The 56,780-nt window shown below is 59.8% G+C and carries 52 protein-coding genes (2 of these 52 cut by a window edge); 25 read left to right on the forward strand and 27 right to left on the reverse strand.

Annotated features, from left to right (window positions below; genetic code table 11):
• Positions 1 to 1,809: the 5' portion of a DUF2345 domain-containing protein gene (locus FH08_RS0119785; RefSeq protein WP_031360003.1), read on the reverse strand. 660 nt of this gene lie to the left of the window's left edge; the window shows 1,809 of its 2,469 coding nt (coding positions 1–1,809); it begins with the start codon at positions 1,807 to 1,809; its stop codon lies off the left edge, out of view.
• Positions 1,810 to 2,101: 292 nt separating this feature from the next.
• Here FH08_RS0119785 and tssB point away from each other — a divergent pair, with 292 nt between their 5' ends.
• From tssB to FH08_RS0119830, 9 genes are all read left to right on the forward strand, one after another.
• Positions 2,102 to 2,620, forward strand: a complete 519-nt coding sequence (gene tssB, locus FH08_RS0119790; RefSeq protein WP_031360004.1) for a type VI secretion system contractile sheath small subunit — start codon at positions 2,102 to 2,104, stop codon at positions 2,618 to 2,620.
• A gap of 24 nt (positions 2,621 to 2,644) precedes the next feature.
• Positions 2,645 to 4,210 carry a type VI secretion system contractile sheath large subunit gene (gene tssC / locus FH08_RS0119795; protein WP_031360005.1) on the forward strand — a complete coding sequence of 522 codons (1,566 nt, stop codon included), beginning with the start codon at positions 2,645 to 2,647 and terminating at the stop codon, positions 4,208 to 4,210.
• 106 nt (positions 4,211 to 4,316) lie between these two features.
• Positions 4,317 to 5,663: a type VI secretion system baseplate subunit TssK gene (gene tssK, locus FH08_RS0119800; RefSeq protein WP_075583352.1), complete on the forward strand. Its 1,347-nt coding sequence runs from the start codon at positions 4,317 to 4,319 to the stop codon at positions 5,661 to 5,663.
• Positions 5,660 to 6,331 carry a DotU family type IV/VI secretion system protein gene (locus FH08_RS0119805; protein WP_031360007.1) on the forward strand — a complete coding sequence of 224 codons (672 nt, stop codon included), beginning with the start codon at positions 5,660 to 5,662 and terminating at the stop codon, positions 6,329 to 6,331. The genes tssK and FH08_RS0119805 overlap by 4 nt, the downstream gene beginning before the upstream one ends.
• A complete protein-coding gene (locus FH08_RS0119810) occupies positions 6,295 to 8,094 on the forward strand; it encodes an OmpA family protein (protein ID WP_081889517.1) in 1,800 nt (599 codons plus the stop codon). The genes FH08_RS0119805 and FH08_RS0119810 overlap by 37 nt, the downstream gene beginning before the upstream one ends.
• Positions 8,095 to 8,109: 15 nt before the next feature.
• Positions 8,110 to 8,595: an Hcp family type VI secretion system effector gene (locus FH08_RS0119815; RefSeq protein ID WP_031360009.1), complete on the forward strand. Its 486-nt coding sequence runs from the start codon at positions 8,110 to 8,112 to the stop codon at positions 8,593 to 8,595.
• A gap of 112 nt (positions 8,596 to 8,707) precedes the next feature.
• A complete protein-coding gene (tssH, locus tag FH08_RS0119820) occupies positions 8,708 to 11,401 on the forward strand; it encodes a type VI secretion system ATPase TssH (protein WP_031360010.1) in 2,694 nt (897 codons plus the stop codon).
• Positions 11,398 to 11,826 carry a type VI secretion system baseplate subunit TssE gene (gene tssE, locus FH08_RS0119825; protein WP_031360011.1) on the forward strand — a complete coding sequence of 143 codons (429 nt, stop codon included), beginning with the start codon at positions 11,398 to 11,400 and terminating at the stop codon, positions 11,824 to 11,826. The genes tssH and tssE overlap by 4 nt, the downstream gene beginning before the upstream one ends.
• A 158-nt stretch (positions 11,827 to 11,984) precedes the next feature.
• Positions 11,985 to 12,338, forward strand: coding sequence for a DOPA 4,5-dioxygenase family protein (locus FH08_RS0119830; RefSeq protein WP_031360012.1), 354 nt, complete (start codon positions 11,985 to 11,987; stop codon positions 12,336 to 12,338).
• A 26-nt stretch (positions 12,339 to 12,364) separates the two neighbouring features.
• On the opposite strand, the gene FH08_RS0119835 is transcribed toward FH08_RS0119830, so the two are convergent.
• Positions 12,365 to 13,282: a cupin domain-containing protein gene (locus tag FH08_RS0119835; protein WP_031360013.1), complete on the reverse strand. Its 918-nt coding sequence runs from the start codon at positions 13,280 to 13,282 to the stop codon at positions 12,365 to 12,367.
• Between the two features lie 325 nt (positions 13,283 to 13,607).
• On the opposite strand from FH08_RS0119835, the gene FH08_RS0119840 reads away from it, so the two are divergent.
• Complete coding sequence (locus tag FH08_RS0119840) at positions 13,608 to 14,993, forward strand: dihydrolipoyl dehydrogenase family protein (protein WP_031360014.1); 1,386 nt, start codon at positions 13,608 to 13,610, stop codon at positions 14,991 to 14,993.
• A 21-nt stretch (positions 14,994 to 15,014) separates the two neighbouring features.
• Here FH08_RS0119840 and FH08_RS0119845 read toward each other — a convergent pair whose 3' ends face one another.
• Positions 15,015 to 16,031, reverse strand: a complete 1,017-nt coding sequence (locus FH08_RS0119845) for a LacI family DNA-binding transcriptional regulator (RefSeq protein WP_031360015.1) — start codon at positions 16,029 to 16,031, stop codon at positions 15,015 to 15,017.
• Positions 16,032 to 16,319: 288 nt separating this feature from the next.
• Here FH08_RS0119845 and FH08_RS0119850 point away from each other — a divergent pair, with 288 nt between their 5' ends.
• The 5 genes from FH08_RS0119850 (at position 16,320) to FH08_RS0119870 (ending at position 22,550) form a co-directional block, all read left to right on the forward strand.
• Positions 16,320 to 17,474 carry an ABC transporter ATP-binding protein gene (locus tag FH08_RS0119850; protein ID WP_031360016.1) on the forward strand — a complete coding sequence of 385 codons (1,155 nt, stop codon included), beginning with the start codon at positions 16,320 to 16,322 and terminating at the stop codon, positions 17,472 to 17,474.
• Positions 17,475 to 17,485: 11 nt separating this feature from the next.
• Complete coding sequence (locus FH08_RS0119855) at positions 17,486 to 19,426, forward strand: beta-galactosidase (RefSeq protein WP_031360017.1); 1,941 nt, start codon at positions 17,486 to 17,488, stop codon at positions 19,424 to 19,426.
• 35 nt (positions 19,427 to 19,461) lie between these two features.
• Positions 19,462 to 20,706 (forward strand): ABC transporter substrate-binding protein, encoded by a 1,245-nt coding sequence (locus FH08_RS0119860; RefSeq protein WP_031360018.1) that lies wholly within the window; start codon positions 19,462 to 19,464, stop codon positions 20,704 to 20,706.
• Positions 20,707 to 20,776: 70 nt separating this feature from the next.
• Positions 20,777 to 21,685, forward strand: a complete 909-nt coding sequence (locus FH08_RS0119865; protein WP_051888380.1) for a carbohydrate ABC transporter permease — start codon at positions 20,777 to 20,779, stop codon at positions 21,683 to 21,685.
• A gap of 13 nt (positions 21,686 to 21,698) precedes the next feature.
• Entirely contained in the window at positions 21,699 to 22,550 is an 852-nt protein-coding gene (locus FH08_RS0119870; RefSeq protein WP_031360020.1) for a carbohydrate ABC transporter permease, read from the forward strand.
• 9 nt (positions 22,551 to 22,559) lie between these two features.
• Here FH08_RS0119870 and FH08_RS0119875 read toward each other — a convergent pair whose 3' ends face one another.
• Positions 22,560 to 23,627, reverse strand: coding sequence for an SGNH/GDSL hydrolase family protein (locus tag FH08_RS0119875; protein WP_031360021.1), 1,068 nt, complete (start codon positions 23,625 to 23,627; stop codon positions 22,560 to 22,562).
• A gap of 320 nt (positions 23,628 to 23,947) precedes the next feature.
• Between FH08_RS0119875 and FH08_RS54155 the strand changes: the two genes are divergently transcribed.
• Positions 23,948 to 25,546 (forward strand): methyl-accepting chemotaxis protein, encoded by a 1,599-nt coding sequence (locus FH08_RS54155; protein WP_051888381.1) that lies wholly within the window; start codon positions 23,948 to 23,950, stop codon positions 25,544 to 25,546.
• 107 nt (positions 25,547 to 25,653) lie between these two features.
• On the opposite strand, the gene FH08_RS0119885 is transcribed toward FH08_RS54155, so the two are convergent.
• On the reverse strand, positions 25,654 to 25,863 hold the full coding sequence (locus FH08_RS0119885; protein ID WP_031360023.1) for a hypothetical protein: 210 nt from the start codon (positions 25,861 to 25,863) through the stop codon (positions 25,654 to 25,656).
• Between the two features lie 680 nt (positions 25,864 to 26,543).
• Here FH08_RS0119885 and FH08_RS0119890 point away from each other — a divergent pair.
• The 3 genes from FH08_RS0119890 (at position 26,544) to FH08_RS0119900 (ending at position 28,400) form a co-directional block, all read left to right on the forward strand.
• Complete coding sequence (locus FH08_RS0119890; RefSeq protein ID WP_031360024.1) at positions 26,544 to 26,792, forward strand: DUF4148 domain-containing protein; 249 nt, start codon at positions 26,544 to 26,546, stop codon at positions 26,790 to 26,792.
• Between the two features lie 332 nt (positions 26,793 to 27,124).
• Entirely contained in the window at positions 27,125 to 28,021 is an 897-nt protein-coding gene (locus FH08_RS0119895; protein ID WP_031360025.1) for a patatin-like phospholipase family protein, read from the forward strand.
• 169 nt (positions 28,022 to 28,190) lie between these two features.
• A complete protein-coding gene (locus FH08_RS0119900; RefSeq protein ID WP_031360026.1) occupies positions 28,191 to 28,400 on the forward strand; it encodes a hypothetical protein in 210 nt (69 codons plus the stop codon).
• Positions 28,401 to 28,457: 57 nt separating this feature from the next.
• Here the strand turns inward: FH08_RS0119900 and FH08_RS0119905 are convergent, their stop codons facing one another.
• The gene (locus FH08_RS0119905) at positions 28,458 to 29,279 is read right to left on the reverse strand and encodes an alpha/beta hydrolase family protein (protein WP_152602873.1); all 822 of its coding nucleotides are present in this window, start codon (positions 29,277 to 29,279) and stop codon (positions 28,458 to 28,460) included.
• Positions 29,280 to 29,438: 159 nt separating this feature from the next.
• A complete protein-coding gene (locus FH08_RS0119910) occupies positions 29,439 to 32,927 on the reverse strand; it encodes a response regulator (protein ID WP_031360028.1) in 3,489 nt (1,162 codons plus the stop codon).
• Positions 32,928 to 33,205: 278 nt separating this feature from the next.
• On the opposite strand from FH08_RS0119910, the gene FH08_RS0119915 reads away from it, so the two are divergent.
• Complete coding sequence (locus tag FH08_RS0119915) at positions 33,206 to 34,891, forward strand: fibronectin type III domain-containing protein (protein ID WP_031360029.1); 1,686 nt, start codon at positions 33,206 to 33,208, stop codon at positions 34,889 to 34,891.
• A 36-nt stretch (positions 34,892 to 34,927) separates the two neighbouring features.
• On the opposite strand, the gene FH08_RS0119920 is transcribed toward FH08_RS0119915, so the two are convergent.
• From FH08_RS0119920 to FH08_RS0119945, 6 genes are all read right to left on the reverse strand, one after another.
• A complete protein-coding gene (locus FH08_RS0119920; RefSeq protein WP_031360030.1) occupies positions 34,928 to 36,280 on the reverse strand; it encodes a purine-cytosine permease family protein in 1,353 nt (450 codons plus the stop codon).
• 164 nt (positions 36,281 to 36,444) lie between these two features.
• On the reverse strand, positions 36,445 to 37,440 hold the full coding sequence (locus FH08_RS0119925) for a biotin-dependent carboxyltransferase family protein (protein WP_031360031.1): 996 nt from the start codon (positions 37,438 to 37,440) through the stop codon (positions 36,445 to 36,447).
• Positions 37,430 to 38,305, reverse strand: a complete 876-nt coding sequence (locus FH08_RS0119930) for a 5-oxoprolinase subunit B family protein (RefSeq protein WP_031360032.1) — start codon at positions 38,303 to 38,305, stop codon at positions 37,430 to 37,432. The genes FH08_RS0119925 and FH08_RS0119930 overlap by 11 nt, the downstream gene beginning before the upstream one ends.
• Entirely contained in the window at positions 38,302 to 39,711 is a 1,410-nt protein-coding gene (locus FH08_RS0119935; RefSeq protein ID WP_031360033.1) for an acetyl-CoA carboxylase biotin carboxylase subunit, read from the reverse strand. Before FH08_RS0119935 ends, FH08_RS0119930 begins: the two co-directional genes overlap by 4 nt.
• Before the next feature lie 4 nt (positions 39,712 to 39,715).
• Positions 39,716 to 39,958, reverse strand: a complete 243-nt coding sequence (locus tag FH08_RS0119940; protein WP_031360034.1) for an acetyl-CoA carboxylase — start codon at positions 39,956 to 39,958, stop codon at positions 39,716 to 39,718.
• A gap of 15 nt (positions 39,959 to 39,973) precedes the next feature.
• The gene (locus FH08_RS0119945; RefSeq protein WP_031360035.1) at positions 39,974 to 40,768 is read right to left on the reverse strand and encodes a 5-oxoprolinase subunit PxpA; all 795 of its coding nucleotides are present in this window, start codon (positions 40,766 to 40,768) and stop codon (positions 39,974 to 39,976) included.
• 232 nt (positions 40,769 to 41,000) lie between these two features.
• Here FH08_RS0119945 and FH08_RS0119950 point away from each other — a divergent pair, with 232 nt between their 5' ends.
• On the forward strand, positions 41,001 to 41,918 hold the full coding sequence (locus FH08_RS0119950; RefSeq protein ID WP_031360036.1) for a LysR family transcriptional regulator: 918 nt from the start codon (positions 41,001 to 41,003) through the stop codon (positions 41,916 to 41,918).
• Between the two features lie 47 nt (positions 41,919 to 41,965).
• Complete coding sequence (locus tag FH08_RS0119955) at positions 41,966 to 42,544, forward strand: hypothetical protein (RefSeq protein ID WP_031360037.1); 579 nt, start codon at positions 41,966 to 41,968, stop codon at positions 42,542 to 42,544.
• A gap of 57 nt (positions 42,545 to 42,601) precedes the next feature.
• Here FH08_RS0119955 and FH08_RS0119960 read toward each other — a convergent pair whose 3' ends face one another.
• Genes FH08_RS0119960 through FH08_RS0119975 form a run of 4 tightly spaced genes read right to left on the reverse strand, consistent with a single transcriptional unit; the run spans position 42,602 to position 46,230 of the window.
• Positions 42,602 to 43,411, reverse strand: coding sequence for an SDR family oxidoreductase (locus tag FH08_RS0119960; RefSeq protein ID WP_031360038.1), 810 nt, complete (start codon positions 43,409 to 43,411; stop codon positions 42,602 to 42,604).
• Between the two features lie 27 nt (positions 43,412 to 43,438).
• Positions 43,439 to 44,233: an ATP-binding cassette domain-containing protein gene (locus FH08_RS0119965; RefSeq protein WP_081889518.1), complete on the reverse strand. Its 795-nt coding sequence runs from the start codon at positions 44,231 to 44,233 to the stop codon at positions 43,439 to 43,441.
• Positions 44,230 to 45,210 carry an ABC transporter permease gene (locus tag FH08_RS0119970; RefSeq protein WP_031360040.1) on the reverse strand — a complete coding sequence of 327 codons (981 nt, stop codon included), beginning with the start codon at positions 45,208 to 45,210 and terminating at the stop codon, positions 44,230 to 44,232. The genes FH08_RS0119965 and FH08_RS0119970 overlap by 4 nt, the downstream gene beginning before the upstream one ends.
• A gap of 9 nt (positions 45,211 to 45,219) precedes the next feature.
• The gene (locus tag FH08_RS0119975; RefSeq protein ID WP_081889519.1) at positions 45,220 to 46,230 is read right to left on the reverse strand and encodes a sugar ABC transporter substrate-binding protein; all 1,011 of its coding nucleotides are present in this window, start codon (positions 46,228 to 46,230) and stop codon (positions 45,220 to 45,222) included.
• Between the two features lie 200 nt (positions 46,231 to 46,430).
• Here FH08_RS0119975 and FH08_RS0119980 point away from each other — a divergent pair, with 200 nt between their 5' ends.
• Positions 46,431 to 47,471 (forward strand): LacI family DNA-binding transcriptional regulator, encoded by a 1,041-nt coding sequence (locus FH08_RS0119980; RefSeq protein WP_031360042.1) that lies wholly within the window; start codon positions 46,431 to 46,433, stop codon positions 47,469 to 47,471.
• On the opposite strand, the gene FH08_RS0119985 is transcribed toward FH08_RS0119980, so the two are convergent.
• The 4 genes from FH08_RS0119985 to FH08_RS0120000 are packed head-to-tail and all read right to left on the reverse strand — an operon-like array spanning position 47,461 to position 51,036.
• Positions 47,461 to 48,330, reverse strand: a complete 870-nt coding sequence (locus tag FH08_RS0119985) for a sugar phosphate isomerase/epimerase family protein (RefSeq protein ID WP_031360043.1) — start codon at positions 48,328 to 48,330, stop codon at positions 47,461 to 47,463. The two genes, FH08_RS0119980 and FH08_RS0119985, sit on opposite strands and share 11 nt — an antisense overlap.
• The gene (locus tag FH08_RS0119990; RefSeq protein ID WP_031360044.1) at positions 48,327 to 49,580 is read right to left on the reverse strand and encodes an NAD(P)/FAD-dependent oxidoreductase; all 1,254 of its coding nucleotides are present in this window, start codon (positions 49,578 to 49,580) and stop codon (positions 48,327 to 48,329) included. The genes FH08_RS0119985 and FH08_RS0119990 overlap by 4 nt, the downstream gene beginning before the upstream one ends.
• The gene (locus FH08_RS0119995) at positions 49,577 to 49,927 is read right to left on the reverse strand and encodes a non-heme iron oxygenase ferredoxin subunit (protein WP_031360045.1); all 351 of its coding nucleotides are present in this window, start codon (positions 49,925 to 49,927) and stop codon (positions 49,577 to 49,579) included. The genes FH08_RS0119990 and FH08_RS0119995 overlap by 4 nt, the downstream gene beginning before the upstream one ends.
• 35 nt (positions 49,928 to 49,962) lie before the next feature.
• On the reverse strand, positions 49,963 to 51,036 hold the full coding sequence (locus FH08_RS0120000) for a fatty acid desaturase family protein (protein WP_031360046.1): 1,074 nt from the start codon (positions 51,034 to 51,036) through the stop codon (positions 49,963 to 49,965).
• A gap of 432 nt (positions 51,037 to 51,468) precedes the next feature.
• On the opposite strand from FH08_RS0120000, the gene FH08_RS53460 reads away from it, so the two are divergent.
• On the forward strand, positions 51,469 to 51,756 hold the full coding sequence (locus FH08_RS53460; protein WP_235210420.1) for a hypothetical protein: 288 nt from the start codon (positions 51,469 to 51,471) through the stop codon (positions 51,754 to 51,756).
• 1 nt (position 51,757) lies between these two features.
• Here the strand turns inward: FH08_RS53460 and FH08_RS0120010 are convergent, their stop codons facing one another.
• The gene (locus tag FH08_RS0120010) at positions 51,758 to 52,108 is read right to left on the reverse strand and encodes a response regulator (RefSeq protein WP_031360047.1); all 351 of its coding nucleotides are present in this window, start codon (positions 52,106 to 52,108) and stop codon (positions 51,758 to 51,760) included.
• Positions 52,109 to 52,325: 217 nt separating this feature from the next.
• Between FH08_RS0120010 and FH08_RS0120015 the strand changes: the two genes are divergently transcribed.
• Positions 52,326 to 53,036, forward strand: coding sequence for a YrzE family protein (locus FH08_RS0120015; RefSeq protein WP_051888382.1), 711 nt, complete (start codon positions 52,326 to 52,328; stop codon positions 53,034 to 53,036).
• Between the two features lie 181 nt (positions 53,037 to 53,217).
• Here the strand turns inward: FH08_RS0120015 and FH08_RS0120020 are convergent, their stop codons facing one another.
• The 5 genes from FH08_RS0120020 to FH08_RS0120040 form a co-directional block, all read right to left on the reverse strand.
• A complete protein-coding gene (locus tag FH08_RS0120020) occupies positions 53,218 to 54,402 on the reverse strand; it encodes a serine hydrolase domain-containing protein (protein WP_031360049.1) in 1,185 nt (394 codons plus the stop codon).
• A gap of 47 nt (positions 54,403 to 54,449) precedes the next feature.
• Positions 54,450 to 55,172 carry a glutamine ABC transporter ATP-binding protein GlnQ gene (glnQ, locus tag FH08_RS0120025; protein WP_031360050.1) on the reverse strand — a complete coding sequence of 241 codons (723 nt, stop codon included), beginning with the start codon at positions 55,170 to 55,172 and terminating at the stop codon, positions 54,450 to 54,452.
• A 2-nt stretch (positions 55,173 to 55,174) separates the two neighbouring features.
• A complete protein-coding gene (glnP, locus tag FH08_RS0120030; protein WP_035566675.1) occupies positions 55,175 to 55,831 on the reverse strand; it encodes a glutamine ABC transporter permease GlnP in 657 nt (218 codons plus the stop codon).
• Positions 55,828 to 56,580: a transporter substrate-binding domain-containing protein gene (locus tag FH08_RS0120035; RefSeq protein WP_031360052.1), complete on the reverse strand. Its 753-nt coding sequence runs from the start codon at positions 56,578 to 56,580 to the stop codon at positions 55,828 to 55,830. Before FH08_RS0120035 ends, glnP begins: the two co-directional genes overlap by 4 nt.
• Before the next feature lie 82 nt (positions 56,581 to 56,662).
• Positions 56,663 to 56,780, reverse strand: partial view of a RidA family protein gene (locus tag FH08_RS0120040; protein ID WP_081889520.1) — the end only. The gene runs 413 nt beyond the window's last position; the window shows 118 of its 531 coding nt (coding positions 414–531); the start codon falls outside the window, past its right edge; it ends in the stop codon at positions 56,663 to 56,665.

A 56,780-nucleotide genomic window follows, 5' to 3' on the forward strand; every position in this document is an offset into this window, starting at 1 on the left:
ACCGTCGAGAAGCGTCTTCTGTTTCTCATAGTCGGCGGCAATGGCCTGTGCCGCATTGGCCGCTTCAGCGAGCGCTTGCATTTGCTGGAGTGCCTGGTCAAGCAGTACTTGCGCAGCGGTCATTTCGAGCTGTTTACCGCTCGCGGCAGGCTGATCGTCGGCGGATATAAACATGCCTTTACCAGCCCGAATCGCCCCATAGCCCGACGTACGCAGTTCATATCCGAAACCACGCTCTTTTCGGTTGTTATCGACCAGGTGTCCAAGACTTAACTGACTCTTGCCAGAATGCTCGGTCGACAGCTTTACGTGCTCTTGGCCCTTCCAGTCCTCCATGCGCAGCTTGTTATTGCTCTGCGTGCGAATGGCGTGGCGCGACATCCACCGATCCTGGTTGGTAATTAGGTCGGTCTGCAGACTCGTGTGATGGAACTGCGAAATGAAGAGTTTGTTTGGATCCCCATCGCGGGCCATGATGACCGCTTCGGTACCGTCAAGCACGGGAAAGTGAAAGCCCGTCTGCAGCGCACCCGCAAAGGGCTTCGCAAGCCGCAACGGCACGCTTTCCCCGCCCGGATTCCACTCATCGAAATCGAGGTCGAGCCGAACTACGTAGTGACCGTATTTCGTGACGTAAGGATACGGGTATTTGTTCGGCGAGGTCACGCGCGCACTGAGCGCACCGCTGATCTTCGGCCACCTACGCTCGTCGATCTTAAGCCGGAATCTCCGGTCAGACGGAATCGCCTTATAAGAATTGGTGTAAGCCATGCCCCGGCCGCCGGAGTGCGTCACCTCAATAATCACCTGGCCGCTGGGCGCATCGGGCAGCGCTTCATCGACGCGCAGAATGCGACCCGGCCGCAGTTCGAGCACATTACTTTGACCGTGATATACCACCTGCCACGCGATCGCAGCCTCGTGCCGTAGCTGTGCTTCCCACTGCGCGCCGTCCTGATTCAGATGATTCGTGCCGTAGACATAGCGCGTGCCGTAAGTCGTCGTATCGTTGATCGCGGCGTTCGCTTCGTCCTTGAAGCGCTCCCATGCGATCAACGGGTTATAGTCCGCGACCACAACAGATTGCGGCACCACTTCCGCGTGCGTCTCAAGCGCGAACACCGCTTCAATCCCCGCCTCAAGCCCGGCGTTCTCGCGATACGGCACCTTCAATTCGGGCGTATAAATGTAGTGGTCGATATCGTCACCGAACACGATTAGGTCACCGTGCTTCCCCTGCTCGGTGTAGAAGTAAATCCCTTCCTGTTCGCACAGGAGGTGAATATAGTCAAAGTCCGACATCTGGTACTGCAGCCGGAAGTCATGGACAGGATATTCACGGCGCAGCTTGAAGAGAAACTGATGATCCATGAATTTATTGCGCAGCAGAATCGATTCGATGATCTGCGGCGCGCTCTGGTGCTGAAACACGCGGCTTGCGTGCACGAGGCGCAAACGCGCGATCTGCGGCTCAATGACGAAGGTGTAGTGGAACGAGTCCTTGGTCTTCTTGATCCTTTTTAAACCCACGAGCAGGCCGCGGTATATGCGCGGCTCAGAGGTGTCTTCGGCGGTGATCGTGAAGTGAGCATCGCGTCCGAGGAAGTCAGCGCGAGAGAGCTGCTCGGGGTGAGTCACTTCGACCGTGACCCTGTAGGGGGTGCACATGCCCTCGCTCACGTGGTAGGACACCACGGATAGGTCTTTGGCGTTCGCCGCGCTCGGAACGTCAACGTGATACGCCTGCCGGCCGGTTACCAGCTTGGCGAGCGAGCGCCGCCCACCCGCTCCCTGATCAGTTTCTGCCATCTTTTAAGACCCTCGATATGTCCCGCAAAGTCACCATCTGAGCCATTTTGACCAGCGTTCACCCATGCAAAATGCGAAACGTTCGCCTCGATTGGTTCGCCGAACAGCCAAACTCGTGGATGTTCGTTGAACTTGCGTAAAGAGGGAAGTGCTTTTGGTCACAAATGGTCGCAAACCGAAAATCGGATTTTTCTGAGTACGGTTTCGATGGAGTTTCAGATGGATCACGTGTTACCGTTTTTCGCGAGATTGGTTGTACTGACCAAAAGAAGACCAAAAATGGAGAAGCAAAATGGCCGAAAGTTTTCAGAATGAAGTGCCTAAAGCACGCGTCAATATCAAGCTGGACCTTCATACGGGCGGGGCATCGAAGAAGGTCGAACTGCCTCTGAAGTTGCTGGTGATGGGCGACTACAGCAACGGCCAAAACAACTTGGCGCTCGGTGAGCGAACAAAGGTTTCAGTCAATAAGAATAACTTCAATTCGGTTTTAGCAGACCTGAACCCGAAAGCCAAAATCTCGGTTGCAAACACGCTGGCCGACGACGGCAGCGAGCTTCCCGTCAATCTGGACTTCAAGTCGATGGACGACTTTCGCCCCGAGCAGGTCGCCGCTCGCGTACCCGAACTTCGAACGTTGATGTCGGCGCGTAATCTCTTGCGTGACCTCAAATCGAATCTGCTGGATAACGCCACGTTTCGTCGCGAACTCGAAAAAATCTTGTTAGACCCGTCTATGTCCGCCAGCTTGCGCACCCAGCTTCAAGGCATCGCCGAATCCGCACCGTCGGCAGACGCGTCAGTCCAATAACCTGCTTTATCGAGAAGACACACCATGGCTAAAAATGAATCCCGCATCCACGAGGGTGCGGTGGAAACGCTCGTCCTCGACAAACCCGCTGCCCCGGCTGCTATCGTCGAAGAAAACGTTTACACGAGCCTCTTTAACAAGATCAATTTGAATACAGTTGCATCCGCGCGCTCGGTTGCGTCCTTTCACAATCCGGATTCGCTTTCGGAGTCGTCCGCTGATGAACGCGTGACGCAAGCGCTGCGCGTGTTCCTCGACATGATCGCCGAATCAGCCCAGCACGTTGACCGTCTGGACAAGAGCCTGATCGACCATCACATGGCGAGCATCGATCGCAAGATCAGCAAGCAACTCGACGCGATCATGCACAACGAGACATTCCAGCAGATCGAATCTGCCTGGCGTGGTCTCAAGTTCCTCGTGGACGGCACGGACTTCCGCAAGAACGTGAAGATCGAAGTGCTGGATGTATCGAAGGATGCGCTGCGTCAAGACTTCGAAGACACGCCCGAGATCATCCAAAGCGGCTTATATCTCCACACGTACATCCAGGAATACGACACGCCGGGCGGCGAGCCGATTGGCTCCGTGATCTCGAACTACGAGTTCGACCGCAGTCCGCAAGACATCGCGTTGCTTCGTAATATTTCGAAGGTCTCCGCTGCTGCTCACATGCCGTTTATCGGCTCTGTTGCGCCGAAGTTCTTCGGCAAGGAGTCGATGGAAGAAGTGGCGAGCATTCGCGACATCGGCAACTACTTCGACCGTGCCGAATACCTCAAGTGGAAGAGCTTCCGTGAATCCGACGACGCACGCTATATCGGTCTGACGCTGCCGCGTTTCCTCGTGCGTTTGCCCTACGGTCCAGACACCGTCCCCGTGCGCGCATTCAACTACACGGAAGCGGTCAAGGGACCGGACCACAACCGCTATCTCTGGGCCAACGCATCGTTCGCATTCGCGGCGAACATGGTAGAGAGCTTCATCAAAAATGGCTGGTGCGTGCAGATTCGAGGTCCGCAGGCGGGCGGTTTAGTTGCCGATTTGCCGATTCACATGTATGACCTCGGAACGGGCAATCAGGCGAAGATCCCGACCGAAGTGTTGATCCCGGAAACCCGCGAATTCGAGTTCGCCAATCTCGGTTTTATTCCCCTGTCGTATTACAAGAATCACGATCACGCGTGCTTCTTTTCGGCGCACTCGGCACAGAAGCCGGCGATCTACGATACGAAGGATGCAACGGCTAACAGTCGCGTAAACGCGCGCCTGCCGTATATCTTCCTGCTCTCGCGCATCGCGCATTATTTGAAGCTGATCCAGCGCGAGAACATCGGCACGACCAAAGACCGGCGCGTGCTCGAGCTCGAACTGAATACCTGGATCAAGACGCTCGTCACCGAAATGACCGATCCGGGCGATTCGCTGCAAGCGTCGCATCCGCTGCGTGAAGCGAAGGTAACGGTCGAGGACATTGAAGACAACCCGGGTTTCTTCCGCGTGAAGCTCTTCATCGTGCCGCACTTCCAGATTGAAGGCATGGATCTGAATTTGTCGCTGGTCTCGCAGATGCCGAAGGCGAAAAGCTGAATCGTTGAGCATTAGCTCACGGCTTGGACAGCAACACCATCAATAAAGTAAGTCACGCTGCACGGTGCTTACCGTGCAGCGCCTCTCTGCGCGCACAAAAGAAAGAATGAAAATAACCAGACCGCTGTGGGCCAAGGGTGTGTTCATGACGCCCCAGCATTTCCAGCAACAGGCGATGTGGAATCAATTCGCCGATGAGCGCATTGCGAGAATGTTCAGCGCAGACCCGTGGGGCTTAAGTCGCGTCGTATTCGATCAGCAGGCGCTGGGCGTCAACCGGTTGCAAGTCAACGCGATTGATGTGCGTTTGCCGGACGGCACGTTTATCGATTCGGAGACGGCAGATCGCTTGCCGGTTCCGCGTCAGCTCAGCGATATATCGACGGCGGTCGATGGTGTCGTAGTGTCGATTGGATTACCGCTGATCGATGCGCAAGGCGGAAATTGCATCGAGGAAGGCGAGCGTCACGCGCGACCGCGCCGTTTCGTCCGCGAGTATCTGAACGTCGCCGATATCAACGGCGAAGGTCATGAAGAACTCAGCATCGAGCGGCACGCACTCGCATTGCTCTTTGACTTCGAAGCGCCGGATAGTTATGTCACGTGTCCAATTGGGCGTCTTCTGCGCAACACGCAAGGATTGTTTGAGTTCGATGCAGCGTTCGTGCCGCCGTGTTTGTTTCTGTCGGCGAACGATCGCTTGATGGAGCGCATGAAGCGTTTGTCTGAGATCCTCAGCGCGAAAAGTGCGAGTCTCGCTGTGCGCCGCCGCGAACGTTCGGATCAGATCGCCGACTACGCGGTGTCCGACGTGTCGCTCTTCTGGCTGCTACACAGCGTGAACAGTACCTGGCCTGACCTCGCGAGACTGTGCGCCGCGCCGCAACAACACCCGGAGCGGCTCTATGGTGTGCTGGCGCGGTTAGCGGGCTCCCTACTGACCTTCTCGACCACTGAGACGCTGCAAGCCATTCCAGCCTACGATCACCGTGCGCCCGAACCAATGTTCGCGGAACTGGAATCGCTCATCCGCGTGTTGCTCGATACCGTCATCCCGTCACGTGTCGTGCCAATTACGCTGGAACGGCCGAAACACACGATGTGGGCAGGCAAGATCAACGATGAACGTCTGACCGATGGCGCCGACTATTATCTGTCCGTGCAGTCGTCGCTGCCCGCGCACGCGTTGCTCGAGCAATTGCCGCGATTGTGCAAGGCCGGTGCGCCCGACGAGGTCGAGCAGATCGTGAACTCGGCCATGCCCGGTATTCCGTTGCGCGTGATGTCGCGCTTACCGGCTGCCATTCCTGTTCGCATCGAAAGCCAGTATTTTGCGCTCGACAGTGCTCATCCGGCGTTCAAACGGATGATCGCGGCCCGCGCCTGCCAGTTCTATGTGCCGTCGTCCATTCCCGATGCCGTCCTTGAACTCTACGCGGTGCTGCCGACATGAACGACACCACCGCTTCACCCGCGAAATACACCGCATTGCTACCCAACGCGTTTCGCGATACCGCGTTTTCCGTCGCAAGCCTTGCCGATAACGCGACATCGCCCAGCTTTGTCTCGTTTCGGGCGCAATGCGTCGCGCAAGTCGATGCACTCGGGCGCGAACTCAGGGCGGCAGGTCATCTTCCAGATGTAGTGCGAGATGCCACTTACGCTCAATGCGCGCTGCTGGATGAGACGGCGCTTGCGCAACTGAAAGGGCCCGAGCGTGACGCATGGGAGCGCGAGCCGCTTCAAGTCGAGGCGTTCAAAAGCAACGACGCAGGCTACGAACTCATCGACAGGATTCAACAGCGGCTCGCGGAACCGAGACCCAAGCTCGCGCTGCTGCACATGTTTAAATCCGTGCTGGGCCTTGGCTTCAAGGGCAAATTCGCACTGAGCGGCGCTGATGCACGTCTTGAACTGATGCGCGCGCTGGATCAACGCATAGGTGAATCGGCCGGTGTCGATACCTCCGGCACCGTGGTCCTCACGGAAAACTCAACGAGCCGTTGGAGCGCAAACCTGTCGCCGCTTGGCTGGGTGATCGGTGCCGTTGTCGTTGCTGGGCTCGTGTATCTGGCGCTTGGGCAATGGCTTACCGCGTCGATTGCGCGCATTCCGGTTTGACGGGACATAGCGTGATCCATTCGGTGATTCATTCGCCCACTGGTTACCCGTACCGATCGATCTGTGTGTGGATCGCGGCATTGGTCATTGTGTGGTTGGTGCTGTGTTCGCCCTGGTCGCTTGGCTGGAATGTATTCGTGAGCGTGTTGGTACTGCTTGGCGTCGCAGCCGCGATCGTGGTCGCGACCCGGCGCGGGATTGCACGCGTGGGTGCGACCCATCACGTCCTGCTCAAGATCGACGGTGCGCTCAGTGGGCTACCTGCAGATATCAAACGCAACACGCCGCTAGTGCTTGTGGTCGGAACCTCCAGCACGGTTGTCGCCAGCGCGTTCGGTAACCAAGCTATCCGTGTGACCGAGACGGCGATCTGGGTACGTGTGACCGATCCGAGCCGCCTCGCGCACTTCGCTGATTCGCTCAAACGTTGGCGCGGGGGTCAAGGACCCGATGCGGTTGCGTATCTGATCGATGCAGACGCTGCAAATGATCAAGCAACGTTGACGGGTAGCCTCCGGCGCTGGCGCTCGGCAATCGATGAAGCCGGTCGTGCGGTCGGTTATCCAATGCCGGTTTGCGTCGCGGTATATGCGAATGAACTGCATCCCACCGCCGACGATTGCCCGTGGTTCGGTACGTCAGGTACAAGCAGCGTTGAGACAATGGCGCTGCCGGAGCTGATCTCAGCGCGTCTTACACAATACGCCGGCATGGCCATTCCTGAGGTCCGCGAAGCCCGCGCGCGTCGTGCTGCCCGGCTGGATATCGCGACAAGTTGGGCCGTGGCGGCCGTATTGCCTGCGCTATCTGACAATCAACGATCAACGCGTGCTGTGCAAGTCCATTCGTTTGGTGTGATCGCAGTCGAGGGCCAACCGGCTTCAGACTCCCTCCTCGCGCGTTACGGCTTCGAGCGAACGGGGCTTGCATTGCCTACCAATAAGAGCGGGATCGCCGACTCTAACATTCGCTATCCGCTCCCCGACCCGCTCATCCGGGGCATTGCGTTGCAACAAGCGCATCGCGCGTTACCCCGTGCACTCGCCCACGGATTCATCGCGCTCGTTGCGCTGTTTTGCGCGGCTGCTGCTGCGTCCGCCTGGCAGAACCGCAATCTCGTCGAGCGTGTGAACAACGACATGTCCCGATATCGCGCGATTCCTGCTTCGATGGACGCCGCACGAGTCGATGCGCTAAACGCTGTCAAACGCGACCGCGACCAACTGAGCCGTTATGCAAGCGGTAGTGTGCCGCCAAGGCTCGGCCTGGGCTTCTACCGCGCCGCCCCTTTGTTACCTCTTGCCAATACGCTGATTGCCAGTTATCAACCGCCTGAACCACCGGCATCGATGATCGAGCTTAACAGCTTGTCGCTCTTCAATAGCGGCAGCGCCGTACTTAATCCCGGCTCGAACCGCGTGCTCGTCGGCGCACTCGAATTGATCAAGGAGCATGCATCGAAGCGCGTGTTGATTGCCGGTCATACGGACTCCATAGGTGACCCGCGAAGCAACCAGTCACTCTCCGAAGCACGAGCCGGATCGGTGCGTGACTGGCTCGCCGACGCTTCGGGCATTTCCCCAACACGCTTTGCCATTCAAGGCTACGGCGACACCCGCCCTAAAGCCAGCAACGAAACAGAGGCGGGGCGCGCTGCGAACCGTCGCGTCGAAATTACGCTCGTCCCGGACTGTCGTGACGATCGTAAGAACGGGACACCTCCCGAAGGCCATGAGGGCAATGTGGCCTGCTCATTTAATTAGAAGAGGATAGAGAAAATGGCAATTCCGTCATACATGTGGATCAAGGACGATGGCGGCGCGGACGTCAAGGGTTCCGTGACCGTTACCGGTCGCGAAGGCAGTGTTGAAGTGGTTGCGTTTGATCACGGCATTCACATTCCGACCGATGGCAACACCGGCAAGCTTACGGGCACACGCGTGCACAGCGCGGTAACGTTCACGAAGGAAACGGACGCGTCGACGCCGTATCTGTACAAGGCTGTGACGAGCGGCCAGACGCTCAAGTCGATCGAGATCAAGTGGTACAAGATTGACGACGCCGGTAAGGAAAAAGAGTACTTCAACACGAAGCTCGATAACGTGAAAGTGGTGAGCGTGAAACCCAAGATGCACGACATCAAGGACCCGTCGTACGAGAAGCATAACCATCTGGAAAACGTTGAACTTCGCTACGAGAAGATCACGTGGGCATACAAGGACGGCAACATCATCCACGCCGATAGCTGGAACGAGCGCTCGTAAGCGCGGTTTAGTATCCGGTGACAGGTGGAAGCGTTTGTCCGCCTGAACCGGTTTGTTCGCACGAGCCTCTCTCGCAGGTTCGTGCGTTTTACATCCTCTTCGATGATCCTCCATGACCGCTCGCGACCTCTCGCCATTCCTGCGCCGCCTGAACGACCACTGCGCCCGTGCACTTGCTGATGCAGCGAGCCTGTGCGAGACCCGCGCGCATAGAGAGATCGAGATCGAGCATTGGCTGATCAAGTTACTGGAACTCGGCGACGGCGATCTGGTAGCAGTCGCTCGGCGCTATGAGCTTGAGATGGACGGTATCTGGAACGGTTTGCTTAAAAGCATCGACCGGTTGCCGCGTGAATTAAGGGGTAAGCCGGGTTTGTCTCATCGGCTTGGACAGATACTGGAGGCCGCTTGGTTGCGCGCTTCGTTCGAAGGTGATCAGCCTACTATCCGTTCGGCTCACTTGCTGGCCGTGCTCGCTGATATGCCGCATTTGCTGCGTGCACCCGATGCATGGCAATTGTTGAGCATATCTGCCGTGCAGATCGAACGGTTGATTCCTGAATTAAATCGCGTGTCGGCGGAGGGGCGGACAGACGCGTCAACGGACAGCGCGACGGCCTTGGATATTAAGCACGCGAACGTTGAACAGCCGTCAACCGTACCCAATCATGCTGGCGCCGACGCGCTGCAGCGCTTCACCATCGACATCACGCAGAAAGCACGCGACGGCAAGATCGATCCGGTGTTCGGGCGCGAAGTCGAAATCCGCCAGATGGTGGATATCCTTGCGCGACGCCGCAAGAACAATCCGATCCTCGTGGGCGAACCGGGGGTTGGCAAGACCGCACTTGTCGAAGGCCTCGCGCTAAAAATTATCGAAGGCGATGTGCCTACGGCCATCCGCAATGTCAGTGTGCTCACGCTTGATCTTGGTCTTCTCCAAGCAGGCGCAGGCGTCAAAGGCGAGTTCGAGCAGCGACTGAAGAACGTGATCGAGGCCGTTCAGCAATCGTCCACGCCCATTTTGTTGTTCATCGATGAAGCCCATACGTTGATTGGCGCAGGCAACACAGCAGGTGGCGCGGACGCGGCGAACTTGCTGAAACCTGCACTTGCCCGAGGCGAGTTGCGCACGATTGCTGCGACCACCTGGTCCGAATACAAACAATACTTCGAACGTGACGCCGCTCTTGAACGGCGCTTCCAGATGGTCAAAGTCGATGAACCCGACGACGACAACGCGTGCCTGATGCTGCGCGGTTTGAAGGAGCGCTATGCGCAACACCATGGCGTGCATATCACTGACGCCGCTGTGAGCGCGGCGGTTCGTTTATCGCGTCGATACCTCACTGGTCGTCAATTGCCGGACAAGGCCGTTGATCTGCTGGACACCGCAGCGGCACGCGTGCGCATGAGTCTCGACGCAACGCCGATCGCGATCTCCACCCGGCGTGCAGAACATGCAGCGCTGGAAGTGGAACGCGCGGCTTTGCTGCACGATGAAGGTGCGACCTCGGTGGAATATGTCGACCGTCTTGCTTCTATCGATACGCGGCTGGAAATGCTCACGCGCGAGTTAATGCAACTGGAAGTTGAATTCGCACAGCAGAAGGATGCGATCGGGACGTTGTTCGCGTTACGTGCACGGTGGCATGCTGCAACCGACGAAACCGAGCGTCGCGACTTGCAGCCATTAATCAAACAGGCGCACGATCAACTCGCCCAACATGGCAACGATGCATTGATCTACGCGGAAGTCGATGAAGCCGCGATTGCCCGCGTGATTGCCGATTGGACGGGCGTGCCGGTGGGTAGTTTGCTATCGGACGAACTTGCCACGCTTCTCGAACTCGAAACGCAGCTCGGGCAGATCGTGGTCGGTCAGGATGATGCCTTGGCGGCGCTTGGAAAGAGCCTCCGTGCGGCGAAGGCCGGTCTCAAGTCCGACGACGCTCCGCTTGGTGTGTTTCTGCTTGTCGGACCATCCGGCGTCGGCAAAACGGAAACGGCACGAGCGCTTGCTGACCTGATGTTCGGCGGAGAACGGGCACTTCTGACGATCAATCTCTCCGAGTATCAGGAAGCGCATACGGTGTCTCAGCTTAAAGGCTCGCCCCCGGGCTATGTGGGTTATGGCCAGGGCGGCGTGCTGACCGAAGCCGTGCGCCGGCGACCCTACAGCGTGATCTTGCTCGATGAAGTGGAGAAAGCGCATCGCGATGTGTTGAACGTCTTCTATCAAGTTTTCGATCGTGGTTTCATGCGCGACGGTGAAGGACGCGTGATCGATTTTCGCAACACGGTGATTGTGATGACATCGAATCTGGGTAGCGAACTGATCATGGCGGCACAAGAAGCGGTGGTCGAAGCCGGTGGAGAGGTCACCACCGGCATGCTGATGGAGGCAATCCGCCCGTCGCTGATCGAGCACTTCCAACCCGCGTTGCTCGCTCGCTTTCAGACGGTCGCATACCGCCCACTCTCTTCCGCCGCGATGACCACGATCGTGCGCATGAAGCTTGCGAAAGTGGCGCAGCGCATCGAGCGTAAGTTCAACGTGCCGCTCATCTGTGACGACGCGCTGATCGGTGAACTGGTGCGTGCGTGTCAATTACCGGATTCGGGGGCGCGCAATATCGATAGCCTGCTCGACCAGCAGATTCTGCCTGTGCTCTCGCGGGAGTTGCTGGTGCGGGTGGCGCAAGCGCAAACCCTCCATGCGCTCAGGTTGTCGTACTCCGACGAAACCGGAATCGCTGTCGATTTCGATGAAGCCATCGCGAGCACCGGCGGGTTACCCGCATGACGCGTGGCGGACCTGGACTTTTCGAAGCCGTAACCGGTCATTTTGCGAACGGCGACCCGATTGATCTTCACAGCCGGAACCAACAAACATTCCTTTCGGTGCGCGACAACATCCAGCGCATTTTGAATAGCCGCCGCGAAAGCCTCGCGCATTTGCCTGACTACGGTTTGGGCGATCTATCGAAGATTTACAGGCACATGCCGGCCTCGGCGCATACGCTTCGGCGCGAGATTGAGGACACCTTGCTCAAGTACGAGCCACGTTTGAAATCGATCGATATAGCCTCCGCCGATCCTGAGGACGGCATGTTGCTCAGTTTCACGATGACCTGTGAATTGCATCAAGGGGGACTGGTGCGCTATGGCACGTATTTCACGCCAGAGGGACAAGCTCGGCTTACAACGCGTGAGGACGTGGACCGGTAGCAGGCCTGAAGTGCGCATCGCACAGGGGAAGCGAGGTGCGAAGTTCGGCATTGAAGCTAACGCGAGCAGGATGGGCATCGAGGTAATAGAATATCCAAACTAGGCCGACCACTGCGCCCGGCAACAGATTTCCACTGCGCGAGCAAACCCACCTTTCCATGACCCTCTCCACCACCTCCCCCGTCCAAACCTGGCACGCCCACATCTACTTCGACGCCGCCACCCGCGACGCCGCTTGGCAATTCCGCGAGGAGATCGCAGCTCATTTCGGCGATGCTTTACAACTCGGCCGTTTCCATGAGAAGCCTGTGGGCCCGCATCCCAAATGGTCGTATCAGCTTGCTTTCGAGCGTGCGCAATTTGCCGATATTGTCGAATGGCTGACGCTTAACCACGGAGCGCTGGACGTTTTCCTCCATCCCAATACCGGCGATTCGTTGCGAGACCACCGCGACGCGGCCGTGTGGATCGGCCACTCGCACGAACTGTTGCTCGACAACTTCATGTCCTGACTAAAGCGTAAAGCGATCCGCCCAACTCAAGCCCCCCGCACTTGCCTGAACCCGCCCGGCCCAACCCCATACGTGTCCTTAAACTTCTTACTGAACGCCGATTCCGACTGATAACCCACATTGTCCGCAATCTCGGCAATGCTTTTCGATGTACGCATCAGCAAGGTCCCCGCAAGCTGCATGCGAATGCGGGTGAGGAGGGACATCGGCGAATCTTCAGTGAGTGCGCTGAAAGTTCGCATGTAGGTGGCGCGTGACATCGCCGATTGTTGCGCCAGCATTTCGATCGTCCATGGTTCAGCAGGCCGTTCCAGCATGGCAATCACCGACGCCCCAAGCCGCGGATGCGCGAGCAGCGCGAGTACGTCGGTGGTGGATGGCTGCTGTTCAAGATGCGCCCGCAGCAACAGGGTGAACAGCGCAGTGGAAAGCGCAGACACAATGGAATACGCACCGGGCGCGGCCTCGCTCGCCTCCTTGCGCATCATGCCGACCATCCGCGTGAGGTCGGGGACATCGGCGCGCGCAAAGGACATTTTCACGAGATCCGGCAGCACGTCGATGAGCAATGCATTGGCCGCGTAGTTAAAGCGACCGCATAACAAATCGAGGCTCGCGGCATTTGGCCCACAATTCGAGCGGACCGTCACCACGCCGTTATGGCGGCTTTCCATCTCCCTGTGTTCGTTCCCATTAGCCGGTTCAAGTCCCTGCAGCACGTGGGCATCGCCGCGCGGCAACATGACAATATCGCCAGTCTCGAGCTGCACGTCCGCTTTCCCGCGGAATTTGAGGAGACAGCTTCCGGCAAGCACCACGTGATAGACGGCTTCGCTCGGCGGAGCCGGCGGATGGTCCAATTCCCACTGGCCGCTGAGAAGACAGCGCAGGTCGAGCGCGCCTTGCAGGCGGGATAACTGGATCAGTCGGTCGAGTGCATCCATGGTTGAGCGGGTCGGCGCGAGTGGCAAGGTTTGAAAGGCGGCGTAGCGATCTTACCGGAGAACGCGGCGCGCGATTATTGGCCTGGCCGTGCACGAACCCCGACCCCTCCACGCAACTCGTCAGCAATGAAATCCCCGCATTGAGACGAACAAGCATCCGTTCGAGCCGGTTCGACATGGAGATTCGACGCTCCGACGTCTACATTTACGTCATGGCGCGGGGCAGGGTTGTACGGATCGAAGCAAACCCGCTCTCTCGGCATAGCGAGAATCGTCCCATACCGGCCCGGTTCAGCTAGGCAAAAACCTTCGAAAGGGAGTTGAAATGTCAACAGTCGAACAATTCGAATATGTGTTTCTGGGCGGCGGAAAGGGCGGCAAAACGCTGGCGATGGAACTCGCCAAAGCAGGCAAGCGCGTGGCGGTGGTCGAGGAGGGAATGATCGGCGGCTCGTGTATCAACGTGGCATGTATCCCGAGCAAGGCGCTGATTCAAACCGCTCGGATCATGCACGCGGTGCGTTCCGCAGACATATTGAAGGGTGGCGCTCCCGATGCCAAGGTCGACATGACGCAAGTTCATCGTTGGGTGCGTGAGGTCGTGGATGGCATGGTCGACATCAACTCAAAAGCGTTCGAAGCGTCGGGCTTCGACCTGATCCTCGGCACCGGTCGTTTCGTCGGACCGCGCCGCATTCAGGTGGCAATGAACAACGGACAGGAACGCGTGGTCGAGGGCGCTCAAGTGTTCATCAACACGGGGACGTACGCCGCGATTCCGGATATCCTCGGCCTGCGCGATGCCGCTCCCATGACGCACGTCGACGCTCTCGAACTCGACTCGCTGCCGGAGCATCTGATCGTGATCGGCGGTGGTTATATCGGTCTGGAAATGGCGCAGGCATTCCGTCGGCTCGGCAGTAAGGTAACTGTCGTGCAAGAGGCGCCACGGGTTGCCATGCGCGAAGATAGCGACGTCACGGATGCCATCGAATCGATCTTGACGGGCGAAGGGATCGACATAAGGGTGTCGGTCAAACCCTTGCAGGTCAGCGGTCGCTCAGGACAGTCGGTGACCGTTGAACTTAGCGACAACACGCGCTTAACAGGCACGCATCTGCTGGTGGCGACGGGCAGGGTACCGCGAACGTCAGGCATTGGACTGGACGTGGCCGGTGTAGCGCTCGATGAACGCGGATTTATCAAAGTCGATGAGCGCCTTGCAACGTCGGCGCCAAATACATGGGCGATCGGTGAAGTAGCGGGAACACCCATGTTCACGCATGCATCGTTCGATGACTATCGCGTACTCAAGTCGCAACTCGCGGGCGGCAATCTGACTACGCGCGACCGCCTCATTCCATACGCCATGTTTATCGAGCCGGAACTTGGACGCGTCGGTATCAATGAAAGCGATGCGCAACGGCAAGGTATCGCTGTGCGCGTAGCCAAGCTGCCGATGGCATCCATCCCCCGCGCACGTACGACCGGCGACACGCACGGCTTCATGAAGGTGATAGTTGATGCGCAGTCGGATCGCATCCTCGGTTTCACGATGGTCGGTTCGAACGCGGGCGAAGTGGTGGCGACCGTGCAGATGGCCATGCTCGGCAATCTTCCGTACACCACGGTCCGGGACGCGATCCTCTCGCATCCGACCATCGCGGAAGGGCTGAACATGCTCTTCGCGAAGATCCCTGAGAGAGCGTAATAGCGCTTCATTGTCAGGGCTTCAACTGCGCACCCGTCCCGTCGACGCTCTTTGCACCAGCACGGGCGGGGGTGCTACCCGCATGGGCGTCTCGCAGCGGCCACCGCTTTCAATCAACGCTTCTAGCAACTCGACGGCCATGGCAGCGGCGGCATCGGTGGGAACAGCAACTGTCGATAGTCCTGGCCGCGATTCGCGTGCCAGTTGAATGTCAGTAATCCCAATCACCGACAGGTCGTCAGGAATCCGCATGCCACGATCCGCAGCGGCATGCATCGCGCCTAACGCGGGCAAGTCGTTGGTCGCGAAGATTGCGGTCAGGTCCGCGTGCTCCGTCAGCAATTCACACGCGGCCTCATAGCCGCCCTGGACGGCATCGCGGGTAAAGCGCGCCTCCCGCGCCGGATGCCCCACGCCCGCAGCCTTCAGCGTGTGACAAAAGCCGGCGTATCGCGCTGCCTGCACACCATCCGGCTGACTGCCGATGATCGCGCCAATCCGCGTATGCCCGAGGTCCAGCAGATGCTGCGCGGCCAGCGCCCCAGCCGCAAAAAAATCGACGGCGACGCAAGGCAATCCCGGCGATACATCCGGCCGTTCCCACATGCACAGCACGACTGGCGTACCGCGTGCACGCGTGGTGTGAAGATCGTCGAAGGCAATTCGGGAGTTCATCACGAGCACGCCTTCCGATAAGGTCCCCGCAATCTGATCCAGGTACGCGCGGCTGATCACGGGATCTTCGTTCGTATTACATACGATCAGAAAGCGCCCGTTTTTTCGCGCGGCCCGTTCTGCCGCTAGCGCGAACTCCGGATAAAACGGGTTCGCGATACTGGTCACCATCAGCGCAAGAGTAGGCGCGCTTCCTTCGGCCAGCGCCCGCGCTGTCAGGTGCGGCCGATAGCCTAATGCCTCCACCGCATCGAGCACCCGCTGACGTGTCGCGGCGCCCACCTTGCCGCGATTGCGCAGCACGTTGGACACGGTTGCCGGCGTGACGCCGGCGCGAAGTGCGACTTCGGCCAAAGTAGTCATCGAATCTCTAGGCAAGGGTTAACGCGTGGGCAACATCGGCAAATTCAATGAACTGTCGCCAGGGTGGCTGCTTCGTCCAACTATCCGTGCTGATGTCCACATTTTGGGATGGCTTCCCGGCATTTGTGTAAATCGTCCGACGCCGCTAGATTTGACACCCAAGGCAGCTAAAAACATAGACGGAGACAGCCGGTCAACGCGATCCCGAACACGGATCGTTTTTTCACAGGCAGAAGGTTAAGCGCTTAACCTTCGATTGTCTCCCCGGTAAAACACGGAGACGTCGGCATGGCGAGCATCTCGTTACGATCGGTTCAAAAAGCATACGGCGATCACGCACTCGTGATTCGTGATGTTGATCTCGAGATCGGCGAGCACGAATTCTGCGTGTTCCTCGGCCCTTCGGGATGCGGCAAATCCACCTTGCTGCGTATGATCGCGGGTCTGGAAGACATCACGGACGGCGACCTGTATATCGACGACAAACTCGTCAACGAAGTACCGGCCGCGCAGCGCGGTGTCGCGATGGTGTTCCAGAGCTACGCGCTCTTTCCGCACATGACCGTCTACCAGAACATGGCATTCGGCCTGACGCTCGCGAAGACACCGAAGGACGTGATCGACCAGAAAGTGAAGGAAGCGGCTCGCGTGCTGCAACTCGAAGCGCTGCTTGAACGCAGGCCGAAGGAGTTGTCCGGCGGCCAACGGCAACGCGTGGCAATCGGTCGGGCAATCGTTCGGAGTCCGAGTGTATTTCTCTTCGACGAACCCCTCTCGAATCTGGATGCTACATTGCGCGGCCAGACGCGGGTCGAGATCGCGCGCCTGCACAAGCAGTTCAATACCGCCAGCGTTGTCTACGTCACTCATGACCAGATTGAAGCCATGACGCTCGCCGACAAGATCGTCCTGCTGCATGCAGGCGCGGACACGGCGAAATACGGCAGCATTGCGCAGGTGGGCGCGCCGCTCGAGTTGTATCACCGGCCGAAAAGCCGCTTCGTTGCGGGGTTTATCGGCTCGCCGCGAATGAACTTCCTGCCTGCGAGAGTGGTATCGGGGAGCGCGGAAAGCGTGTCGGTTGTGCTCGATGGGACGAACGAGCGACTGGAGGTTCATGCTAACGGCGAGGCTTTGCGACCCGATCAGGCCGTCACGCTCGGCATTCGGCCCGAGCATCTCGAACCGGCCGCTAGCGCTGGCTCGACTCAACAATCCACTCAACAAATCAGCCGCACGGTATCGCTGGTCGAACAACTCGGCGAGCACAGCTATCTGCATCTCGATCAACCGGGCGGCGCGGTGCTGATTGCAAAAGCACCGGGCGACAAGACGCCACGGCAGGGCGAGAACGTGGTCTTTAACGTGCCGCCCGCGTCCTGTCATCTCTTCACCGAGGACGGCTTTGCCGTCACGTCGGCCGTCACCAAACAATTTGCGTAGGAGCGCACTGTATGCGTCTTGGAGTCTGCTATTACCCGGAACACTGGCCCGAATCGATGTGGAAAGACGATGCGGCGCGCATGAAAGCGCTGGGCATCGACCGCGTCCGGATTGCTGAGTTCGCGTGGAGCCGGATCGAACCTTCGCCAGGTGAATACAACTGGGACTGGCTGGATCGCGCAATCGATGTGCTCGCCGACGCGGGCCTCAAGGTCGTCATGTGCACGCCGACCGCGACGCCGCCGAAGTGGCTGATCGATCGTCATCCGGACATCCTGCCGATCGGCGCTGATGGCCGTCCGCGTGCGTTCGGTTCGCGCCGGCACTACGATTTTTCGTCGCCTTCGTACTTCGAGGCGTCGCAGAAAATTTGCACGGCAGTGGCCGAGCGTTACGGCAAGCATCCCGCTGTGGCGTTCTGGCAAACAGACAACGAGTTCGGCTGCCACAACACCGTGGTCAGTTATTCCCCAGCCGCGTTGCAGCGTTTTCGAGGATGGCTGAAGCATCGCTACGGCACCATCGACGCGCTCAACGCCGCATGGGGCACGGTTTTCTGGAGCATGGAATTCCGCAGCTTCGACGAAATCGATCTGCCTGTCGCCACCGTGACGGAAGCGCATCCGACCCATCGGCTGGATTACCGGCGTTTTGCCTCGGACGAAGTCGTACGCTACAACCGGATGCAAGCGGACATCATTCGCGCGCATTCGCCGCAGCGGCCGGTCGCGCACAACTTCATGCAGCTATTCACCGAGTTCGATCACTACAAGGTGGCGGCTGACCTGGATATCGCGACATGGGACAGCTATCCGCTCGGCGCGCTGGAGGAGCAGTGGTTCGATCCGTCGATCAAGTCGAAGTGGCTGCGCACGGGTCATCCCGACTTCGCATCGTTTAATCACGATGTGTATCGTGGGATGTCGAAACTGCCGTTCTGGGTGATGGAGCAGCAGCCGGGCCCGGTGAATTGGGCGCACTGGAATCCCGCGCCGCTGCCGGGCATGGTGCGTCTCTGGAGTTGGGAGGCGTTCGCGCATGGCGCCGGATGTGTATCCTATTTCCGTTGGCGGCAAGCGCCGTTCGCGCAGGAACAGATGCACGCGGGTTTGAACACACCGGATAACCGGCTCGATATGGGCGGCACGGAAGCGTCGGTAGTGGCGAAGGAAATCGAGCAGGTTCTGGAAGCGGATGGCGAATCCAAGGTCGCCACCAAAGTTGCGCTTGTTTGGGATTACGAAGCAAAATGGTTGTTCGAAATTCATCCACAAGGCGCTGACTTTCACTATCCGCGTTTCGCGTTCGAGTACTACAGCGCGTTGCGCAGCCTTGGACTCGATGTTGATGTGATCCCGGTCGATGCGCCGCTGGATGGATACAAGATGATTGTGGTGCCGCCGCTGCCGGTGGTGCCCGCGGACTTTGCGGACAGGCTCGCGGCGAGCGGCGCGCAAGTGGTGCTTGGACCTCGCACGGGGTCGAAGACCGTGGACCTGACGATTCCCGCTGCGTTGCCGCCGGGCGAGGGTATCGCGAAGCTCATTCCCATTCGCGTGTGGCGCGTTGAATCGATGCGTCCGAACGTGACCGAAAAAGTGGGTCAGCGCGGCGAGGCGCGTCAGTGGCGCGACTTCATCGAGACGAGCCATGGCGTGCAGATTGAAGCGACGTTCGCCGATGGTCATCCCGCCATCGTACGAAGCGGTTCCGTGCTCTATCTCGCCAGCCTCTTCGATGAAACCCTCACGCAGGATATCTTCCTGGATGTGGCGAAAGCAGCCGGCCTTAATGCAGCACCGCTGCCCGAGGGTATCCGGGTCAGCCGGCGTGGTGGCTTGACTTACGTCTTCAACTACAACGCGACGCCGTACAAGATTCCGGCGGCTGCGAGTTTTATAGTGGGGCAGGAGGAAGTAGAACCGCAGGGCGTCGCAATTTATAGAGCATAGCTAAGCAGACAACACTCATCGATGAGGAGACACGTATGAAAACCTTGTTTCGCCACGGACTGACCGGTGCGGCGCTGGCCGTCGCAATAGCTACGACCAGCATTGCGCAGGCGGGCACCTTGACCGCGAACATCGCGTTCAAAGGGGCAAGCCAGCGCGCTGTCTGGCAACAGACCTTTGACGCCTTCAAGAAAGCACATCCGGATATTGACGTGAAGGTGACCTTCGTCGATGAAGAAGCCTACAAGGTGCAATTGCCCGGCTGGCTCACAACCGTCGCGCCCGATATTGTCAACTGGCACAACGGCGAGCGCATGGCGTACTACGCGAAGCGCGGCCTGTTTGAAGACCTGACGCCCGACTGGACCAAGAACGGCTGGAACGGGATGTACGCGTCGACGAAAGAATCGTCCACGTACAACGGCAAGCAATATTCGGCGCCGACCGTGTATTACGCGTGGGGCATGTTCTACCGGAAGGACTTATTCCAGAAGGTGGGCATTACCGCGGAACCGAAGACATGGCCTGAATTCCTCGACGCCTGCAAGAAGCTGAAAGCAGCGGGCATTGCACCGGTCGCGGTGGCAGGGCGTGATGCGTGGACACTCGCCGGCTGGTTCGACTACCTCGACCTGCGCATCAACGGCAACGCGTTTCATCAGAAGCTGATGGCAGGCGATATAGCCTATACGGATCCGCGCGTGAAGAAGGTTTATACGGCGTGGAAGGACTTGATCGACAACAAGGTGTTCATCGACAACTCGCTGTCCTATGACCTTGACGCGGTGCAGCCGTTCCTGTTCCAGGGCAAGGCCGCCATGATGCTGATGGGCACGTTCATCACCGGCGGATTCCCGGAGAACATCAAGCCGCAGATGGGCTTCTTCCAGTTCCCGATTATCGACAGCAACGTGCCGACCGCTGAAGATGGTCCGGTGGAGTCGCTGCATATTCCGTCGAAGGCGAAGAACAAGGCGGACGCGCATACGTTCCTGGCATTCGCGGAAACGCCGGACATCAGCGCGCAACTGGCGAAGGGCCTGGGGTCGTTGCCGGCCAATAGCAAGGCGCCGGAACCGGACGATCCCATCTCGAAGATCGGTTTCCAGATCCTCTCGCAGACGAAGGGTGGCATTGCTCAGTTCTACGACCGCGACATGACCAAGGAAATGGCTGACGAAGGCATGAAGGGCATGCAGCAGTTCGTGTCCGATCCGACGCAGCTTGACGCGATCCTGGCGCAGCTCGAAGCCACGCGCAAGCGTATCTACAAGAAGTAGTGTGGGACGGCGGCTCGCGATTGCTGCGAGCCGCCGCGTTGAACAAAATCGGGATCACGGAGAGCAAGACATGTCCGAAACCCTCAGTGTTCCGGCGATCAAAACCAGACGCCGCGGAAAGATGTCGGCTACTGCACGCCAGCAGCGCCTTGCCGCGTTCCTGTTCCTCGCGCCGGCCTGCATCATGGTCGCGATCTATGTGATCTGGCCGATCTTCTCCAGCCTCAGGCTCAGCTTTTACAACTGGGACGGGATGACGGAGAAGACCTTTATTGGCTTCGATAACTACGTCGAACTGTTCCATGCGCCCACGTTCTATACCGCGCTGAAGAACAACGTCTTGTGGCTGATCCTGTTCCTGCTGGCGCCGCCGATGGGCCTCGCCGTCGCGTTGTACCTGAACCAGGCGGTAAGAGGCATTCGCATGGTGAAGTCGCTGTTCTTCGCGCCGTTCGTGTTGTCCGGCGTCGTGGTCGGCTTGATGTTCAGCTGGTTCTACGACCCGACCTTCGGCTTGCTGAAGCTGATCCTCGGGCATGGCGTGCCGGTGCTTGGCGATCCGCATTACGTGACCTTCGGGATCATCTTCGCGGCGCTCTGGCCGCAGACCGCCTACTGCATGATCCTGTACCTGACCGGATTGACGTCGCTTAATTCCGAGCAGATAGAAGCGGCCCGCATGGAAGGCGCGAAGGGCTGGACCATGCTGTGGCACGTCGTCCTGCCGCAACTCCGGCCAACCACTTTCATGGCGATCGTGGTCACGATCATCGGCGCGTTGCGAAGCTTCGACCTGATCTCCGTCATGAGCGGTGGCGGCCCGTTCGAAAGCTCGACCGTGCTGGCCTATTACATGTACGACCAGGCGATCAAGTACTACCGCATCGGCTATTCCGCCGCGATTGCCGTGGTGCTGTTCGCGATCATGATGGTGTACATCGTCTATCACTTGCGCAGAATGTTGCGCACCGAGCAATAAGCAGGAGTGCGCCATGTTTCCAATGCCCATCGCCAAGTGGAAGCCCGTGAACCGGGGGCTTTACAAGTTGTCGTTACCGGTCGCGCTGGTGATCTGGTTGTTGCCGTTGATCGCGGTCATGGTGACGTCCATTCGTTCCTCCGATGAACTCGTCGAGGGCAATTACTGGGGCTGGCCTCGGCACTTTTCGCTGATCGCGAACTATAGCGACGCGCTGACGACCTCACCGATGCTCCACTATCTGTGGAACAGCGTGCTCATTACCGTGCCGGCTGTCGTCGGCTCGATCGTGCTGGCGTCCATGGCCGGTTTTGCACTGGCGATCTATTCGTTTCGGGGTAACACCGCGCTATTCGCAACGTTCGTCGCGGGGAACTTCGTGCCTATCCAGATCCTGATGATCCCGGTGCGGGACCTGTCGTTGCAGATGGGCATCTTCAATACCGTCGGCGCGTTGATCCTGTTTCATGTCTCGTTTCAGACTGGTTTTTGCGCGCTGTTCCTGCGCAATTTTATTAAGCAGTTACCGTTCGAGCTGGTCGAAGCCGCACGTATTGAAGGGGCGAATGAGTGGACGGTGTTCTTTCGCATCGTCTTGCCATTGATTCGTCCGGCATTGGCCGCGCTGGCAATCCTGGTCTTTACGTTCGTATGGAACGACTACTTCTGGGCGCTGTGTCTCACCACGGGAGACGAGGCAGCGCCCATTACGGTGGGTGTCGCCGCGCTCAAAGGCCAGTGGGTGACGTCGTGGAACCTGGTCTCGGCGGGGTCCATACTCGCGGCATTGCCGTCGGTCATGATGTTCTTCGCCATGCAGCGCCACTTCGTTGCCGGGCTGACATTCGGGGCAACGAAGGGCTAGGGCGATGACCTATTCGTGCAACCACTCGTCGATCCGGATCACAACGTAGTCCGCTATGATTTTTTGCAGATGAGTGGTTGGATGATAAGCGTCAGCGAACATGTAGATAGTGTCAGCATGGGCGGAGACATACGTTGAACGTGAGCAGAAGAGCGCGCTGGTGTCATCGGCTTGAAAAGCCGGGGGCAGGTTTGCCGGGGCGCAGGCTACGTTGGTGCCAACGCTGCCGTCGAAGCGAAAACCAAGCTGGCGATAGTTCGCTGACACTTCATCGATGAACGTGAATGCATCGATCCGCAACACGGCCGGCGATGAAGGGAGTGCATCATCCAGCGCGGCGTTGAATGCCTGTGCCAGCTTCCGAAGCAATTTCGCGGAGCCTGGCAGTTGCTGCTCGGCAAGGTTTGCGATCGGCGCCTTGCTGATGTCCGGTACGTTTTGTACGACGATATGAGTGGCGCCATGTTGCTGCACGTTGTGCACCAGCCCTGCAAATTGTTGCGCCGCCTGTTGCAGGGCCGGTAGCACCGCTTGCAACGAAGCGGCCGGGTCGCCGCCGCTCGCAACCATTCCCGCCCATGCATCATAGGCATCCTGAACGTCGTTGGCGCCACCTTGCATCAGTACGAGCTGCTGTGCGTTGAAGCGCGTATGCGACTGGAGATAGGCGGCCAACTGTAAGGTCAGTGGAGTCTGTAACTCGCCGGTGTCGCCCGTTGCATCGCCGGGGTTCGGCGGCCCTGCTACCCGGGCGCCCCCTTGGGCGTAGCCGAATCCTTCCGGATGAACGACGCTCGGTTCCCCGAAGCCGCCTGTCAACGCTGGCGCGAGGCCTGACCCATAATGTTGCGCGACGAGCTGTACGGAGATGGCGCCCGGATTGGTGGTGTAGGTGCCGCCGCCGAATTTCCGGGCATAGGCGTAGGTGCCAACGTCCGAAAGACTGTCCCCGAACGAGACGACCTGCTTGATGCTCCGTTGCGGATCGGCAGAACCGGCCGATGCGTTCGACGAAGGCGACAAACCAATGACACTGCATGTCAACGCAAGGAACGCTAAACGACGGACTGTCTGCATGGCGCACTCCGGGGTAGTGTGGTGTACCGAAGAATAACCTTGTTTGCGCGGGTTGCACTACCTCGAGATTTGAGCGTTGCACGGGAGGAGAGGTGGGCAGTCAATCCATTTACTGTCGTTGAAGTTATTCTCGGTCCATCAAACTCTCTCGACGCAGTTCATTTATTCAGTTGCCCAAAGGCCGAAAATAATCGCTTTTAACCCGCCTGAATCCCGCTAATTGGGCTGGTTTGATTTATTCATCCAAGACCCTCCAGTCCTGTCTCCGGCCCGCCGATATACCTTCGATACAACGCACACGACCAGTCGGAGACAATCGGATGAAAACATTAAATACGCCGGGCATATCCCATTCTGCGGGATATACCGGCCTCGTGAGTCACATCAGCTTGCGGGCCAGTATCACGCTTGTGTTGACGGTTTTTACCGCGCTGTTGATCGCGGTCAGCGCACTGGCCGGCGTCGCGCTTCAAACCAGTAATGCCGCGATTGAAAAGATGTACACGGAAGACACCCACTCGCTTCTTCAGATCAAAAGCAGTTATGAACACGTGATGCATGCGCGTCTCGCGCTGGGCAGTTTTGCGGCGCTTTACGCACTAGGCGATGTTCAGCCGGCGTTGCTCGAAGGCGCGCATGGCGATCTGCGTCAATCGGATGAAGAAGTTCGGGCCTACCTGGCAACCGCATCGGCGGACGATGCTGAAACGGCGCTGCGCGCCCGCTTTGTCGCCGCGCGTCAGAAGTATCTGCATGACGGTCTGGAAGCTTCGTTCGAAGCGCTGGGTAAAAGCGATTTCTCAGCCTACAAATCCCTGCAGGGCGCAGAAACGGAAGCGCTGGCAAATAACTTCGGCGCACAAGTTGCTGCACTGGAAGGTGTTTTCACCGAGCGTCAGAAGGCGCGTTATACCAGCGCTCAAAACCGCTTCCACATGATGCTCTGGCTTCTTGCCGCGGCGGCGTTCGCGTCGGTGGTCATCGGTACATTCGCGCGACATGCGTTGCTTAACGCGATCGTCAAACCGGTCGGGCAAGCGATTCGCCAGTTTCAGCGGATCGCTGCGGGCGACCTGACGAATCCCGTCGATACCGGCCGCAACAACGAGATGGGCGCGCTATTGCGTGCGCTCGAACAGATGCAGCAGTCGCTGGTCGAGACGGTGACGACCGTGCGGACCAGCACCGAATCGATCAACGTTGGCGCGACGGAAATCGCCAGCGGCAACAACGACCTGTCCATTCGAACAGAGCAACAGGCGGCGTCGCTGGAAACAACGGCAAGCAGCATGGAGCAAATCACGGCGACGGCGAAAGCGAGCTTCGAGAGCGCCCGGCAAGCGAGCGAGATGGCGACACATGCATCGGAAATGGCCGTCAAGGGAGGCGCAGTCGTCGGCAACGTAGTGACGACAATGCAGGGCATTGCCGCGCATTCGAAGAAAATTTCGGAGATCACGAGCGTGATCGACGGCATCGCTTTCCAGACCAACATCCTCGCGCTGAACGCAGCAGTTGAAGCGGCGCGTGCCGGTGAACAGGGTCGAGGTTTTGCGGTGGTCGCGGGTGAGGTACGCAATCTCGCGCAGCGCAGCGCATCGGCGGCGCAGGAGATCAAGATGCTCATTCAAGACTCGAGCGCGCATATCAACGCCGGATCGACGCTGGTGGAAAGCGCGGGGACGACCATCGGCAATGTGGTGAGCGCGGTCGAGCGCGTCTGCCAGATCGTGACAGAGATTTCCGCTGCGGCGGGCGAACAAAGCAAGGGGATCGAGCAGGTCAATCTGGCGGTTGCGACGATGGACCAGAGCACGCAGCAAAACGCGGCGCTCGTCGAGGAAGCCGCCGCAGCAGCACAGTCCCTGCAGAGTCAGGCGAGAACGTTAAGCGAGGCTGTGGAGGTGTTTCGGCTTTAAGGCGTGGATGGCATTCGACCGGTGGTTAGCGCGCATGATGCTGCGCGACCAGTGAAAGCTATACGTCAGGTCAGCCCATTCAGCGGCTGACCTGACGCGGCAGAAAGTCAGGCCTGTGCTCCGGCACTGTCCGCATCGTCCGGAGCGGCTTCGTCCTCTTTCTTCTCTACCAACGACTCCAGAGCACCGGCGCCTTTGAAGCCGGCCACGGCTGCAATCCCTTTCGTCAGGATTGAAGCATCCGGGTCGACCTTGTCCGTCGCTTCCACTGCCGCGATTGCTCCCGCGACCTTACCTACCTCATCCAAAAATCCCATGTCGATCACCGTATAGTTAAAACGTGAACGCGCGCTATTTCACGTTCACGCATATCAAAGGACGTCGCGGTTGGAACCGTCAGCGGCATCTCCCACCGGCGACACATCCTCCTTCTCCAGCCTCGTCGACGAATACGCCCATTTTGAGTGCGCGACAACGAGGGACATGTCTTACGTTAATGACGGACGTCTGCCCGCCATCGTCGATGACAATATCACCGCGCGGACCGCAACACTGTAAATTCTTGTTATGGGCTTTTGCGGTCGTTCTTCAGCTCAGCTCCAACGCATTGGTGCCGCTGTCCATGTCACCTTGCCGGAGGCTTTCAATTGCCTTCTTATCTCCGTGCGACCGTTCACCCCGGGTCAAGGCGACGTGCCTCATGTCTGCGCAAATGCGTGCCGTTGCGCAATGTCCAAAGCAACCTGACTAAGCGAATGCTGAGTGAAACGCGACGGTTTTATCAACGGCGGCGCCAATGTTCTGCGGACTCGAAATGGCGCGAGTACCAACAATGCGCGCAAGAGCACGAGGCCTGGCCAACCATCTTTTTGGGCGTCCTGTAACCGCTTCCGGCAATTGGGCGAAATACCCTATGAAGCGTCTGTACCCAAGCATGCCCTGACCCGGCAGGCACGTTGGCAAGTCAATGGTCGATAAATGACCTCTTTGGAGAGTAATGATGAAACTGAACAAGTTAATGATGATCATGGCCGTAGCAGCCCTGGGCGTGTCGACACTGGCGAGCGCGCAATCCGTGCAGCCTGTGGAAGGAAACGCAATGGCGGCGACATCGAATCAAGGTCCGAAAACGCGTGAGCAAGTGCGTGAGGAATTGGCCCACGCTCGCATGGACGGCACCATCTCACGTTTTGGTAACCCCGATCCGTATGGACCGGGCGGCACGCCGAATTTCACCCGGCATTAAACAACGGGCAGGGAGCGACAACTGGCAGGTCACTGAAAGAGGAAGGCAACGCCGTGTGAAGACTCATTCCTGACCAGATTGATACAAGCCAATTGTGTAGTCATCCTTATATTGCAATTATCAACATGACAGAACCAGTTACTGGATCTGTTCAAGGGCCACTAGCCCCATCCGACTATCGTTTACCGAGGCTGCTTCGGGCACAATGTCAGTGTTTGCTCGCGAGGCCGCAGTCTCGGTAACCTCAGCGCCGAGGCGGCACAGGCCGGCCGGGTTGCCCGTCGGTGGTTCATGCACATTGCATCCGGTAGCGCCCCGCAGGAGCGGCAGACATGTCTTTTGATCATCCCCCTCTAGCCGTTTCATCGGGATTGACCGCCTTCGTATTCGCGGGTGGCGGCAGCCTCGGTGCGATCGAGGTGGGTATGCTGCGAGAGTTGCTTGATTGGGGTGTGCGTCCGGATTGCGTGATCGGCGCGTCGGCGGGGGCCATCAACGCGGCGTATTTTGCTGGGCGGCCCGATGCCGAGGGTGTCGCGATGCTTGAATTGCTGTGGTGCCGCATCCGGCGGCGGGACATCATGCCGCTCAGCATGTTTGGGCTGTTCGAGATGATATTGCGTCGCCGTTCCCACCTCGTCGAAGCGAAGGCGCTGCGCATTCTGCTGGAAAACAATTTGCCCTATGAGCGAGTGGAGCAGGCGACCATACCGCTGCACATTGTTGCGACCAACATGCTGAGCGGCAACGAAGTCGTTCTCTCGTCCGGTCCGGTCGTGGACGCCGTCCTTGCAAGCGCCGCGATTCCCGGCGTGTTTCCGCCGATACGCATTGACGGAGTCGATCTGGTCGACGGCGGCGTGGCCAACAATACGCCGATCTCGGTCGCCGTCGGGCTCGGCGCAACACGCATCATCGTGCTGCCGGCCGGCTTCGCCTGTGCGCTGCAGAAACCGCCGGCCAACGCGATCGCGCAGGCCATTCATGCGCTGACGCTTATCATCGCGCGCCAGCTTGTGCGTGATCTGGCGTTCTATTCATCGCGTGCGGAAATTTTCGTCGTTCCGCCCTTGTGTCCGCTCGATGTATCGCCTTACGACTACACGCAGTGCGAGCGCCTGATCGAGCGTGCGGCCGGGCAGACGCGTACGTGGCTAAGCGACGGTGGCCTTGAACACGGGTCTATCCCGGCTGAACTGCACGAGCACGCGCATGCCGAAGTGGTTTAGAGAAATTAAATAGGCGGCTGCACTGCATCCGAACGTTGGCGCCTTACGTATCTCGTCTAACGTTATCTAAAATCCGGCAATCTGAATTAAACACTAACTTATCGAGAGACCCGCACGCGATTGCGGGTAGCCCTGTTGAGCCAAGTTTTGCCTGGCTAAGGAGTAAGCGATGCGCAACGACCTCACGGAGTTCGAGCTTAACTGGCTTCTTGAACTGGCAATGAATGGGGACGCTGCAGTGCCTCCCGCCCTGTTGAAGCGCCTGCGCGAGCTTGGGTATGCGAAACAAGTGTTTTCCCAGACCCAGGCTACAAATCTTGGCCGTGAACGATTGCTGGCGAGGGCGCGAAGCGATCGCGCCCCGCACGCGAACGCGTGACAACGCCCGTTTGCGGAGTGCGAGCCTGGCTACGCTTCGCCTGCCATCGGCTGACGGCTATCTGATGTTAAGTGCCTTGCGTATTTCTGCGTGCAGCACAGGCCACACCGGCGAGCTTGTCGACACTTCGTCGTAATGGCTGGCATCGGGAATAACAATTGTCATTGCCTGGTTGCCTGCGTGACGGGCCAGGGCCGCATAGCGCGCTGCCAGATCGGGCGGCGCGACCGTATCCAGTTCACCGTTGATCAGCACGGTGCGTGCTCCAGATGGCAGCATTTCAGTAGGCGATGTATCGGCCAGCACATCTTGCCTGCCGGGTTCCGGTGCACCGGTCAGTGCAATGGGGTCGAGCCCGCACGCGTGTTCGATAGACCATGTATCGCGCAAATCGGGTAGCGTGCCCAGGCCTATGACGGCTGGAATAGGCAATGGTGTTGCTGCGTACAGAGGACTCGCCGGACTGATACGCTGCCGAGCGGCTGCCCATTGCGCGAGTTGCGCGCCTGCTGAATGACCGACGGCCACCAGACGAGTCAAGTCGATATCAAGCGCGGACGACTGATCCTTTAGCTTGTCCAACGCAGCAGCAATATCCTCATAGGTGCCGGGAAATCCGCCGCCGTCTTCATCCACGCCTCTGTACTCAATGCTCCACACGGCGATCCCTTCGTTCGCCAGCGTGCGGCCCAGTGCGGCGACCTGGGTCAGGCCACCATATTTGTGCGCCCAGCATCCACCGTGAATTAATACGACCACGGGATAGGGACCCGCACCGGTCGGCCGGAACAACTCGACAAATTGCGACTGTGCCGGGCCATAGGCGATACGCGCGTCAGCAGGGGGACCTGCCAAGGCAAGGTAATCCTGAAGTCGCATTGGCTCGGCTATCGTCCGTGACGAAAGCAGCGCAGTAAGCAACGCGAGTATTAGTCGACGATAAATTCGCATCATGAAGCGATATACGCCGCGCTCGCTGGAGTGGATGCGGCGACGGCGACCCGGTCAACAGGTCGCGAGCGCTTCTAAAAACGCACCTCAGCCACGCATACGCTCGCGGCTTGGCAACCACACGCGCAGCAGCGAATAGAGTCGATCCAGATCGATCGGCTTGGCGAGATAGTCCGTCATCCCCGCTACACGCGTCTGTTCCTGATCGTCCTTCATCGCTTTCGCTGTGATCGCAATGATCGGCAGGGTGGCGAAGCGAGGGTCGGTGCGAATCCGGCGTGTGGCCTCGAGTCCGTCCATGCCGGGCATCATGACGTCCATCAGCACAAGGTCGATGTCCGGCGTTTCGTTCAGCTGGCTGATCGCTTCGAAGCCGTTGCGGGCGATTTCCACCGTCATGCCCTTGTGCTCGAGCGCGCTGCTCAACGAGAAGATGTTGCGGATATCGTCGTCGACCAGCAGGATACGCCGCCCCTCGAAGGCACGGTCCCGGCTGCGCACCGTCTTCAACATGGTTTGCCGTTCATACGACAGGTCCGCCTCGACCTTGTGCAGGAACAGGGTTACTTCGTCCAGCAACCGTTCCGGTGAACGCGCGCCCTTGATGATGATCGAGCGTGAATATTTCAGCAGCTCGGCTTCTTCCGCATGCGTCAGGTTGCGTCCGGTATAGACGATCACCGGCGGGAACGAGCACATGCTTTCGCCTGACATCTTCCGCAGCAACTCGCCTCCCTGCATGTCGGGCAGCTTCAGGTCGATAATCATGCAGTCGAAGATAGTCGTTCTCAGCAGCGCCAGCGCCTGTTCGCCAAGCTCGACGGCGGTGATGTCGATATCGTCGTCTGAAATGAGCCGCACGATGCTTTCGCGCTGGCGTGCATCGTCTTCCACCAGCAGCACGCGCTTGACCTTCTGCGTGAACTTTTCCTCCAGCTTGTGGAAGATGTCCGTCAGTTGCTCGCGCGTGGTCGGCTTGATTGCGTAGCCGATTGCGCCGAGATGCAGCGCGGCCTCGCTGCGATCGACGGCTGATACCACGTGCACCGGAATGTGACGGCTGAGCGAGCCATCTTTCAACTGTTGCAACAGCGCGAGGCCCGACAGGTCCGGCAAGCCGATGTCGAGAAGAATGGCATCGGGTAAATACTGTGCGGCAAGTTGCAGCGCTTCATCGGCAGTCTGCGCGACCAGGCAGTGGTATTGCATTTCATGGGCAAGCTCGAACAGGATGCTCGCAAATGCCAGGTCGTCTTCAATCACCAGCACCGATCGGCGGCCTGGTGTCCAGTTCGCGCGATCGTCGTCATACGCTGCCACATCTTGCGTCCGGGTGGCAGGCGGCGGAGTCGGCGCGACGACGATTGGCGTCGATGGGGGTACGGGAAGCGGTGCGTGCAATGCAGGGCCGCTTTCCATCGGCTCGCTTGCGCCCGTCCAGTGCGTGGGTAGCGTCAGCTCGAACGTGCTTCCTGCGCCGAGCGTGCTGCTGACGCGGATAGCGCCGCCGAGCAGCGTTGCCAGATCGCGTGAGATCGACAGACCCAGGCCCGTGCCGCCATAGCGCCGGCTAGTGGTTCCATCGGCTTGACGGAACGCCTCGAAAATTGTCTGGTGGTGTTCCGGTGCAATGCCGATACCCGAGTCCGTTACGGCAAAGCGCACCCGATTGCCGTTGTCCAGATGCAAGGCCAGATCGATGGTCCCGGCGTCCGTGAACTTCAACGCGTTCGACAGCAGGTTCTTGAGAATCTGTTCCAGCCGCCGCGAGTCGGTGAATATCGATGGCGGCATATCCGCTGCTATATCGACGGCGAATTTCAATTGCTTTTGCGCGGCGAGCGGTTCGAAGGTTCGCTTCAACGAATCGACCAGGCGGAGTACCGATACATCTTCCGGCACGAGTTCGAGCTTGCCGGCTTCGACCTTGGAGATGTCGAGGATGTCGTTGATCAGGTGGAGCAGATCGTTGCCGGCCGAATAAATGGTATTGGCGAACTTGATCTGCTCGGCGCTCAGATTGCCGCCGTGGTTTTCGGATAACAGTTTGGCGAGGATCAGCGAACTGTTGAGCGGCGTGCGCAACTCGTGCGACATATTCGCGAGGAATTCTGACTTGTACTGGCTGGCACGCTGCAGGTCGTCGGCGCGCTGCTCCAGTTCTGCCTGGGTGTCGTTGAGTTCCTCGTTCTTTTGATCCAGTGCGAGCGCCTGGAAAGTGAGTTGTTCGTTAATCGATTCGAGCTCTGCTTTCTGGTTGCCCAGATCCACTTGCGACTCTTCGAGCGCGGCGGTCTGCTCTTCCAGTTCCTCGTTCGTGGTGCGCAGTTCTTCCTGCTGAAGCTGCATTTCTTCGTTGAGGCGCTGCGTTTCCTCTAGCGTGTCCTGCAGCCGTTGGCGATACAGCGCCGCTTCCACCGACGCACCCATATTCGTTGCGATCAGCTTCAGGAATTCGATGTCCCGTGCCGATACCGGCTGCATGAATCCGAGTTCCAGGACGCCGTTGACCGCACCGCCGTTTTCGATCGGCGCCATGACTACGCTCTTCGGCGCGCTGGTTCCCAGTCCCGATGTGACCTTGAGATAGTTGTCGGGGATGTTGTCGACTTCGATCAGCCGGCCATCTGTGGCAGCTTGCCCGACCAGCGTCTCTACGCCATCGAAAGATTGCGGACGTTCTTCATTCTCGCGGCTGAAACCGTAGGCGGCGGTCCGGCGCAACGTGCCGGTTTCATCGCGGACATAGAGCGCCGCCACCACCACGCCGAGGTACTGGGCGAGAAATTCGAGCATCGCGCGGCTGAGTTGCGGCAGAGCCGGTTGCCCGGCCGCGCTTTCCGCCAGCAGACTCTGGCCGGTGCGCAGCCACGCTTGTTGTTTCAGCGTTTCAGTGTGGTCGGTCTGCGCCCTTAGTGCACGATCATAGGTGGTCGACAGGTTCGTCAATTCGCGCCGGCCGAGCACGGCGAGCAGTAAGCTCAGCGAAAGGCTGACGCCGAGGAAGGCGGCCACGGAAATGATGGTGACGCGCCTGACCGTCGCCGTACGTTCCCAGCGCAGGTTCAGTTCGAGATCCATGAAGGCAGCGAACTCACGGCGCATTTCGTCGAACTCGAGCTTGCCTCGGCCGGTGCGCATGACGCCCTGGATATCCTGGTTCGCGCGACGCAAAGTAATAAGCTGTTCAGCAATCCCGTTCCACTGAGCTTCCAACGCGCCGATACGTTTCAGACGTTCGATTTGCGGCGGGTTATCGCTGACGAGATCGGTGAGCGTGGCCAGCTTTGCTGTGAAACTGGCGCGGCCGAGTTCATAGGGCGCGAGATACGCGTCGTCGCCGGTGATCAGGAAGCCCCGCATACCGGACTCGCGATCGACGGCGATCTTGATCAGGTCGTTGCCGTCCGCGACCACGCGCTCGGAATGGTCGAGCCAGTCCATGGCCGACAGCAGGTAGAACAGAAGGGCGACGAATACGGCGGCGGTAGTGAGGCCTGCGCCGATCGGCAATGCGATATTGCGACGAATTATGCGGCGAAAGCCAAGCTGGTCGACAGCAATATGGCCGGGCATTTTTGTCCCTGTTATTTAATGCGCAAAAAGCGCGGTTCGACCGAATGATCAGCGTGAGCGGAATGTCCCGCACCATGTTCGGTGGTGCGCACCCGAAGGACAAGCCGCGCCAATCGTTGGCGGGATGATACAGAGTTCACACGGCAGACGAATTGGCACGACCATGTCATGGCCCGGTAAACACGGCCGCTGATAATCAGACCCTTCGAGCCGGTCTGCTCTCAGCGCCGCCGTCGGCGTATTGCTGGCTTAATCCCTCAAGGACTAGAACACCAGACATGTCGAACAAGAACATTGATGATCTTCCGCCGGCCGAGCAGGGCGCGACTGTTTCGCGGCGTGGTTTTCTCAAGCTTGCCGGTGCTTCCGGGCTGGCCACGGCCACTGGCGCTCTGGCTTCAACGAGCAGGGCCGCTGCGACGAACCCGGACGGCACGCCTGAGCAGATTCACCTGACCTGGGGCAAGGAACCGTGGGCCGAGGTAGTGATCTCGTGGGCCTCGCTCAGCCCCTCGGTCAATCCGCGAGTACGCTTTGGCCGTGCTGGCGAGACGAGGATGACGGTGCATGGCGTTCAGCGCACTTACACCGATGGACTCAATGGCGAGATTGTCTGCACGTATCACGCGCGCCTTCATGGACTGAAACCGGCGGTCACTTACGAATACGAAGTCACCGCCGATAACGACAGCAACGCCGGCCGCCCCTTCACGGCGAGTTTCCAGACCGCGCCGCATGGCCGGGCCCCGTTTCGCTGGACCAGCTACGGCGACCTCGCCACGCCGAATACCGGTTGGGTCCTCTCGTCGCCGCAGAGCCGCTTTGCCGTGCAGGCAGTCGAGCGGTTCCAGCCGCTGTTTCACTTGCTCAACGGCGATCTTTGCTACGCCAACCTGAACCCGGCGCATCAGCCCGAGGTCTGGCGCGACTTCGGCAACAACGCCCAGACCTCGGCGGCCAATCGTCCCTGGATGCCTTGTCCGGGCAATCATGAGCTGGAATTCAACAACGGCGAGCAGGGGCTTGACTCGTATCGGGCGCGTTATACGCTGCCGGAAAACGGCACCCGCTTTCCCGGTCGCTGGTACAGCTTTCGTGTGAGTTCGGTGCTGTTCGTCTCGCTTGATGCGGACGATGTGGTCTATCAGGACGCGGCTGCATTCGTCGCCGGTCCGGATCCTCTGGTGCCGGCTGCAAGCACAGGCAACCCGCCGATCGCTCCGGGGACATCGCTCTACGTTCGTGGCTATAGCGGTGGTGAGCAAACGCGCTGGCTAGGGGAGACGCTGCGCCAGGCGGCCGAGGACAAGGATATCGACTGGATCGTCGTTCAGATGCATCAGGACGCGCTGACTTCATCGAAGACCGGCAATGGCTCCGACAAAGGCATCCGGGAGGCGTGGCTGCCCTTGTTCGACCGCTACGGCGTCGATCTCGTGCTCTGCGGCCATGATCATGACTACGAGCGTAGCTACCCCGTGCGCGGCTGCAATCACCATGCGGGCATGGATGCCGTGACGGGTGCCCCGGTGGATACGCTGCAGCCTCGGCCGGTCATTACGTCGAATCCCGCCGACGGCGCCTTCGATACGAGCCAGGGTACCGTGCATCTTATATTGGGCGGTGGCGGCACGAGTGCGCCGCTGGATGTTTATGGGCTGGACGCCGGAACCGGCAGTGTGCAGGCGAAGGTGTTCACCAGGCCCAACCGGCCGATACCTGGGACAGCGGCGAACACATTCGTTCGCCAGCCCGCCGATGCGCTGGAAGATGCCATCTGGTCGGCACAACGCGATACCGGTACGGGTTACGGCATTGCCGTGTTCGATCATGATCCGGGGAAGCCGGGTGGCAAGACCACCATTACGATGAACTACTATCACGCGCCCGGCGCCGACCAGACGCCGACCGCGACTTACGAGCTGTTCGAGACCATCACGTTTTCGAAGGCGCGGCGGAATTGATTCGGGGTCTTTACTTGACCGTGCCTCAGCCGCACCTTACCCGCGTACGAACCACGTTCGTTTAGCCGCCAGGAGCATCGCCCGATAGACCAGCCACGATACGATGAACGTGGCTGGCGCGGAGAACGATTGCAGCGCGCCCGGAAGGTTCATCAGGAGCAAGCCCACAAGCGCGCCGGCGAACCACGCCGCTAGTCCACCCGGGTTGAACGCCGGGACATGTGAATCGCGACACTCGATGTCGGTGCCGAGCAAGGTATCGACCCGGGTCGACAAGATATGGGCAAGCGCAACACCCACCCACGCCACCACGAAGATGCCCTGATACGCGAGTGCCTGGAGGATCTTCGAAAACACGTCGGCCATCATCAGCGCATACACCACCGCGCCGACCACGAGCGCCCACACGAACTTCGGCGCGTGCAGGCCTGCTACCTTACGGAAGAAAGCTTGCATGTTGATCGCGGCAAGATAGTAGTTCGCCGTGTTGATACGCGATTGAGTGACCCACACGAACAGAAGACCCCATATCCCCATCAACTTCAGCAACGCAAGCACCACCGACACTTCCGAGAGCGGTCCCAGTCCAGGGATCGTGCTGACCAGGTAGATACCAACTGCGCCGTTCAAGAGAAACGTCACGAGGTAGAAGGGCATGCCGAAATTGAAGCGGCCATGATAGGTGGCATCTTTCTGGCGGCCGAAGCGCGCGTAGTCGAACGTGAACATCATCAGGATCCAGACGCCCATGTAGTACACGAAACAATTCCACCAGCCATTCGCGGGGATCGTGCCCTTGGGACCGAAGTCGAGCCATGCGGCGTTATAGCCATACTCGTGAGTCGTCAGGACTACTGCTGCCAGCAGGCCAAGCAGATAGAACGGCAGCAGCACCCCGTTGAACTTGTCGAGCCAGTGCTGGACACTGCCGAACACCAGCGGCACGCTGTAGCAGACGACGATCAGCGCAGCCCACTTATAGTCGAGCGCAGGAAAGAGGTTGTGCGCCGCGACTGCGATCACTGAGCCTTCGAACACCGCGTAGTAGATCGCAGTCGCAAAGAAGATCAGCGTGGCGAGCGCCGCGCCCGCACCTCCAAAAAGCACGCGCGAGAACAGCGCGACCGATAATCCGGTACGGATCGCGTAGCGGCTGATGATCGAATTGACAATGCCGTATGAGATGACCGAAAGCGCCATGCCGATCAACGCATTGCGCGTGCCGTACTGCAACGCGAGCGCCGCCCCGACCACAATATAGAACACGGCGCTGCACACGGCCCACCATGCCATCGTCAGGGAAAATGCGGGCATTCGGGCGCTGTCGGGAACCGAGTGTGTCGATAAATCCAGTTCGTGCCCCGCAGGGGCCTGTGACAGGTTGGCCATGATTCTTGCTCCTTCATGCAGTAGATTGAAAGAAGCAGGCGCGACCGGCTGACGCCCGCTATAGAGAAAAGCACCACTGGAGTTGACTGCAAGCGAACGCCTCCCGCGCGGCGCCGTGACGAGCACGACGCAGCGGGTCTGCTTCGATTCAAACGGGTACTTGCCTAATAGCTCAGCGCTTCACGCAAACGCGCCAGCCTTTCGTGTGCGACACGGCGCGCAGCGAGCGTTTGTTCCATCGACACAGCGACAAAACGCGCTCGATGATTCGGCTGCATCTGGCCTATCAGATCCATGTCCGCGCTGATCACGGTGCCAATGGTGGCGTAGCCGCCGCCGGACACGGCATCGCGATGCAGGATGATCGGTTCGAGCCCGCCGGGCACCTGGATGGAACCGATCGGATAACACGCATCGACAATGTTCGATGGGTCAGCGCCCGCGCCAAAAGGTTGCACGCGTTCGCGGAATTGCAGGGCGCGTCCCTGCTTGTAGCGGTAGCCGATCCGATCCGCTTCCGGCGCGACTACCCAGGTGTCATCGAAGAAAGTGCGGGCCGATTCGTCGGTCAAGCGGTGGTGATAGAGCCCGGGCAACACGCGCAATTCGATTTCCCTGGCTAGCGGCGTTCTGAGGTCGGCACGCAACTCGCGTCCTTCTTTCGCCGGTTGTTTGGGCGCCTGACTGGTCAGTCGATCGCCCTTTTGCAAACGCCGTCCGTTGAGTCCGCCGATCGCACCCAGGGTGTAGGTCGAGCGGCTCCCCAGCACGACCGGCACGTCGATACCCCCGGCCACCGCAAGGCACGCCCTGGCGCCCGCCTTCACGTGATCGAACGTGAGCGTGCTCCCGGCCTTGATACGCAGCGAGACATTGCAGGACTGCGCGACACCATCGATCTTCGGGGTCATCTCTGCACCGGTGACGGCGATCACGGTGTCCGTATGAAACACCAGTTGCGGCCCGAGCAACGTGCATTCGAGTGCGGCCGCGTCTTCGCTGTTGCCGACCAGCAGGTTCGCCGCTCGCAATGAAAACTGGTCGAGTGCACCCGAGGGTGGAATGCCGACGTAGTAGTAGCCTTGCCGTCCGGTATCCTGCACCGACGTCGCAAGCCCCGGCTTCACTACTTCGATCACGCAGGTGGCGTCAGTCGGCATGGAGTACCTCGGCGAGGGAGCGATTGTAGGCATCGGGATTACGCTTGAATTCGCTCAAGATGAACTTGACGGGTCTCACGCGTAGCGCAAACGTGCCGGCTTCGACCTCGCCAATATTGCGATCATAGGTTTCCCGATCGATCGGCTTGAACTTGACGATGTCGCCCGGCCGGAAGAACACCATGAAGTCACGCAAGTAGGAAAGGCGCTGCTCAGGGTCGAAGATCGGGGCGGGCGTCACGCCGAACATCTGGTAACCGCCTGCGCCGCGCACCGAGTAAATGCAGCCGAAACAACCGCCGTGGCCGACGGTGAGTTTGGGGGTATCGGTACGCGGGCGCAGATACTTCGGCACTTCGAGTTGCCGTGATCGTTCGACCATCTGGAACATGAAGGGCAAGCCCGCGACGAAACCCACCATCGAAACAAACCATGGCGCGCCTGAATGCGCAGCAATGAACGCATCGACGCTGCTTAGGCCATTGATGCGCGCGGCATATTCCAGATCGGTCGATGAAGGGTCCTGGTGACGTTCCCGAAAACGCATCTGCGTCTCATGGGTCCACGGATCGTTGTAGAGCACAGGCACTTCCACAATGCGTGTTTCCAACTCTAGAGGTGCATCGCCTACCTCTGCCTCGATCTGCTTGAGCAAGGCGAGCAGCGTTTCGGGCGCGATCACGTCCGGGTCGTATCGAACCTGATACGACGCGTTGGCGGGACAAATCTCCGTCACGCCCGCTACGTTGCGACGCTGTAGCTCACGCGTGATCGCAGTCCCTTTGAAGAAGGCATCGAGCGACATGTCCTCGCTGATCTCGACGAAGATGAACTCGTCGCCGCCGAATGTATAACGGGCGCTCATGCCGCCTCCTCGCTTTGGTTGCGCTTTGCGGCGCGTTGCGCCATCCATGCCTCAAGAAAATTCGTGTGATATCGGCCCGCGCGAATATCCGCGTCTGCGAGCATGGCCTGATGCAGCGGCGCGGTCGTCTTGACGCCGCCAATCTTCATTTCGCGCAGCGCGCGATCGAGCCGCGCGAGCGCCGCCGGCCGGCTTTCGTCGAGCACGATGAGCTTGGCGAGCAGCGAGTCATAGAACGGCGGAATGGTGTAGCCCTGATACAGCATTGAATCTATCCGCACGCCGGGGCCGGCCGGCCACACCAGTTCGTCGATACGGCCCGGACTCGGGCGGAAATCGCGCTCGGGATCTTCTGCATTGATACGGCACTCGATAGCGGCTCCCCGCATGACGATGTCGCGCTGTTCATAACGCAACGGCTCGCCGTCGGCCACGCGCAGCGACTCACGCACGAGGTCGATGCCAGTGATGGCTTCGGTCACCGGATGTTCGACCTGAATACGCGTGTTCATTTCAATGAAGTAAAACTCGCCGCGTGTTTCATCGAACAGGTATTCAAGCGTGCCCGCGCTCCGGTATCCGACTTCACGCGCCAGCCGCGTCGCCGATTCGCATAACGACGCGCGCAGTTCCGGCGTGAGTGAGGGCGAGGGCGCCTCCTCCATGATTTTTTGTCGACGCCGTTGCAGGGAGCACTCGCGCTCGAACAGATGAACGACGTTTGTGCCATCGCCCAGCACCTGTACCTCAATATGGCGCGCCCGCCCTATAAAGCGCTCCAGATAGACGCCGGCGTTACCGAACGCCGCGAGGGCCTCACGTTGCGCGAGCGGTAGTTCGACATCGAGCTGCGTCGCATCGTGCGCCACGCGAATGCCGCGTCCGCCTCCGCCCGCAGCCGCCTTGATCATGACCGGATAACCAATGCGACCGGCAACGTCGCGCGCCTGCTCGAGTGAATCGAGAACCCCCTCGCTGCCCGGCACGGTCGGCACGCCTGCGCGTTGCGCGGTGGCGCGTGCACGGGCTTTATCGCCCATCATCGCGATGATGTCTGAAGATGGGCCGACGAAGATCAGCCCGGCGGTCTCCACCTTCTCCGCGAACGCCGCGTTCTCCGATAAAAACCCATACCCGGGATGAATCGCATCCGCGCCGCATTGTCTGGCGGCTTCGAGAATGGCGTCAGGATTGAGGTAGCTCTTAGCGGCGTGCGCAGAGCCGATCGGCACGGCCTGGTCCGCCATGCGCGCAGCCAGACTGTCGCGATCCGCGTCGCTCACCGTCACGGCCGCCCGCATGCCCAGTTCCTGCGCTGCGCGAATGACCCGCACTGCGATCTCACCACGGTTGGCGATCAGCAGGGTGCGAATGCGTTGAGGCTTGTAGAAGGCATCTGAGAACATCGGCTTAGCCCTCGATCCGCATCAGCACCTGGCCCGCGTCGACCGGCTCGCCGTCTTCGGCAAGGATCTCGGTCACGCGGCCCTTGGCCGTCGCTTCGATTTCGCTGAATTGCTTCATGACTTCGACGAGTCCCACGGTCGTGCCCTCGTCAATCTCGCTTCCGATCTCGACGAGCGGCGCTGCATCAGGGGATGAGCGCCTGTAGAACGTCCCGGGCAAGGGGCTGACAATGTCGTGCTGGGCCATGGTTGTGCTCCTGTCTCAGGCGGATTGAAAGCTGTTGGGGGAAGCCAGTTTGGGCGCGGCAATGCGGATGTCGTTGCGAATCAGCGCGTCGCGCGTTGCCTGGACGAGTTCGAGTGCGCCCGGGGTGTCGCTGTGGATGCAGACCGAATCGAAATCGATGTCTATGTCGCCGCCCTCCACGGTCGTCACGCGTCCTTGCGTGCAAGCGCGCAGAACTTTTGCCGCCACTTGAGCAGCGTCGAGGCGGCCGACGCGGCGAGTGAAAACGATTGATCCACTCGCGTCGTAGTCGCGATCGGCGTAGAACTCGCGGACCACGGGCTGGCCCAGTTCGCGCGCCACTTTGTACGTGACCGACGATTCCATGCAATACAACAGCAGGCTCGGATCGATTTTCTGCAGCGTTCCAATCAGGCAACGCGACAACTCTTCATCCCGTGCTGCGAGCATGTAGAGCGCACCATGGGGTTTCACGTGCTGTACGCCGACATTCGCCAGTCTTGCGAACTCGCGCAACGCGCCAAGCTGGAACACGATGTCGTTCACCAGCGCCTGCGGCGACTCGGTAATCGTGCGGCGGCCGAATCCGACCAGGTCACGAAAACCCGGATGAGCGCCCACGCCCACACCGGCTTCTTTCGCCGATTGAACCGTGCGCGCCATGATATTCGGGTCTCCCGCATGGAAACCCGTGGCGATATTGGCTGAGCTGATCAGCGGCATGATCTCGGCGTCCACGCCGTCTCCGATCGTCCAGGGGCCAAAGCCTTCGCCCATGTCCGAATTCAGGTCGATGCTGCATTTCTTCACGATGGGGTGTCTCCTGATTCATCGGCCCGGGTAAGCACGAACGCTCCCCGCAGTGCCGATGACATGAACCTTATGGCGCGGCGGCGCGCCAAAATAGTTCTATTTTCAGATGACCTGTATCTGTTTTTTCGATGCGGCGTCGACCGCTCGTTGCTTATTGCTACTCACTCGACCGGGGGATTTTGCGAAGATAAGATACTGCGACGGGCAATATCAATTTTTGGCGGGTACCATGGCTTTGACTCTCCGGCAGCTTAAGTACTTCGTGGCAACGGCCGAACTAGGGCAAATATCGCAGGCTGCAATTCAACTGACGATTTCCCAATCAGCGGTGACAAATGCGATCAAGGAGCTTGAGGACAGCCTGGGCACTCAGCTCTTTGCACGCATGTCGAGCGGCGTCACGCTGACTCAAACCGGCCGAAAATTTCTGAATCAGGCCTACACCATCCTCTCTTCCGTCGAAGAGGCAATGCGCATTCCGAATCTGGAGAGCACGCTGACCGGAACGCTCACCATTGCGGCGAGCTATACGGTGATCGGTTATTTCCTGCCGCATCATCTGCAGCGGCTAAGCACGCTCTATCCGCTGCTCTCCATCAATCTGCATGAACTGAATCGCGAGTCGATCGAAGAGGGCCTGCTCAGCGAGCGCTACGACATGGCGGTTCTGTTGACGTCGAACGTGGCGAACCCGGAGCTTGTGTTGGAACCGGTGATTCACTCTGTGCGCAGGCTTTGGCTTTGCGCGCATCATCCTTTGCTCAAGCGCGAAAGCGTCACGCTTGCTGATGTTGCGCCAGAGCCGTTCGTCATGCTGACTGTAGATGAAGCCGCTTACACGGCGCTGCGCTATTGGGCCGATACACCGCACAGGCCGAACGTGAAGCTGCGCACGTCGTCGGTGGAGGCTGTCCGAAGCATGGTGGCGAACGGAAGCGGCGTCGCCATCCTCTCCGACATGGTCTACCGCCCCTGGTCGCTGGAAGGGAAGCGGATCGAAACTGTGGTCCTGCGCGATCAGGTTCCACCCATGAGCGTCGGCCTTGCGTGGCGCAAGAACCGTGAGTTCAGCCCTGCGATGCACGCGGTACGGGAGTATTTCCGCCATACTTTCATGGAACCCCGATCGAGCGTGAGCAATGTTTAGTTTCTTCTTTTCATGATGTCACTTCTGACAAGACAAGGGCTTGTGCGATGAGCTTCGAGGCAGGTGAGGCGGTCATGTGGCGGCTGGTTCAGCGCTACACGGGACGAGTTGGTTATCAGCGCGGGGTGAAGTCCGAAGGACTGTCCGCCACGCCGCCCGTCATCGATTGCTCGGGATGGACTGCGCTGCTCCTTGGGCAAGCCATGCAAGCGGAGAACGAAGCGGCTGGCCGCGACGTGTTTGGCGCTGATGACATGCTTGCCTCGCAAATGTGGTCGGATCGGATCATTCAGGAGGTTGAAACCCGGACAGGGTTCATTCTTCAGGCGCACGAGATCACGGCCACCAGCCTTCCGCGATGCGCGACCATCGGACTGAAGATGGGAGAGCCTGGCTGGGCGATCAACCATCCGCGTCCGCGCGGGATTACGCACATTGTTCAGGTCGTTCGTCGCCCGGGAGATGATGCACCGTTTGTTTCCGAGTCCTTCGGCGGTTCACCGCTGCCTGGAATAAGCCTTACACCGCTCGTGGAGTGGTTGGTGCGTGCTCAGCCGCGAATTCAAGCCGGCGAAATGTGGGCCGTTGACCCCTTCCGGATGGCGGACAAGAGGAGCTTGCGGTGATTGGAGCGCATAAGCCAGCGGACCCGCGCAATAGATTCGCTGGCTTGTTCTCGTACTCTAAAGCGCGGCCTTCGGACTCGGCGCGTCATCGAACGCACCCCACACCGATTGATCGTAATTCACCATCGACCCTGTCATCAGGCCCGACTCCTCGCTCGCCAAAAAAGCCACCGCGCGCGCCGCTTCAGCCGGGTCGATCAACCGCCCGAACGGTTGCGCAGCACTCGCTTGTGTCAGCCAGTCGTCGGCCGCGCCGTGGTATTCCCGCTGAATCCGATCCTCGCCATCGGAGGCCATCCAGCCGAGATTCAAGCCGTTCACCCGAATCCTGTTGCGCAACAGCGCGTAACCCGTGTTCTGCGTGAGCGTGGCCAGTGCTCCCTTCGACGCACAATACGCCGCGATGAACGGTTGCCCCGACATCGCCGACATCGAGCAGATGTTGACGATCGAACCTTCAATGCGCTCGCGCCGCATGACACGAATGGTCTCCTGCATCAGGAAGAACGGCGCCCGCACGTTCGTCGCGAAGACGCGGTCGAAGAGCGCAGGATCCGTGTCGATGATCGTGCCGCGATCCGTCATGGCAGCTGCATTGACCAGTACATCAATGCGCCCAAACCGCGCGTCCGCTGCCGCGATCACCGCCCGGCAATCGTCGACTTGCGAGAGATCCGCCTGCACGTAACGAACGTCCGCGCCGCTTGCCTCGCTCAACTCACGCGCCTTCGCTTGGCCCTTCTCCTTCGAACGCCCGCAGATAACGACACCCCTCGCGCCGCGCTCAACGAACAGCGCCGCGATCGCGGCTCCTAGCCCTTGTGTACCACCGGTGACCACAGCCACCTTGCCGTCGAACTGTCCCATCGATTTATCTCTCCACCATGTAGTCGATCAAAGCATCTCTGTTACTTCTTCGATAGACGTCTGCGCCACCGGCTTGTCGAGCACGACTTCACCGCGCGCCATTGCGACAATCCGGTCGCACGAGTGAAACACGTGCTGCAGGTTGTGGCTGATGAACACGCCGGTAATGCCCTGAGCCGATAAGCCCCGCACAAACCCGATCACCTTGCCCGTCTCCTTGACCGATAAATGGTTCGTCGGTTCATCGAGGATCAGCACCTTCGACTTGAAGTGCATCGCGCGCGCAATCGCCACGCCCTGGCGCTGACCGCCCGATAGTTCGCCCAGCAGCGCTTCCGCGGAACGCAGATGCAGGTCGACATCGGCAATGGCTTTGACGGCGTCGGCGCGCATGCGCGCATGGTCCATAGGGCCAATGCCGAACAGCGAAAACAGCAGCGGCTCGCGCCCGATAAACAGATTGCGCGCAATCGACAGGTTCGGCACGAGCGAGTTGTGCTGATGAATCGTTTCGATACCCAACTGCATGGCCGCTTTCGGCGTGGGGATGCGCACAGGCCGGCCCTGGAACAGGATCTCGCCTTCATCCGGCCGATGCACGCCCGAAAGAATCTTGATGAGCGTCGACTTTCCTGCGCCGTTGTCGCCGAGCAGGCCCACGACTTCGCCGCGTTTGAACTCCAGGCTCACGCCTTTGAGCGCATGCACGCCGGAGTACCACTTGTGCAAGTTGCGCACCGCCATCAGTGAGGTCGATGTAGTAAGCGCGTCGGCGGCGCTGTCGTTGTCGGCGTAGGAACTTAGAGAAGAAAGTGTGTTCATAGCTGGACCTTCAGATGTCGCGCCGTGCGGCGCATCCATGCGTTGGCGACGACCGCGAAAATGGTCAGGCTGCCGACGGCGAACTTGAACCAGTTGGCATCGACTTGTGTCAGCACCAGGCCGTTATCGATCACGCGAATCAGCAGGGCACCGACCACTGCGCCAAGCACATTGCCGATGCCGCCGGACAGGGCGGTCCCGCCGATCACCGCAGCGGCCACAGCTTGTAGCTCGAGACCATCGCCTATTGATGGAAGCGCCGCGCCAAGCCGCAGCACCTGGATCAAACCCGCGAAACCTGCAAGCACCGAGCACAGCACGAAGGAGAACAGCTTCACGCGCCGCGCCGGCACACCACTCGAGATAGACGCTTCAAGGAAGCCGCCAGTTGCTTTCATCCAGTTGCCGAGATTGGTCGCGGACAGCAAGAATGCCGCTGCCGCACCGATGACGATGAACCAAAGAAACGACGCACGAAACAACCCCTCAGGTCCTATGAAACTCACGAACAGCTGCGCGGGCATCCGTTCAATTGGCAGGTTCGGCGGAAAGCCGCCGGACAGCACGACGGTCAGCGAGCGCACGATGAACAACATGCCAAGCGTGGTGATGAAACTCGGTATGTTGAAGACCAGCGTGATCAATCCGTTAGCGAGTCCCACGCACGCGGCGACCACCAGCCCGATAAAAAATGCCGGCCAGAACGGTACGCCGGCATTCATCAACAACGTGATCGCCATCGGTGTGAGTGCAAACACCGATCCCACCGACAAATCGAACTCACCGCAGATCATCAGCAGCGTCACGCCTATTGCCACCAGTCCCACTTCAGGCAACACGCCAAGCACGCCACGGATATTTTCGGCGCTGAGAAATATCATCTGCGAGCGCACCTGGAACAAACCGATCAGCACGGCGAGCAATACAATGCCCGCCAGCTCCGGTTTCTGCAGGTAGATCTTGAGCAGCTTTTTCATGCGAATCTCCTAGCGCAAGCCTTGTTGCGAGAGCGCGATGACCGAGTCCGCCTGAGCGGGCATGACGAGCGAATTGCCGGTGTTGATATCGGTGGGCGCGAGGCCGAACGACTTCGCCAGATACACCTGCATCACAGGCATGAAACCTTGCGCATACGGTTGCTGATCGACCTCGGCCTGGATATAGCCGGCCTTCATCATCTGCAGGACCTGAGGCACGATATCGAAGCCTGCAAGCAGCACCTTGCCCGGCGGCACGTTACGGTCCTGCAATGTGCGAGCGACGGCTGCATGGAAGAAGCCCATGTCGAAGTACGCCGTTGTATCGGGGTGAGCGGTGAGATAGGCGCCAACGCGTTCACCTGTGACCGAGAGATCCGTGCCCGAGTCGATGCGATCAATCACGACAGTGCGAGTGGGGTTGGCGCGCTTCCATTCATCGAGACCTTCCATCACGCCTTTCGCGCGCTGCTCGGCCCAGTTCTGCCCCGGCGCGCTGACACCAATCAGCACGCGGATCGGGCCGTCCTTCGGAAACTGGCTGGTGAGTTGATGCGCAAGACTGCGCCCGGCCGGGACAAAGTTCTGGCCGATAAACGCCTGCCGTTTCGCGGCGCCCGTCGCGCCGCCGCTTTGATCGACGTTATAGGCGATCACGATGATGTGCTTCGCGCGGGCGTCGTTGATCATCGGCGTGAGCGCGTTGTCGTCCACAATGGTCGTCAAGATTGCATCGGGCTTGCGCGCGACCGCGGCCTGGAAATTCGCGCTTTGCTGTTCGATCGAGCCGTCGGTTTGCGTAAAGACCATCTGGCAATGTGCCTGAACGCGCGTGCAGGCATCGTCGAAACCTTTCTTCACGGCCTGCCAGAACGCGTTGGTCGCCGCGCCGTGCGTCAGCATCACAATGTTCAGCGGCTCTGCGCTGTGAGCAACGCTCGCAGCGAAAAGCGTGGACGTTATGCATGCCGCTATCGCCAACTTCGAACGCGTTTGAAATGTGCTGAATCTCCGGGTCATCTCTTGTCTCCTGTTATGTCCCGTGCGCGACTGCATCCGCGGTGCGAATGTCAGGCCGTCGTGCGGGGTACTGCTGTCGCCGTTCGTGGCCGGTGACTTATTAGGTAGGGCTTTGCTCACGCGCCCGCTTGATAGGCGAGTGCGGTTGATGCGATCATCAGGTCAGTCCCGTGGTCCATTCCCTAAACCGTGTAAGGCTCATGCCCGATCTGACCAACCGCCGTAAAACGAGCATGGCCGATATCGCGAAGGCCGCCGACGTCAGCGAAGCGACCGTTGACCGCGTCCTCAACGGCCGTGGCGGCGTCTCGCGCGAGAAGGAGCGGCGCGTGCTTGAATGGGCGCGCAAGCTCAAGATCGATCGGGCGCTCGATGCGGTATCGGTGCGCTGGTTGCGCATCGCAATCCTTTTGCAGCAACCCGTTGCGCCGTATTACGTCTATCTCAAGCAGGGTTTCGAAATCGCCCAGAAGGCATTCGAAGCGCAGCGCGTGATCTGCGCGGTGACTTACTTCGATAACCTCGAGCCGGCGCGTGTGGTCGAGACCATCAGCCGCGCGACGCAGAAGGCCGACGCGCTGATCATCGTCGCGTATGAACATCCCGACATCACGGCGGCGCTGCGACAGGTCAGCCGTGCGATGCCGGTCGTCACGCTTGCCAGCGACTTGCCGGGAACAGGGCGGCTGGCCTATGTGGGTATCGACAATCGCGGGGCAGGACGCGTCGCGGGCGAGCTGATGGGCCGCTTTATCGGCGATGCGGGAGGCAAGGTGCTCGTGATGACGGGCATGCATGATTTCCTCGGCCATGAAGAACGTGAAAGCGGTTTTCGTTCGGTACTGCGGCGGCGTTTCCCTAACTGCGACATCGTGGAGACCGTCGAGAGCCGCGAGCAATCCGGGCTCACCGAAAAGCTCACTCGCGACGCGTTCCGGCGCTATCCCGACCTGCGCGGCATCTACAACATTTCAGTCGGCGACGAAGGCGTCGGTGCGGCACTTCAGGCGCTCGACCGGGTTCGTTCGACGGTGTTCGTGGGCCACGAACTCAACGACATTTCGCGGCGCTTGCTCATTGAAGGAACGCTCGACGCCGTGCTCGACCAGAACCCGGCCGCCGAAGCAATGCGTTCCATCGAAATCATCTTGCGGCACTATCATCGCGATCCTGGCGTGGCGTTGCCGCAGCAGATTCCGGTCACGGTGTTGTTGCGCGAAAACCTTCCGCTCAGCGACTAAGCGCTAAAGGCGCGGGTTTTTCCTGGCGGCACAGGCCGTCCCAAAGTTCGCGAATCCAGCCCTGCATCAGCTTTGATTCTGCCCAGCGATCGGTTGTGTCATTGCCATCGCGGCCGATGATTGCGTAAGGCTTGGGTCCCAGCTCGCAAGTAAAGACCAGCGTGTCGTCAGGACCGGCGCGTCGTTGCCACGACGCAAAGCCGTAAGACCACCAGTCGAGAAACAGGTCCACCCAGATCCGGTGCGGCTCGAATGAGATCTCTATCTGCACTTGCTCACGGCTTGCGACGCGGCCGTGAAACGCCCACGAGTGATCGAGAATCCGGTGCATATCCGCGTGGTTTTCATCGGACACGGGCAGCGCGAATTCACGTCCGACCAGATAGTGCGAGATGTCGCCGAGCAGTTTCAGATCCGGACGGGCATCGAGCAGATCGAGTGTGAAATGCAGGTCGGTCGTCATGCGGTCCCGATGCGTTTCGATATACACCGGAAAATCCACCTGCTCGGCGAGCCTTGTCCATCCATCGATCAACTTGAGCGCGTCATCGAGGCGACGTGGGCGTACATCGGGCTGCAAGTCGATGTGATGCACGCCGAATTCGGTGGCTATTTCAAGGATCGGTTGCAGGTCATCTACCGTACTCGGGAAACATTGTCCTTCTGCTTGCAGGCCGAGCGGTCTTAGCAAACCGCTAAGCCGACGCACGTCATCGCGCGATGCATAAGAAGTGCTGACGCCGTTAAAGCCCGCCTGCGCGATCATCGCTATGTTGTCTTCAAGCGAGCGCTCATGACCGTCGGTGTGACGCCGCTCCATTGCCCATAGCGACTGATAGATGTCGAGCCGTTGCGTCATAGCGCCTCCACGGCAAGCAGCGGCTTGAGCTTGACGCTGCGATCGGAAAGCAACGAGGGTGCAACGCACGCGCGCCGCGCAATCAACTCCTGCGCTACGCGCACGTCGCGAGCGATCTCGCTTGCCTGGCCCACGCCGCTTGCGCCGACCAGCACGCCATCGCGATCCAGCGCGAAGAAGACCCGCGAAGCGGCGCTCGTCTCGCGCACGGCTGTCGTGACGCCGAACGCAGGCATGCCGGCAATCTGTATGGTCATGTCGTATTGATCGGACCAGAACCACGGGACTTCGGAATAGGTCTCGCCGCGGTCCAGCATGTTGCGCGCGACAATGCGCGCATGGTCCTCCGCGTTCTTCCAGCATTCGAGCCGCATGCGGCGCCTGAAGAGCCGGTGCGGGAACGAGCAGACATCACCCGCCGCAAAGATATACGGATCATTGGTGCGCAGCGTGTCGTCCACCGCAATACCATCTGCTACGTCGATACCGGCCGCTTCCGCCAGTTCCGTGCGCGGCTTCACGCCAATGCCGGCGATCACGCAATCGCACGCTATGCTCGTGCCATCGGAGAGCTTCACGCCCGTGACGCGTTTCGTGGTGGAGCCGATGATCCGGTCGACCTGCACGGCGAAGCGCACGTCCACGCCCATCTGCTTGTGCCGCTCCACCAGATATGCCGCGACGATCTCCGGCACAGCACGCATCAGCGCACGCGCTGCCGCTTCGATCACGATCACTTCACAGCCTCTCGCGATGGCTGTTGCCGCGATCTCCAGCCCGATGAAACCCGCACCCACGATCGCGATCTTGCGTCCCGGCAACAACTCGCCGACCACACTCGACGCGTCTGCAGCCGTGCGCAACACATGCACGCCCTCAAGCGTTGCGCCGGGCGCACTCAGGCGCCTTGGCGCAGCGCCGGTGGCAATGAGCAGCCGGTGATAGGCGACGGTATGTCCATCGTTTAGAACCACTTTGCGCGACGCGCGATCGATCTGCCGTACGCCCGCATCGACGCGCAGATCGATACGTTGCTCGGAATAAAACGTCTCGTCATACAGCGCACATTGCGTTGTGGTTTTTTGACCGAGCAGCACGGCCTTTGAGAGCGGCGGCCTGTCATAAGGTGCAACCCCTTCATTGCCGAGCAGCGTGATCTCGCCGTCCCAGCCGTTGTCGCGCAACGCATGGGCGGCGCGCGCTCCGCTTTGCCCGGCGCCGATGATCACCATCGCGGGTCGGCTTTTCATGACGCAGCCTTCGCTTGCGACGGGACACCAAGCAGCACTTCGCCGCCTTCAATGCGCACCGGGTAAGTCTTCAAATGCACGCAGACGGGCGGGCTCTTGGGCTTGCCGGTCGGAATATCAAAACGCCCCTGATGCAGCGGACATTCGATCTCGCGATTCAGCACGAAGCCATCGGCGAGATGCGCGCGTTCATGCGTGCACCAGCCGTCCGACGCAAAGAAACCTTCGGCGATCCGATACACCGCGTAACTCGCGCCGGCGTGATCGAAGCGGACTACGTCTTCTTCCGCAATCTCGCTGGCAGCGCAGGCGACGACCCACTCGATGTCATTCGTTTCAACGGCCACAAAAGCCTCCGGGTTGTTGTTGGAGTTATTCAGGTTCAGATGCCCGGCTGGGTCGCAAATGTTCCGCGCGGAGCGCTTTCAACCGGCACCTTGCGTTCGATCACGTGACCCGGCTCGGAACGCTGTTTCCATAACGCGGGCACCATCTCGCGATACACGGCGTAAAGGCTCGGATAAGCGGGCGGAAGCTGATCCTTGATGACTTCATGCAAACGCGGCAGCGCGTGGAATGGCACCATCGGCAGGAGATGGTGTTCAAGGTGATAGTTCATGTTCAGGTAGAGAAAGCGGAAGACCGGATTGATGTAGACCGTACGTGTGTTCAGCCGATGGTCTTTCACGTTGACCGCGAGGCCGGCATGCTGCGTGAGGCCGAGCAACTGATGCAGCCAGCCGCCGTAAAACCGCGGCGTCCACACGAACATCAGCGGCAGGAAACTATGGAGCGCGATAGCAAGTCCGATCGTGCCGATGACCACCAGCAGATAGATTCGGCATGACCAGATCATCTTCGGCTTTTCGGTGGCGGGGAGGAACGCGTCGGTGGCGGCATCCACGCGGCCAAATGCATGCCGCACGATCTTTCCGATTTCAAGCGAAGTACCCAGCAGTCCGAAGAAATCGACGATGATCGGCCAGACCTTCGTCGGTCGTGCGACCTGGATTTCCGGATCACGCTCCTCGAAGTACGTGTGCGTGTGGTGACGTGCGTGACTCCAGCGCCACCAGTAGCCTTCGCGAATCGTCAGGAACGAAGACAGGTGATAGAACGCGTCGTTGAGCCAGCGGGTCTTGAAGGGCGTGCCGTGGGCGAGTTCGTGCCAACGGGCGTCGCTGGACGAATAGATCGTGCCGTAGACCAGAAAGGCTGGCACCGCCCACCACGTGCCCCAGCACAGCGCTGCCACCCACCCCGACGCGATCAGCAGCAACAGCCACGGCACGAAATTACGCAGGCCTTCGGCGTCGCTGCGTTTCATCAGTTCTTTCAGAACGGCGCGCGGAATGCGTGGCTGGTACCACTGCTGGCCGATACGCTCGTCCAAAGTCGGGTCGGTGAGGCCGGGCTTGGCCGTATCGGCGCCGCTGATGTCGGGAGTCGAGGACATGGGTTGTCTCCTGCTTTTTAATGATATTCAAGCGATATTCAAGCGATGTTTGAGCGCTTCCCGTCAGTACAACCGCCGGGCGACCCTCTTGTTGACACAACGATAGATGACCGCCGCTTGCTGCTCACTCAAAAAAATGATGGGTTTCCATCAAGTGCGACTGGGGGCCGTATCGGCTAAGGCTGTCGAAATGGAAATTAAATTCCACCTATCTAATTCATGAAACTCGCATTGCACCGACTCAAACGGTCTCACATGCTGTGTTCACCAGGAGTTTTCCGCTTAACGCCCAAGTGGCCATTCCGCTTGACGCGTTCACTGCGCGAACCGGTGCGACGGCTTTTGTGCCGCACACGCAGCATGAATTGCGTTGTCCCGGCGAGGGCGATGCTTTCTTCGAGCGCTGCGAGCGCATGGAAGAGGAACCCGGCGATGCGACTGTATTTTTTCGGCGCGACCTGGCATTGCGCGATGTCAAACCACAGCACGCAGAATCGCAGCGCGGTGTTGATTCAATACCTGCCGAACTTCGTCAAGGCGATGGGAGACCTACGCGCGATGGTCGGCGAAGCGTTCATCAAGAACGCCAGCTCGACAATGCGACAGTTGCTCGGCATGAACCTCGCGCATCCACAGAATCTCGATGCGATTGCGATTGCGATTGCGATTGCGATTGCGGTGGCGACGAATGCCGAGGGTCGAAAGAACGCCAAGCGCTGATTCAACCTTCCGAGAATTTCAGCGCGTGCTCCAAAGCGCCGGGGCTGATCGGCTTGTGCAGATAACCGTCGAACGGTTCCAGGTCCTTGTCCCGCAGATCGGTCCTGCCGGTCACCGCGATCACACACGCGTCGCGGGACGCGCCTTCGTTGCGTACTCGCCGGCATAGCTCCCGGCCATCGCCGTCGGGTAACTCAATGTCGAAGAAAACGACATCGAAACTCTGCGCCTGGGTGAGCGCCAGCGCCGAGCGGCCGTCGTACGCAACTTGCACTTTGTGCCCCAGGCCAGATGCTATTTCGCCAAACGCGTCCGCTGAATCTTTATGGTCATCGATAAACAGGATGTGCACGATTTCCTCGCTGGTGGTCGGTTGTTGCGGCTTTGGAAGCAGATGAACCGAACGAGGTCGCGCGTTCGTGTCTTGTTCGTGTTTAAGACCTTGCAATGAAGATGCCAGCTTTAATCGACCCCGTAGTGTGGGAACAGCGATTGCAGAGATCGGGAGCCCGGCGCGGCGTCGTCGGCACTTTGTTCCACAATCAATTACCCGTTCAGAGGGGACACCTATGCGACTCCTAACTACTCAAGATGGCTTGCCCCGTATCTCGTGGGGCGCGGTCATAGCCGGCGTGATCCTGTCGCTGATCGTTTATCTGGTTATGAGCGTGTTGGGGACTGCGATCGGCGCGTCGCTTCTGGCGCCCATGTCTCAGCCAAATCCCGGGCGCGTCTTTGGATTTGGCTCAGGCGTATGGGTGATTGTTACAACCGTTCTAGCCGTGTTTGTCGGTTCGTACTTCGCAGGACGTTGCGCGCCGGTGCTCGGATGGCTGCACGGTTTGCTTGCCTGGGCTGTGATGACCTTGCTGCTTCTCTATGGCATGACATCGATCATCGGCGGAGCAGTGAGCGTGGCGGGGAACGTGGCGGCAGCGACGGCGAATGTCGGGGCGGTGGGGGGTAGTCAAGGGGATCAACCGGCTGGGTCGCCAGCTAATTCCGTCAGGCAGCAGGCGCAGGCAGCGCTGAATGGGGCAGCGTCGGCTGCGACCAGCGCCGATGCGCAGCAGGACGCGATGCAGGCGGCGCAGACGGCCGCGGGCGGCATTGCCCGCGCGACGTGGTATTCGTTCGCGGCGCTGGTAGTCGGCGCGATCATCGCGGTAGTGTCCGGCAGCGCGGGTTTTCGGCATCAGCCGCCGTTTGAGGAAGGCGGCGGGTCAGCGCGCGATGATGCAGTGGTGACAGATGCAATGGGACGGCGGAGGGTTTCCTGAGCTGACCGCCCGCTGAACGAGGGCCGGTCGGTTCGACCGGCCTGTCCTCACCATCGGGAAATCAGGCCGATTCTTCCAACCGGCCGATGTTGGCAAAGCCTTGCTCGGTCAACCCTCGGTCGGCGTGGCTCATGGGCTCATGGGGTGGCTCTTGCTCGCGAGTTCTAGGAGACATCTATCTTCACGTCATCGCTGCGATCGCTTCGAGCAATGCGAGATTCCGGCGCTTGAGATCGTTATTGGTCGGTTCCGGTTGTGACGAGAACTTGGCGATGACCGTTTCTCGTAACGGGTCGACATATAGCCACTGACCATGGATGCCGATCGCGAAGCAGGCGCCGCTGGCGTTGCCGACCTGGTACCACTTGTTGCGGTACTTGCCGTTAGGCAACCAGGCCGAGAAGGTCCCTTGTCGCCATGCCTCGGCGCTTCCGCCCGTGAGCGTGTCGTCTACCCAGTCCGCCGATATCAGCCTGCGCCCGCCCACGATGCCGCCGAGGCGCACCAACTCGCCGATCCTCGCCAGGTCGCGCACCGCCATGCACAGGCCGCCGCCTGAGCGCGCGGTGCCGGCCAAGTCCACCGTCACGCATCCGTCCTGTCGTAGCCCCAGCGGCTGCCATAGACGCGTGGCCGCGAAGTCTGTGTAGCGCGTGCCCGAGGCACGCTCGATCACGAGGCCGAGCACGTCAGAGTTGGGAGAGCAGTAGTGGAAAGGACCGCCGTGCTCCCGCGCGCCTTTGGGCAGCGAAGCAAGGAAGCCGATCACCGTCTCCGGTTCCTCACCGTCTCGCCGCGGGTCCCACAGGCCGGCCCGGCGATAGCGGGCATAGACGCCGTCCGGATCGAGATAGTCTTCGTTGAACGCGAGGCTCGTGCGCATATCCAGCACGTGCCTGACGCGGGCGTCGCCAAAAGCCGACTGCGCGAGCTCCGGCACGTAATGCGCTACCGGAGCTTCGGGGTCCAGAAGACCGTCGCCGACGAGCATGCCGGCGAGCAGGCCAGCGACTGACTTGCTGGCCGAAAACAGGATGTGGCGACTCTGCAGGGTAAAGTGCGGCGCGTGAAAATCAGCGATAAAACGCCCGGCTCGCATCACCGTGATCGCATCGGTCGAGGTCTGCCGGAGAATGGCTGCGACGGTGCTGCGTTCGCCGTCGAGCACGAATTCGTGTTCGGTCAGCGCGGTGGCATCGACCATGGGTTCTTCGGCGAGACCGGACGTGGCCGGGATTCGCGCCGTTGGAATCAGCTCGTGGACATGGCGAAAGGCCCAGACATTCCAGGGCGCTTCACGCCAGTTGTCATGCCGGACATTGTCCCGGCGAAAGCCGTAGTCGCTTTCGAAATGTGAAGAGATCATCTTGCCTGCAGACTCCTGTTGCGTGCGGTCGTGAAAAAGCGAGGACATCAATGAACGTGCTGCAGGAATTCTCGGAAGCGTTCTCCCGGCGGCGACGACAGCATCTCGACGGGCTTGCCGTCGTGCACCACGCGGCCGGCTTCCATGAAGAGGAGGCGCGAACCTACGCGTTTCGCAAAGCCCATTTCATGAGTGACCACGACCATTGTCATACCCTCGCTGGCGAGTGTCTGCATGACCTTGAGGACCTCTTGGCGCAGTTCCGGATCGAGCGCCGAAGTCGGCTCGTCGAACAGCATCAGCTTTGGCTGGACCGCGAGCGCCCGCGCGATGGCCACGCGTTGTTGCTGACCGCCGGAAAGCTGCGACGGATAGTGATGCATCCGCTCGGACAGACCGACCTTATGCAGAAGCGCCGTGGCGATCTCGCGCGCTTGCGCCCGCGTTTGGCGCCGCGCCCGGATCGGTCCGAACATGACGTTCTGTATCGCCGTGAGGTTCGGAAAGAGATTGAACTGCTGGAACACCATGCCGGCTTCGAGCCTGATGCGTCTGACGTCGCGCGCGGAACCGAGCACGCTGAGATCGTCGACGCGCAGGTCGCCGCTGCTGATTTTTTCGAGCCCGTTGATGCAGCGTAGCATCGTCGACTTGCCGGACCCGGATGGCCCAACGATGACCGCGACTTCTCCCCGTTCGATCGCGAGGTCGAGGGGATGCAGAACGACGTTGGCGCCGAAATGCTTCGAGGCTTGCTGAAATTCGATCATGCTCATGGCAGGCGTACTCTCCGTTCAAGCACTCGCAGACTCAGTGCGAGCAGGCTGATCACGAGCAGGTAGATGATCGCCACCGCAGTCCAGATCTCCACCGCCCGAAAGTTCGCGGCCATGATTTCCTGGCCCCGCCGGGTCAGTTCGCCGACGCCGATGACGAGAAAAATCGAGGTGTCCTTGACCAGGTTGACGAACTGGTTTCCCATTGCCGGCAGCGCGCGCCGAAAGGCGATGGGTGTGATGACGTGAAGCAGCACAGTGCGAAAAGGCAGCCCCATCGCCAGGCCCGCCTCGCGCAGCCCGAACGGCACGCCGTCGAGCGCGCCGCGGATGATCTCCGCGTTATAGGCGCCTGAGTTGACGACCAGGGTGATGATGGCGGCGCTGATCCCGCTGATACGGATATCCATCATGATCGGCAATGCGAAGTAGACGAACATCACCTGAACCACGATCGGCGTGCCGCGGATCAATGCAACATAGAGCTGGGCCGGCAAGACGGTGAGCCGGCCGCCGTAGGTCAGCGCCACGCCCGCGAGGATGCCGAGCACGATGCCTCCGGCCAGGCCAGCCAACGCGATCAGGAGGGTGAGCTGAAGGCCTTGCAGCAGGTCCGGCAGCGCGGCAATGACTGCCGCCCAGTCAAAGGTCATGACGACGCCTCGCCGAACCATTTGCGGCTGAGCGCCTGGAGCCGCCCGTCGGCCTTCATGGCGGCGAGTTGAAGATTGACCGCGGCGACTAGTGGGCTGCCCTTCTGGAAGCCGATGCCGACATCGAGGCCCTCCAGAGCCGGCTGCACAACCCTGACCTTGTTCTTGCCGGCGTTGTTGGCGTAGTAAAGCATTTGAGGTTTGTCGTAGACGACCGCGTCGGTGCGGCCGGCTTCCAGCGCCAGCAGCGCGTTGTTGATGCTGGGCAACTGCTCGACCGTGGCATCTTTGATGTGGTCCTTGATGTATCCGACCGCGAGCGTGCCCGTTTCGGTGCCGATGTGTTTGCCGGCAAGATCGGCCGGGGTGTGGATGGTGCTGTTGTCCACGCGGGTCAGCGCGATCAGGCCGCTTTTATAGTAGGGATCAGAAAAATCGATCACCTGCCGGCGCTCCGGCTTGATGAAGAGTTGCGACACAATGACGTCGATGTTGTGGGTCTGAAGTGCCGGGATCAGCGCGCCGAACTCCATCGGTTGCAGGCGCCATTTGCGATTCATGCCCTTCGCTATCTCGTTCCAGACTTCGACGTCGAAGCCGCTATAGGTGTCACCCTGCTTGAAGACGAACGGCGGCGCGCCGACGTTGGAGCCGACGATCAGTTCGGAGTCGGCAGCCCGGACGACACGGGACAGCAGGATGGCAGGCGCGGCTGCCAGGCTGAGTTGCAGCAGTTGACGGCGATTCATGGTGTTGCCTCCACGGTAAGGGAATCGTGCCGGGCCTGCCGTTTCCAGGGCGGTCCGGTGGTTGTTGCGTGCTGGTGTTGTGTTATGGCTTGGTGTCGATGCCGCAGGCGGCGTGTTCTTGCGGACAAGGACGAGGTACGGGCGGAGGCACGGTGGTCAACGTGACCGTGAGTTCGATTTCGAGCAAGCCGTTGCCCGGC

Source organism: Caballeronia sordidicola (assembly GCF_000729995.1).
Taxonomy (GTDB): Bacteria; Pseudomonadota; Gammaproteobacteria; order Burkholderiales; family Burkholderiaceae; genus Caballeronia; species Caballeronia sordidicola_A.

Excerpts from the sequence above, each read along its gene's own strand:
- FH08_RS0119895 (WP_031360025.1), top strand. The coding sequence starts at position 27,125 with ATGTCTTTTGATCATCCCCCTCTAGCCGTTTCATCGGGATTGACCGCC.
- FH08_RS0119955 (WP_031360037.1), top strand. The coding sequence starts at position 41,966 with ATGAGCTTCGAGGCAGGTGAGGCGGTCATGTGGCGGCTGGTTCAGCGC.
- FH08_RS0119855 (WP_031360017.1), top strand. The coding sequence starts at position 17,486 with ATGCGTCTTGGAGTCTGCTATTACCCGGAACACTGGCCCGAATCGATG.
- FH08_RS0119900 (WP_031360026.1), top strand. The coding sequence starts at position 28,191 with ATGCGCAACGACCTCACGGAGTTCGAGCTTAACTGGCTTCTTGAACTG.
- FH08_RS0119905 (WP_152602873.1), bottom strand. The coding sequence starts at position 29,279 with ATGCGACTTCAGGATTACCTTGCCTTGGCAGGTCCCCCTGCTGACGCG.
- FH08_RS0119865 (WP_051888380.1), top strand. The coding sequence starts at position 20,777 with ATGTCCGAAACCCTCAGTGTTCCGGCGATCAAAACCAGACGCCGCGGA.
- FH08_RS0119925 (WP_031360031.1), bottom strand. The coding sequence starts at position 37,440 with ATGCCGACTGACGCCACCTGCGTGATCGAAGTAGTGAAGCCGGGGCTT.
- FH08_RS0119950 (WP_031360036.1), top strand. The coding sequence starts at position 41,001 with ATGGCTTTGACTCTCCGGCAGCTTAAGTACTTCGTGGCAACGGCCGAA.
- FH08_RS0119890 (WP_031360024.1), top strand. The coding sequence starts at position 26,544 with ATGATGAAACTGAACAAGTTAATGATGATCATGGCCGTAGCAGCCCTG.
- FH08_RS0119960 (WP_031360038.1), bottom strand. The coding sequence starts at position 43,411 with ATGGGACAGTTCGACGGCAAGGTGGCTGTGGTCACCGGTGGTACACAA.
- FH08_RS0119830 (WP_031360012.1), top strand. The coding sequence starts at position 11,985 with ATGACCCTCTCCACCACCTCCCCCGTCCAAACCTGGCACGCCCACATC.
- glnP (WP_035566675.1), bottom strand. The coding sequence starts at position 55,831 with ATGACCTTTGACTGGGCGGCAGTCATTGCCGCGCTGCCGGACCTGCTG.
- FH08_RS54155 (WP_051888381.1), top strand. The coding sequence starts at position 23,948 with ATGAAAACATTAAATACGCCGGGCATATCCCATTCTGCGGGATATACC.
- FH08_RS0119990 (WP_031360044.1), bottom strand. The coding sequence starts at position 49,580 with ATGAAAAGCCGACCCGCGATGGTGATCATCGGCGCCGGGCAAAGCGGA.
- tssE (WP_031360011.1), top strand. The coding sequence starts at position 11,398 with ATGACGCGTGGCGGACCTGGACTTTTCGAAGCCGTAACCGGTCATTTT.
- FH08_RS0119970 (WP_031360040.1), bottom strand. The coding sequence starts at position 45,210 with ATGAAAAAGCTGCTCAAGATCTACCTGCAGAAACCGGAGCTGGCGGGC.
- FH08_RS0119975 (WP_081889519.1), bottom strand. The coding sequence starts at position 46,230 with ATGACCCGGAGATTCAGCACATTTCAAACGCGTTCGAAGTTGGCGATA.
- FH08_RS0120000 (WP_031360046.1), bottom strand. The coding sequence starts at position 51,036 with ATGTCCTCGACTCCCGACATCAGCGGCGCCGATACGGCCAAGCCCGGC.
- FH08_RS0119845 (WP_031360015.1), bottom strand. The coding sequence starts at position 16,031 with ATGACTACTTTGGCCGAAGTCGCACTTCGCGCCGGCGTCACGCCGGCA.
- FH08_RS0119980 (WP_031360042.1), top strand. The coding sequence starts at position 46,431 with ATGCCCGATCTGACCAACCGCCGTAAAACGAGCATGGCCGATATCGCG.
- FH08_RS0119835 (WP_031360013.1), bottom strand. The coding sequence starts at position 13,282 with ATGGATGCACTCGACCGACTGATCCAGTTATCCCGCCTGCAAGGCGCG.
- FH08_RS0119915 (WP_031360029.1), top strand. The coding sequence starts at position 33,206 with ATGTCGAACAAGAACATTGATGATCTTCCGCCGGCCGAGCAGGGCGCG.
- FH08_RS0119860 (WP_031360018.1), top strand. The coding sequence starts at position 19,462 with ATGAAAACCTTGTTTCGCCACGGACTGACCGGTGCGGCGCTGGCCGTC.
- FH08_RS0119940 (WP_031360034.1), bottom strand. The coding sequence starts at position 39,958 with ATGGCCCAGCACGACATTGTCAGCCCCTTGCCCGGGACGTTCTACAGG.
- FH08_RS0119815 (WP_031360009.1), top strand. The coding sequence starts at position 8,110 with ATGGCAATTCCGTCATACATGTGGATCAAGGACGATGGCGGCGCGGAC.
- glnQ (WP_031360050.1), bottom strand. The coding sequence starts at position 55,172 with ATGATCGAATTTCAGCAAGCCTCGAAGCATTTCGGCGCCAACGTCGTT.
- tssB (WP_031360004.1), top strand. The coding sequence starts at position 2,102 with ATGGCCGAAAGTTTTCAGAATGAAGTGCCTAAAGCACGCGTCAATATC.
- FH08_RS53460 (WP_235210420.1), top strand. The coding sequence starts at position 51,469 with ATGCGACTGTATTTTTTCGGCGCGACCTGGCATTGCGCGATGTCAAAC.
- FH08_RS0119885 (WP_031360023.1), bottom strand. The coding sequence starts at position 25,863 with ATGGGATTTTTGGATGAGGTAGGTAAGGTCGCGGGAGCAATCGCGGCA.
- FH08_RS0119920 (WP_031360030.1), bottom strand. The coding sequence starts at position 36,280 with ATGGCCAACCTGTCACAGGCCCCTGCGGGGCACGAACTGGATTTATCG.
- FH08_RS0119930 (WP_031360032.1), bottom strand. The coding sequence starts at position 38,305 with ATGAGCGCCCGTTATACATTCGGCGGCGACGAGTTCATCTTCGTCGAG.
- FH08_RS0119810 (WP_081889517.1), top strand. The coding sequence starts at position 6,295 with ATGGCTTACCGCGTCGATTGCGCGCATTCCGGTTTGACGGGACATAGC.
- FH08_RS0119850 (WP_031360016.1), top strand. The coding sequence starts at position 16,320 with ATGGCGAGCATCTCGTTACGATCGGTTCAAAAAGCATACGGCGATCAC.
- FH08_RS0120020 (WP_031360049.1), bottom strand. The coding sequence starts at position 54,402 with ATGATCTCTTCACATTTCGAAAGCGACTACGGCTTTCGCCGGGACAAT.
- FH08_RS0119910 (WP_031360028.1), bottom strand. The coding sequence starts at position 32,927 with ATGCCCGGCCATATTGCTGTCGACCAGCTTGGCTTTCGCCGCATAATT.
- FH08_RS0119870 (WP_031360020.1), top strand. The coding sequence starts at position 21,699 with ATGTTTCCAATGCCCATCGCCAAGTGGAAGCCCGTGAACCGGGGGCTT.
- FH08_RS0119875 (WP_031360021.1), bottom strand. The coding sequence starts at position 23,627 with ATGCAGACAGTCCGTCGTTTAGCGTTCCTTGCGTTGACATGCAGTGTC.
- tssH (WP_031360010.1), top strand. The coding sequence starts at position 8,708 with ATGACCGCTCGCGACCTCTCGCCATTCCTGCGCCGCCTGAACGACCAC.
- FH08_RS0119985 (WP_031360043.1), bottom strand. The coding sequence starts at position 48,330 with ATGACGCAACGGCTCGACATCTATCAGTCGCTATGGGCAATGGAGCGG.
- tssK (WP_075583352.1), top strand. The coding sequence starts at position 4,317 with ATGAAAATAACCAGACCGCTGTGGGCCAAGGGTGTGTTCATGACGCCC.
- FH08_RS0120015 (WP_051888382.1), top strand. The coding sequence starts at position 52,326 with ATGCGACTCCTAACTACTCAAGATGGCTTGCCCCGTATCTCGTGGGGC.
- FH08_RS0120035 (WP_031360052.1), bottom strand. The coding sequence starts at position 56,580 with ATGAATCGCCGTCAACTGCTGCAACTCAGCCTGGCAGCCGCGCCTGCC.
- tssC (WP_031360005.1), top strand. The coding sequence starts at position 2,645 with ATGGCTAAAAATGAATCCCGCATCCACGAGGGTGCGGTGGAAACGCTC.
- FH08_RS0119840 (WP_031360014.1), top strand. The coding sequence starts at position 13,608 with ATGTCAACAGTCGAACAATTCGAATATGTGTTTCTGGGCGGCGGAAAG.
- FH08_RS0119935 (WP_031360033.1), bottom strand. The coding sequence starts at position 39,711 with ATGTTCTCAGATGCCTTCTACAAGCCTCAACGCATTCGCACCCTGCTG.
- FH08_RS0119805 (WP_031360007.1), top strand. The coding sequence starts at position 5,660 with ATGAACGACACCACCGCTTCACCCGCGAAATACACCGCATTGCTACCC.
- FH08_RS0119965 (WP_081889518.1), bottom strand. The coding sequence starts at position 44,233 with ATGAACACACTTTCTTCTCTAAGTTCCTACGCCGACAACGACAGCGCC.